Source organism: Roseibium litorale, assembly GCF_014842915.1.
GTDB lineage: Bacteria > Pseudomonadota > Alphaproteobacteria > Rhizobiales > Stappiaceae > Roseibium > Roseibium litorale.
Map to the genome: position 1 here is coordinate 114758 of NZ_JACYXI010000004.1, position 56389 is coordinate 171146.

General features: G+C 59.2%; 53 protein-coding genes (2 of these 53 cut by a window edge). 28 read left to right on the plus strand and 25 right to left on the minus strand.

The genetic code is table 11. From position 1 onward, the window contains the following. The 5 genes from accD to IG616_RS08310 form a co-directional block, all read right to left on the minus strand. Positions 1-806, minus strand: partial view of an acetyl-CoA carboxylase, carboxyltransferase subunit beta gene (gene accD / locus IG616_RS08290; RefSeq protein WP_192147685.1) — the 5' portion only. 100 nt of this gene lie to the left of the window's left edge; 806 of the gene's 906 nt are visible here — the first part of the coding sequence; its start codon is at positions 804-806; the stop codon falls past the left edge of the window. 92 nt (positions 807-898) lie between these two features. Further along, positions 899-1732: a tryptophan synthase subunit alpha gene (gene trpA / locus IG616_RS08295; RefSeq protein WP_192147686.1), complete on the minus strand. Its 834-nt coding sequence runs from the start codon at positions 1730-1732 to the stop codon at positions 899-901. A gap of 171 nt (positions 1733-1903) precedes the next feature. Next, on the minus strand, positions 1904-2128 hold the full coding sequence (locus IG616_RS08300; protein ID WP_192147687.1) for a DUF1127 domain-containing protein: 225 nt from the start codon (positions 2126-2128) through the stop codon (positions 1904-1906). Between the two features lie 226 nt (positions 2129-2354). Beyond that, complete coding sequence (gene trpB / locus IG616_RS08305) at positions 2355-3569, minus strand: tryptophan synthase subunit beta (RefSeq protein ID WP_192147688.1); 1215 nt, start codon at positions 3567-3569, stop codon at positions 2355-2357. Beyond that, positions 3566-4234 carry a phosphoribosylanthranilate isomerase gene (locus tag IG616_RS08310; protein ID WP_192147689.1) on the minus strand — a complete coding sequence of 223 codons (669 nt, stop codon included), beginning with the start codon at positions 4232-4234 and terminating at the stop codon, positions 3566-3568. Before IG616_RS08310 ends, trpB begins: the two co-directional genes overlap by 4 nt. Positions 4235-4378: 144 nt before the next feature. Between IG616_RS08310 and IG616_RS08315 the strand changes: the two genes are divergently transcribed. Next, positions 4379-4624, plus strand: coding sequence for a type II toxin-antitoxin system ParD family antitoxin (locus IG616_RS08315; RefSeq protein WP_192147690.1), 246 nt, complete (start codon positions 4379-4381; stop codon positions 4622-4624). Continuing rightward, positions 4611-4928, plus strand: a complete 318-nt coding sequence (locus IG616_RS08320) for a type II toxin-antitoxin system RelE/ParE family toxin (RefSeq protein ID WP_192147691.1) — start codon at positions 4611-4613, stop codon at positions 4926-4928. The genes IG616_RS08315 and IG616_RS08320 overlap by 14 nt, the downstream gene beginning before the upstream one ends. Positions 4929-4934: 6 nt before the next feature. Here the strand turns inward: IG616_RS08320 and IG616_RS08325 are convergent, their stop codons facing one another. Beyond that, a complete protein-coding gene (locus tag IG616_RS08325) occupies positions 4935-7226 on the minus strand; it encodes an NADP-dependent malic enzyme (protein WP_192147692.1) in 2292 nt (763 codons plus the stop codon). Between the two features lie 136 nt (positions 7227-7362). Here IG616_RS08325 and mutS point away from each other — a divergent pair, with 136 nt between their 5' ends. Further along, a complete protein-coding gene (gene mutS, locus IG616_RS08330; RefSeq protein WP_192147693.1) occupies positions 7363-10098 on the plus strand; it encodes a DNA mismatch repair protein MutS in 2736 nt (911 codons plus the stop codon). 3 nt (positions 10099-10101) lie between these two features. On the opposite strand, the gene IG616_RS08335 is transcribed toward mutS, so the two are convergent. Further along, entirely contained in the window at positions 10102-10737 is a 636-nt protein-coding gene (locus IG616_RS08335; RefSeq protein ID WP_209007375.1) for a DUF2799 domain-containing protein, read from the minus strand. A 184-nt stretch (positions 10738-10921) separates the two neighbouring features. On the opposite strand from IG616_RS08335, the gene IG616_RS08340 reads away from it, so the two are divergent. Next, complete coding sequence (locus IG616_RS08340; protein WP_192147695.1) at positions 10922-12127, plus strand: MFS transporter; 1206 nt, start codon at positions 10922-10924, stop codon at positions 12125-12127. Here IG616_RS08340 and IG616_RS08345 read toward each other — a convergent pair. Further along, a complete protein-coding gene (locus IG616_RS08345) occupies positions 12099-12431 on the minus strand; it encodes a hypothetical protein (protein ID WP_192147696.1) in 333 nt (110 codons plus the stop codon). The two genes, IG616_RS08340 and IG616_RS08345, sit on opposite strands and share 29 nt — an antisense overlap. Positions 12432-12528: 97 nt before the next feature. Next, a complete protein-coding gene (locus tag IG616_RS08350) occupies positions 12529-13032 on the minus strand; it encodes a DUF2244 domain-containing protein (RefSeq protein ID WP_209007376.1) in 504 nt (167 codons plus the stop codon). A 52-nt stretch (positions 13033-13084) separates the two neighbouring features. Here IG616_RS08350 and nth point away from each other — a divergent pair, with 52 nt between their 5' ends. Together nth and IG616_RS08360 are read left to right on the plus strand one after the other, a co-directional pair. Then, positions 13085-13903, plus strand: a complete 819-nt coding sequence (nth, locus tag IG616_RS08355) for an endonuclease III (RefSeq protein WP_192147698.1) — start codon at positions 13085-13087, stop codon at positions 13901-13903. Further along, the gene (locus IG616_RS08360) at positions 13903-14469 is read left to right on the plus strand and encodes a GNAT family N-acetyltransferase (RefSeq protein WP_192147699.1); all 567 of its coding nucleotides are present in this window, start codon (positions 13903-13905) and stop codon (positions 14467-14469) included. The genes nth and IG616_RS08360 overlap by 1 nt, the downstream gene beginning before the upstream one ends. Here the strand turns inward: IG616_RS08360 and irrA are convergent. After that, positions 14435-14866, minus strand: a complete 432-nt coding sequence (gene irrA / locus IG616_RS08365; protein WP_209007397.1) for an iron response transcriptional regulator IrrA — start codon at positions 14864-14866, stop codon at positions 14435-14437. The genes IG616_RS08360 and irrA overlap by 35 nt on opposite strands. 372 nt (positions 14867-15238) lie before the next feature. Here irrA and fabA point away from each other — a divergent pair, with 372 nt between their 5' ends. The 3 genes from fabA (at position 15239) to fabI (ending at position 17918) form a co-directional block, all read left to right on the plus strand. Further along, positions 15239-15745, plus strand: a complete 507-nt coding sequence (fabA, locus tag IG616_RS08370) for a 3-hydroxyacyl-[acyl-carrier-protein] dehydratase FabA (protein ID WP_192147700.1) — start codon at positions 15239-15241, stop codon at positions 15743-15745. A 122-nt stretch (positions 15746-15867) separates the two neighbouring features. Then, complete coding sequence (fabB, locus tag IG616_RS08375; RefSeq protein WP_192147701.1) at positions 15868-17091, plus strand: beta-ketoacyl-ACP synthase I; 1224 nt, start codon at positions 15868-15870, stop codon at positions 17089-17091. A gap of 11 nt (positions 17092-17102) precedes the next feature. Further along, the gene (gene fabI, locus IG616_RS08380) at positions 17103-17918 is read left to right on the plus strand and encodes an enoyl-ACP reductase FabI (protein ID WP_192147702.1); all 816 of its coding nucleotides are present in this window, start codon (positions 17103-17105) and stop codon (positions 17916-17918) included. Positions 17919-17988: 70 nt separating this feature from the next. Here the strand turns inward: fabI and IG616_RS08385 are convergent, their stop codons facing one another. After that, positions 17989-18504 carry an SH3 domain-containing protein gene (locus IG616_RS08385; protein WP_209007377.1) on the minus strand — a complete coding sequence of 172 codons (516 nt, stop codon included), beginning with the start codon at positions 18502-18504 and terminating at the stop codon, positions 17989-17991. A 269-nt stretch (positions 18505-18773) separates the two neighbouring features. Between IG616_RS08385 and IG616_RS08390 the strand changes: the two genes are divergently transcribed. Beyond that, complete coding sequence (locus IG616_RS08390; protein WP_192147703.1) at positions 18774-19760, plus strand: 2-hydroxyacid dehydrogenase; 987 nt, start codon at positions 18774-18776, stop codon at positions 19758-19760. Between the two features lie 207 nt (positions 19761-19967). On the opposite strand, the gene dnaQ is transcribed toward IG616_RS08390, so the two are convergent. The 5 genes from dnaQ to IG616_RS08415 all read right to left on the minus strand — a co-directional run bounded on the left by dnaQ (position 19968) and on the right by IG616_RS08415 (position 23676). Then, positions 19968-20681, minus strand: a complete 714-nt coding sequence (dnaQ, locus tag IG616_RS08395) for a DNA polymerase III subunit epsilon (protein WP_192147704.1) — start codon at positions 20679-20681, stop codon at positions 19968-19970. 107 nt (positions 20682-20788) lie between these two features. Continuing rightward, a complete protein-coding gene (gene coaE / locus IG616_RS08400) occupies positions 20789-21376 on the minus strand; it encodes a dephospho-CoA kinase (RefSeq protein ID WP_192147705.1) in 588 nt (195 codons plus the stop codon). Beyond that, a complete protein-coding gene (locus IG616_RS08405; protein WP_192147706.1) occupies positions 21373-22218 on the minus strand; it encodes a shikimate dehydrogenase in 846 nt (281 codons plus the stop codon). Before IG616_RS08405 ends, coaE begins: the two co-directional genes overlap by 4 nt. Then, a complete protein-coding gene (locus IG616_RS08410; RefSeq protein WP_192147707.1) occupies positions 22215-22808 on the minus strand; it encodes a Maf-like protein in 594 nt (197 codons plus the stop codon). The genes IG616_RS08405 and IG616_RS08410 overlap by 4 nt, the downstream gene beginning before the upstream one ends. Before the next feature lie 28 nt (positions 22809-22836). Further along, positions 22837-23676: a pyruvate, phosphate dikinase/phosphoenolpyruvate synthase regulator gene (locus IG616_RS08415; protein WP_192147708.1), complete on the minus strand. Its 840-nt coding sequence runs from the start codon at positions 23674-23676 to the stop codon at positions 22837-22839. Between the two features lie 429 nt (positions 23677-24105). Here IG616_RS08415 and hemE point away from each other — a divergent pair, with 429 nt between their 5' ends. The 5 genes from hemE (at position 24106) to IG616_RS08440 (ending at position 28981) form a co-directional block, all read left to right on the plus strand. Further along, positions 24106-25134 (plus strand): uroporphyrinogen decarboxylase, encoded by a 1029-nt coding sequence (gene hemE / locus IG616_RS08420; RefSeq protein ID WP_192147709.1) that lies wholly within the window; start codon positions 24106-24108, stop codon positions 25132-25134. Positions 25135-25136: 2 nt separating this feature from the next. After that, positions 25137-25565 (plus strand): protoporphyrinogen oxidase HemJ, encoded by a 429-nt coding sequence (gene hemJ / locus IG616_RS08425; protein ID WP_192147710.1) that lies wholly within the window; start codon positions 25137-25139, stop codon positions 25563-25565. A 267-nt stretch (positions 25566-25832) separates the two neighbouring features. Continuing rightward, positions 25833-27098, plus strand: a complete 1266-nt coding sequence (rho, locus tag IG616_RS08430; protein WP_073014545.1) for a transcription termination factor Rho — start codon at positions 25833-25835, stop codon at positions 27096-27098. A 649-nt stretch (positions 27099-27747) separates the two neighbouring features. Beyond that, positions 27748-28335 (plus strand): hypothetical protein, encoded by a 588-nt coding sequence (locus IG616_RS08435; RefSeq protein ID WP_192147711.1) that lies wholly within the window; start codon positions 27748-27750, stop codon positions 28333-28335. Positions 28336-28408: 73 nt separating this feature from the next. Further along, positions 28409-28981 carry a GNAT family N-acetyltransferase gene (locus tag IG616_RS08440; RefSeq protein ID WP_192147712.1) on the plus strand — a complete coding sequence of 191 codons (573 nt, stop codon included), beginning with the start codon at positions 28409-28411 and terminating at the stop codon, positions 28979-28981. Position 28982: 1 nt separating this feature from the next. On the opposite strand, the gene IG616_RS08445 is transcribed toward IG616_RS08440, so the two are convergent. Next, positions 28983-30998: a thioredoxin domain-containing protein gene (locus IG616_RS08445; protein ID WP_192147713.1), complete on the minus strand. Its 2016-nt coding sequence runs from the start codon at positions 30996-30998 to the stop codon at positions 28983-28985. A gap of 125 nt (positions 30999-31123) precedes the next feature. On the opposite strand from IG616_RS08445, the gene mnmE reads away from it, so the two are divergent. The 5 genes from mnmE (at position 31124) to IG616_RS08470 (ending at position 37236) form a co-directional block, all read left to right on the plus strand. Further along, positions 31124-32494 carry a tRNA uridine-5-carboxymethylaminomethyl(34) synthesis GTPase MnmE gene (mnmE, locus tag IG616_RS08450; protein ID WP_192147714.1) on the plus strand — a complete coding sequence of 457 codons (1371 nt, stop codon included), beginning with the start codon at positions 31124-31126 and terminating at the stop codon, positions 32492-32494. A gap of 323 nt (positions 32495-32817) precedes the next feature. Then, positions 32818-34713 carry a tRNA uridine-5-carboxymethylaminomethyl(34) synthesis enzyme MnmG gene (mnmG, locus tag IG616_RS08455; RefSeq protein WP_192147715.1) on the plus strand — a complete coding sequence of 632 codons (1896 nt, stop codon included), beginning with the start codon at positions 32818-32820 and terminating at the stop codon, positions 34711-34713. A 1-nt stretch (position 34714) separates the two neighbouring features. Next, positions 34715-35386: a 16S rRNA (guanine(527)-N(7))-methyltransferase RsmG gene (gene rsmG, locus IG616_RS08460; protein ID WP_192147716.1), complete on the plus strand. Its 672-nt coding sequence runs from the start codon at positions 34715-34717 to the stop codon at positions 35384-35386. After that, entirely contained in the window at positions 35383-36207 is an 825-nt protein-coding gene (locus IG616_RS08465) for a ParA family protein (protein ID WP_192147717.1), read from the plus strand. Before rsmG ends, IG616_RS08465 begins: the two co-directional genes overlap by 4 nt. A gap of 117 nt (positions 36208-36324) precedes the next feature. Further along, a complete protein-coding gene (locus tag IG616_RS08470; RefSeq protein WP_192147718.1) occupies positions 36325-37236 on the plus strand; it encodes a ParB/RepB/Spo0J family partition protein in 912 nt (303 codons plus the stop codon). A gap of 521 nt (positions 37237-37757) precedes the next feature. On the opposite strand, the gene typA is transcribed toward IG616_RS08470, so the two are convergent. Then, the gene (gene typA / locus IG616_RS08475; protein ID WP_192147719.1) at positions 37758-39581 is read right to left on the minus strand and encodes a translational GTPase TypA; all 1824 of its coding nucleotides are present in this window, start codon (positions 39579-39581) and stop codon (positions 37758-37760) included. A gap of 214 nt (positions 39582-39795) precedes the next feature. Here typA and IG616_RS08480 point away from each other — a divergent pair, with 214 nt between their 5' ends. Beyond that, positions 39796-40257 (plus strand): MarR family winged helix-turn-helix transcriptional regulator, encoded by a 462-nt coding sequence (locus IG616_RS08480; RefSeq protein WP_192147720.1) that lies wholly within the window; start codon positions 39796-39798, stop codon positions 40255-40257. Positions 40258-40318: 61 nt separating this feature from the next. After that, on the plus strand, positions 40319-41533 hold the full coding sequence (locus tag IG616_RS08485; RefSeq protein ID WP_209007378.1) for a multidrug effflux MFS transporter: 1215 nt from the start codon (positions 40319-40321) through the stop codon (positions 41531-41533). A gap of 61 nt (positions 41534-41594) precedes the next feature. Here IG616_RS08485 and IG616_RS08490 read toward each other — a convergent pair whose 3' ends face one another. Further along, positions 41595-43169, minus strand: coding sequence for an alkaline phosphatase D family protein (locus IG616_RS08490; protein ID WP_192147721.1), 1575 nt, complete (start codon positions 43167-43169; stop codon positions 41595-41597). 186 nt (positions 43170-43355) lie between these two features. Here IG616_RS08490 and folP point away from each other — a divergent pair, with 186 nt between their 5' ends. Next, positions 43356-44189, plus strand: coding sequence for a dihydropteroate synthase (gene folP, locus IG616_RS08495; protein WP_209007379.1), 834 nt, complete (start codon positions 43356-43358; stop codon positions 44187-44189). Further along, entirely contained in the window at positions 44186-44689 is a 504-nt protein-coding gene (folK, locus tag IG616_RS08500; protein ID WP_192147722.1) for a 2-amino-4-hydroxy-6-hydroxymethyldihydropteridine diphosphokinase, read from the plus strand. The genes folP and folK overlap by 4 nt, the downstream gene beginning before the upstream one ends. Positions 44690-44691: 2 nt before the next feature. On the opposite strand, the gene IG616_RS08505 is transcribed toward folK, so the two are convergent. Next, positions 44692-45144 (minus strand): TspO/MBR family protein, encoded by a 453-nt coding sequence (locus IG616_RS08505; RefSeq protein WP_192147723.1) that lies wholly within the window; start codon positions 45142-45144, stop codon positions 44692-44694. Positions 45145-46024: 880 nt separating this feature from the next. Between IG616_RS08505 and IG616_RS08510 the strand changes: the two genes are divergently transcribed. Beyond that, entirely contained in the window at positions 46025-46603 is a 579-nt protein-coding gene (locus IG616_RS08510) for an acyloxyacyl hydrolase (RefSeq protein WP_192147724.1), read from the plus strand. Positions 46604-46679: 76 nt separating this feature from the next. Here the strand turns inward: IG616_RS08510 and IG616_RS08515 are convergent, their stop codons facing one another. After that, the gene (locus tag IG616_RS08515) at positions 46680-47900 is read right to left on the minus strand and encodes an argininosuccinate synthase (RefSeq protein ID WP_192147725.1); all 1221 of its coding nucleotides are present in this window, start codon (positions 47898-47900) and stop codon (positions 46680-46682) included. Between the two features lie 155 nt (positions 47901-48055). Continuing rightward, the gene (locus tag IG616_RS08520) at positions 48056-48694 is read right to left on the minus strand and encodes a TetR/AcrR family transcriptional regulator (RefSeq protein WP_209007380.1); all 639 of its coding nucleotides are present in this window, start codon (positions 48692-48694) and stop codon (positions 48056-48058) included. A 136-nt stretch (positions 48695-48830) separates the two neighbouring features. Here IG616_RS08520 and IG616_RS08525 point away from each other — a divergent pair, with 136 nt between their 5' ends. From IG616_RS08525 to IG616_RS08535, 3 genes are all read left to right on the plus strand, one after another. After that, positions 48831-49292 carry a (2Fe-2S)-binding protein gene (locus IG616_RS08525; RefSeq protein ID WP_192147726.1) on the plus strand — a complete coding sequence of 154 codons (462 nt, stop codon included), beginning with the start codon at positions 48831-48833 and terminating at the stop codon, positions 49290-49292. A 3-nt stretch (positions 49293-49295) separates the two neighbouring features. Continuing rightward, on the plus strand, positions 49296-51488 hold the full coding sequence (locus tag IG616_RS08530; RefSeq protein WP_192147727.1) for a xanthine dehydrogenase family protein molybdopterin-binding subunit: 2193 nt from the start codon (positions 49296-49298) through the stop codon (positions 51486-51488). A gap of 403 nt (positions 51489-51891) precedes the next feature. Continuing rightward, complete coding sequence (locus IG616_RS08535; protein WP_192147728.1) at positions 51892-53445, plus strand: OpgD/OpgG family glucan biosynthesis protein; 1554 nt, start codon at positions 51892-51894, stop codon at positions 53443-53445. Between the two features lie 267 nt (positions 53446-53712). Here IG616_RS08535 and IG616_RS08540 read toward each other — a convergent pair whose 3' ends face one another. The 3 genes from IG616_RS08540 to IG616_RS08550 all read right to left on the minus strand — a co-directional run. Further along, positions 53713-54201, minus strand: a complete 489-nt coding sequence (locus IG616_RS08540; protein WP_192147729.1) for a hypothetical protein — start codon at positions 54199-54201, stop codon at positions 53713-53715. A gap of 248 nt (positions 54202-54449) precedes the next feature. Further along, positions 54450-55598 carry a dual-specificity RNA methyltransferase RlmN gene (gene rlmN, locus IG616_RS08545; protein WP_246476173.1) on the minus strand — a complete coding sequence of 383 codons (1149 nt, stop codon included), beginning with the start codon at positions 55596-55598 and terminating at the stop codon, positions 54450-54452. A gap of 334 nt (positions 55599-55932) precedes the next feature. After that, on the minus strand, positions 55933-56389 hold the 3' portion of the coding sequence (locus IG616_RS08550; RefSeq protein WP_192147731.1) for an invasion associated locus B family protein. 53 nt of this gene lie beyond the right edge of the window; only the last 457 of its 510 coding nucleotides appear in the window; its start codon lies off the right edge, out of view; it ends in the stop codon at positions 55933-55935.

Consider the following 56389-nt stretch of genomic DNA (forward strand, 5'->3'; position numbering starts at 1 on the left):
TTCATGTCGTGGCGCTTGACCACCATGTCGACCATGCCGTGATCCAGCAGGTATTCAGCGCTCTGGAAATCTTCCGGCAGCTTCTCGCGGATGGTCTGTTCGATCACGCGGCGGCCTGCAAAGCCGATCTGCGCACCCGGCTCGGCAATATGAACATCGCCCAGCATCGCATAGGAGGCGGAAACACCGCCAGTCGTCGGATTGGTCAGAACCACAATATAGGGCAGGCCGGCTTCGCGCAGCATCTGAATACCGACCGTCGTGCGCGGCATCTGCATCAGCGACAGGATGCCTTCCTGCATACGGGCACCACCGGAGGCAGCAAAGAGCACAAACGGGGTGCGCGCTTCGACAGCCGCCATCATGCCGGTAAGGATTGCTTCACCGGCAGCCATTCCGAGAGATCCGCCCATGAAGGCAAAATCCTGAACGGCAGCCGTCAGCGGCGCGCCATTCACGAGGCCCTTGCCCACCAGAACGGCATCCTCTTCACCGGTCTTGGTGCGGTATTCCTTGAGACGGTCGGCATAGCGCTTGGTGTCGCGGAACTTCAGCGGATCGGCGTGAACTTCCGGCGTTGCAATATTGTCGTAGGTGCCGTCGTCGAAGAGGTTTTCCAGGCGCTTGCGGCCCGGCATCTTCATGTGATGGCCGGAGTTCGGCACGACCCAGAGGTTTGCTTCCAGATCCCGGTGGAAGACCATTTCACCCGTTTCCGGGCACTTGATCCAGAGGTTTTCCGGCACATCGCGCTTCTTAAGAAGGTCGCGGATTTTGGGCCGTACAAGGGAGTTGATCCAGTTCACGAGGTCTCGTCCATTTTGTTACGCGTCTGCTTTTTGCACGAAACAGATACAGGTTCCGCGCGTTGCAGACATCAAATTGGGTTCGGATCCGCTCAGGCGCCACGCGCCCGGGCAACACCGCCAGCCAGCGATGCAACGAGATCCGTCACTGCTGCGACAGTATTGTCCGTTGCCTTTCCGGCATCATCAAGGCTGTCACGGATTGCATTGACCAATACCGAGCCGACAACCACGCCATCCGCGTTCTTGCCGATTGCGGCCGCATCATCCGCTGTCTTCACACCAAAACCAACAGCAACCGGCAGATCCGTGTGCGACTTGATCCGGGCAACAGCCGCGGAGACGTCGGTGGCATTCAGGTTGCTGGATCCAGTGATACCGGTCACCGAGACATAATAGACAAAGCCGGAGGTGTTGGCGAGGACTGCCGGAAGACGCTTTTCATCGGTCGTCGGCGTTGCAAGGCGGATGAAGTTGACGCCGGCTTCCACTGCGGGAATGCAAAGCTCGTCATCGGCTTCCGGCGGAATGTCCACGACGATCAAGCCATCGACGCCAGCTTCACGGGCGTCAACGACGAACTTCTTCGGATCGCGGACGTAGATGGGATTATAATAGCCCATGAGAATGATGGGCGTGTCCTGATCCTGCTCGCGGAAACGGCGGACCATCTGGAAAGTCTTTTCCATGGTCTGGCCCGCAGCCAGCGCACGCTGGGTGGCAAGCTGGATCGGAATACCTTCAGCCATGGGATCGGAGAAGGGCATGCCGAGCTCGATAACATCGGCTCCGGCAGCCGGAAGCGCATTCAAGATCGCCTGCGAGGTTTCCAGATCCGGGTCGCCTGCGGTGATGAAGGTCACCAAGGCCGGACGTTCCTGATCCGCACACGCCTTGAAGCGGCGATCGATACGCGTTTCCGTCATGAATTCTCTACCCTGCTTTTAGGCAAAGCCAGCATGTGGCGGCTTTCACATCCGGTTGGATGTAGGGGGCAGGGTCCCCCGCTGTCAATCCGCCTTGCACCTTCGGAGCCGGAATTCCGGCAACGGCTCACCAGAGCCGCTGCCGGAACCGTTCAGAACGATGCGACAGTCTTAGCGGACGTCGTAGACGCGGGCGTAGACGGTGTGGCTGATGTCACAGCGCTTCAGACCCATCGCGGCAAGCTCGGAGTCACTCATGACGGAGAGTTCGCTGTAGAGAGCCTTGGCAGCACGTGCGCGGCCGAACTCTTCAAAAATCGCCAGCAGCGACGTGCCCGCATGAGAGAAAGCGCTTGCGACTGCTTCAAACGGAGAAGAAGAAACTGAGATAGCCATGGGATATGCCCCTTGTCCTGGAGGTTCAAGGAAGATCCGGGCCCTTTTGGGGTCGTGTTCGGGTCTGTCCGTCTGTGTTGACCCTAAGATAGCCCTCTCATGCTGCATCGCAACACACACGATTGCGCAGCAGCATTGCGGTTTTGGAATGGGTGCCCAGGAGAGAGCAGACAAAAAAACGCGGCCGGAGACCAGCCGCGTTCTCAGGTTTCAGCGGAAAAGACCTTTAGAGATCAAAGCCCAGCATGTTGCCGACAGTGAACACGTCCTTGTCACCACGACCGCATAGGTTCATCACGATGATCTGGTCCTTGCTCATGGTCGGGGCCAGTTTCATCACGTGCGCCAGCGCATGGGCAGGCTCCAGAGCAGGAATGATACCCTCGACCTTGGTCAGCAGCTGGAACGCCTCCAACGCCTCGTCATCCATGATCGGCACATAGTTTACCCGGCCGATTTCCTTGAGCCAGGAATGCTCCGGTCCGATCCCCGGATAGTCAAGGCCTGCGGAAATCGAGTGGCCTTCGAGGATCTGGCCATCGTCGTCCTGAAGCAGGTAGGTGCGGTTGCCATGGAGAACGCCAGGCTTGCCTGCGGTCAGCGATGCGCAATGCTCTTCGCCCTCAAGGCCACGGCCACCGGCTTCCACGCCGTAGATCTTCACGCCGTCGTCGTCGAGGAACGGATGGAACAGGCCGATGGCATTGGACCCACCGCCCACAGCTGCCACCAGCGCATCCGGCAGACGGCCTTCAGCTTCCAGCATTTGCTCGCGGGTTTCCGCACCGATGACCGACTGGAAGTCACGCACCATTTCCGGATAGGGGTGCGGGCCAGCCGCCGTGCCGATCAGATAATAGGTGTCATCGACATTGGTCACCCAATCGCGCAGAGCCTCGTTCATGGCATCCTTCAGGGTGCCTGCACCAGCCGTGACCGGAACGATCTCCGCGCCCAGAAGCTTCATGCGGAAGACGTTGGGCTTCTGCCGCTCAACGTCGGTCGCGCCCATATAGACAACGCAGGGCAGGCCAAAGCGGGCACAGACCGTAGCCGTGGCGACACCGTGCTGGCCTGCACCGGTTTCCGCGATGATGCGGGTCTTGCCCATCCGCTTGGCCAGAAGGATCTGCCCCAGGCAATTGTTGATCTTGTGCGACCCGGTGTGGTTCAGCTCGTCGCGCTTGAAATAAATCTTCGCGCCTCCGAGATGCTCCGTCAGCCGCTCGGCAAAATACAGCGGCGAAGGACGGCCGGTATAGTGCTTGTTCAGATGGGCAATCTCGGCAGCAAATTCCGGATCGGCCTTGGCGGCCTCATAGGCCTGTTCCAGGTCAAGGATCAGCGGCATCAGAGTCTCGGCCACGTACCGGCCGCCGAAAATGCCAAAATGGCCACGTTCATCCGGTCCGTTACGCATGCTGTTTGCCAGCGACGTCATTGCTCGATACTCCCAAACACATTGGCGCTCCGGGCTGCTGCCACGAAGGCTCGAATAAGTTCACTGTCCTTGACGCCTTTCTCCCGCTCAACACCGGAAGACGCGTCGATGGCGCTCACGCCGCTCTGGGCAATCGCCTCCGCCACATTGGCAGCATCCAGCCCCCCGGAAAGCATGAAGGGCTTTCCCAGGTCAAGGCCTTTCAGGAGCGTCCAGTCATAGGACACACCGTTCCCGCCGGGTCTGTCAGATCCCGCGGGCGGCTTGGCGTCAAACAGAAACCTGTCAACCACGGGAACATAGGCTTGCGCCTTTTCAAGATCAGCCCGCTCGGAAACGCCCATCGCCTTCATGATCTTCTGAGGGAAGGCACTCTTGGTAACCGCGCAATATTCCGGACTTTCCTGGCCGTGGAACTGAAACCAGTCCGGACGGACCAGCTCGTTGATCCGGGACAAGCCGTCGAAATCCATATCCACGGTCAAGGCAACAATTTCAGCCTTGCCCCGCGCCTGATCCGCCAGCTTGCAGGCATCCATCAAGGTCACGTGACGCGGGCTCTTGGGGAAGAACACCAGCCCGATCATATCCGCACCGGCGTCCAGCGCCGTCTGCATGGTCTCTTCGGTCGAGAGGCCGCAGATTTTGATAATGAGTTTGCTCATGAGATCTTTCTAACGGCCGGATCATCGAATTGCATCAGGTAATCGCGACAAAAGGGTCTCTGCGCAGCTAACGAGAATTTGACAAACTTTGTCATCTCAATTGATGATATCAAGGAACCAGCAGCCCTCACGGAGACATGCCATATGGCGACCATGAACGTTTCCCTTCCGCACCAGATGAAGGCTTGGGTCGAAAAGCAGACAGGCGAGGGCCGCTATGCCAATTCCAGCGACTATGTCAGAGACTTGATCCGTAAAGATTACGAGCGGCAGTCGGCAATCCAGACCTTGCAGGCGGCTATTTCCGATGGGGCCGGCAGTGGGGCCCCCCAGGAATTCAACGCCGCGGATTTCAAGAAAGCCATGCTCCAACGCCATGCCGGCTCCTGACCTGCGCCGCTACCGTCTCACACCAAAGGCATTGAGCGATCTTGAGGACATCTGGCGCTATTCTGCCAACACTTGGTCGCCAGACCAGACGGACGTCTATATCGATGAACTTTCAAATAGGTTCGAGATGATCGCTGCCGCTCCGGATATGGCGAGGGAAAGGACGGAGTTCACGCCGCCTGTTCGTATCCATTCTCACCGGCGCCACCTCATCGTCTACACCGTGGAGGAGGAGGAAGTGGTTGTTCTACGTCTTCTCGGCGGCGCCCAGAACTGGCAAGCCATTCTGAGCGCCCTCGATTGAGAAGCCTCAGGTCACATTGAATGCGGCAATCGCGGCCATGTTGACGATATCGCTGTCCTTTGCGCCCATGGGAACGATCTGGACGGGTTTGTCGAGGCCGACAAGCAAAGGACCGATGACCGTAGACCCGCCCAGCTCCTGCAGCATCTTGGTCGAGATTGATGCGGAGTGGAACGCCGGCATCACCAGGACATTGGCGGGACCGCTCAGGCGGCAGAATGGATAAGTGGCCATCTTGTCCATGTTGAGTGCGATATCCGCAGCCATTTCGCCGTCATATTCGAAATCGACCCGCCGCCGGTCGAGGATCTTCACCGCCTCGATCACCTTCTCGGACCGCTCACCGCGCGGATGGCCGAAGGTGGAATAGGCGAGCATGGCAACCCGGGGCTCATAGCCGAGCTTGCGGGCGACATGGGCTGCCTCTTCCGCGATATCCGCCAGTTCTTCCGAGGTGGGCATGTCGATCACAGCCGTGTCGGCGATCAGCACAGTGCGGCCACGGGCCAGCGCCAGCGACACACCGATGACCCGGTGGCCGGGCTTGGTGTCGATGCAGGAGCGCACCGTGTCCAGCGCAACCGAATAGTTGCGGGTCAGCCCTGTGACCATGGCATCCGCATCGCCCCGGGCCACCATGATGGCGCCCCAGTAGTTGCGGTCATTGTTGACCATCCGCTGGCAATCGCGCAGCAGATAGCCTTTGCGCTGCAGGCGTCCATAAAGGAACTGCGCATAGTCGCTGTTGCGGTTGGACAGGCGCGCATTCTGGATCGAAATGCCCGGGCGATCAAGATCCACGCCTGCCGCCTGAGCAACAGAGCGCACCTCGTCCTCGCGGCCAATCAGGATGGCCTCGCCGAGCCCCTGGTTCACATAGCTCACGGCGGCGCGGATCACCGGCTCTTCCTCGCCTTCCGCGAACACCATCCGCTTCGGCATCTGGCGGACCTTGGAGAAGATCCGCTGCAAGGTACCGGCAACCGGATCGCGGCGGGCGGACAGCTGGTGCCTGTACTGATCCATGTCGACGATCGGACGGCGGGCAACGCCGCTGTCCATCGCCGCCTGGGCAACCGCCGGCGGGATGGTGGAAATCAGACGCGGATCGAAGGGAACGGGAATGATGTATTCCGGACCAAACTTCGGCCGGTTGCCCCGGTAGGCCGCTGCCACTTCATCCGGCACTTCCTCGCGGGCAAGCGCGGCAAGAGCCTCGGCGCAGGCAACCTTCATGGCATCATTGATGGTGGTCGCCTGAACATCCAGCGCGCCGCGGAAGATATAGGGAAAACCAAGAACGTTGTTGACCTGGTTGGGGTAATCCGAACGGCCTGTTGCGACGATGGCATCGTCCCGCACCTCATGGGCCTCTTCCGGCGTGATTTCCGGATCGGGATTGGCCATGGCGAAGATGATCGGGTTGGGAGCCATGGCGCGCAGCATGTCGGGCGTCAGAGCGCCCTTCACGGACACGCCGAGGAAAACGTCGGCGCCCTTCAGCGCATCATAAAGCGACCGGGCACCCGTCTCCACCGCATGGGCGGACTTCCACTGGTTCATGCCCTCTGTTCGGCCCTTGTAGATCACGCCCTTGGTGTCGCAGAGGATGACATTCTCATGGGGAATGCCCATCGCCTTGACCAGCTCGATACAGGCAATGCCCGCCGCGCCCGCACCATTACAGACGACCTTGACCGTCTTCATGTCGCGGCCCGTCAGGTGCAAGGCGTTGATCATCCCCGCTGCCGCAATGATCGCAGTGCCGTGCTGGTCGTCATGGAAGACGGGGATGTCCATCAGCTCGCGCAAGCGCTGCTCAATGATGAAACATTCCGGAGCCTTAATGTCTTCCAGATTGATACCGCCGAAGGATGGGCCGAGATAGCGCACGGCATTGATGAAATTGTCCGCATCTTCCGTATCGACTTCCAGGTCGATGGAATCCACATCGGCAAAGCGCTTGAACAGCACTGCCTTGCCTTCCATCACCGGCTTGGAGGCAAGAGCGCCAAGATTGCCCATGCCGAGAATGGCCGTACCGTTGGAAATCACCGCAACCAGATTGCCGCGGGTCGTGTAGTCGAAGGCCCGGCTCGGATCGTCCGCAATGGCCCGCACCGGCACAGCCACGCCAGGAGAATAGGCGAGCGACAGGTCCCGCTGTGTCGCCATCGGCTTCGTGGGCGTGATTTCCAGTTTGCCCGGGCGGCCTTCACTGTGAAACAGCAGCGCTTCCTGATCGGTGAAACTGACGGACGTTTTCGACGACTTCTTCGGCTTGTCGGTTGGGGACATGTCTTTGGCGTTTCCTTTGTTTTCAGCAGACTCCTGCCGCTTGAACAGAGACCTTATCCCCTGAAAATTTCAGGCTCAAGGCGTGATCGTGCAAGGTCACTGTGAAAGCTGCCGATGGGTTTGCTAGGTTCGCCTCATGTCACAAAATCCGATGCCCGAAACCGCTCCAGCGGATACCCGCGTTACGCCCATGATGGCGCAATATGTGGAGATCAAGACAGCCAATCCGGACAGTCTCCTGTTCTACCGGATGGGGGATTTCTACGAGCTTTTCTTCGAAGACGCGGAAATCGCCTCGCGGGCGCTGGGCATCACGCTGACGAAACGCGGCAAGCACCTTGGCGAAGATATTCCCATGTGCGGCGTGCCGGTTCATGCAGCAGACGACTATCTGCAGAAGCTGATCGCGCTCGGCCACAGGGTTGCGGTCTGCGAGCAGATGGAGGATCCGGCGGAAGCCAAGAAACGCGGCTCCAAGTCCGTGGTCCGGCGCGACGTCATCCGGCTGGTGACACCGGGCACGCTGACGGAAGAACGGCTGCTGGATTCCGGAGCGAACAATTTCCTGTGCGGCCTGACCCGCCTGCGCGGTGGCTCGCTGACAGGTGACAGCGTCTATGGTCTTGCCTGGATCGACATGTCCACCGGCTCGTTCCAGGTGTCTGAATCCGACGACCAGAGGCTGGCAGCAGATCTGGCGCAAATCTCTCCGCGTGAGCTGATCCTGCCCGATAACCTGCTCCAGGAAAACGAGATCCGGCATCTGGCCCAGCAATCCGGCGCGGCGCTTTCCCCTGTACCGAGGGCCTTTTTCGACAGCTCGACCGCAACGGACCGGCTCGCCCACTACTTCGGTGTGAAGACGCTCGACGGCTTCGGCACCTTCTCCCGGCCTGAACTTTCCGCTGCAGCCGGCATTCTCGCCTATATCGAGAAGACCCAGCTTGGAGAACGCCCGCCGCTCGACCCGCCGGTTCGCGAGGCAGGCGCTGGCCGGATGCTCATCGACCCGGCAACCCGCGCCAACCTGGAATTGACCCGCACCCTTGGCGGCGAAAAGCAGGGCAGTCTGCTTGCCACCATCGACCGGACGGTCACGGGTGGCGGCTCACGTCTGCTCGCCAGCCGCCTTGCCGGTCCCTTGCTCAATGTCGGCGAGATCAATCGGCGGCATGATGCCGTCGAGTTCTTCCTCGACAACGAAATCATGCGCGAAGGCCTGCGGCAAACCCTGAAAGGCGCGCCGGACATGGCACGCGCCCTGTCGCGCATTGCCCTCCAGCGTGGCGGGCCGCGGGATATTCTCTCCATCGCCCTGGGGCTGGAAGCTGCAAAACGCGTTCTGGATCAGACAAGTGCATCTGGCGGTGCCATTCCCGCCGAGATCGAAGCAGCGCGGTCCAGCCTCGAAAAGGCCCCCCATGCCCTGGGAGACGAGTTGAGCCGCGCCATCAAGGAAGATCCGCCGCTGCTGAAGCGCGACGGCGGCTTTATCGCCAGCGGCTATGACGCCAATCTGGATGAGCTCCGGTCCTTGCGCGATGAATCCCGCAAGGTCATTGCAAAGCTTCAGGCCGATTACGCCGAAGAGCTTGGCCTCAGATCCCTGAAGATCAAGCATAACAATGTGCTTGGCTGGTTCATTGAGACGCCCAGCGCCCAGGCTGAAAAGCTGACGGCAGACCCGGGCCGCTTCATTCACCGTCAAACCATGGCGGGCGCCATGCGCTTCACCACGACCGAGCTGGCGGATCTGGAATCCAAGATCGCCAGCGCGGGTGAGCGCTCACAAGCCATCGAGTTCGAGATCTTTGACCGTCTTGCCGCTGCGATTGTTGCTTCAGGTGATGCCATCAAGGCTGCGGCCTACGGGTTGTCGATCCTCGACGTTTCCGCAGCTCTTGCAAAGCTCGCCCAGGAAGACGGCTATGTGCGCCCGCTCGTGGATGACAGCCGCGCCTTCGAGATCAAGGCTGCCCGCCATCCGGTGGTGGAACAGGCACTGAAAGCCTCAGGCGGACAGAGCTTTGTCGCCAACGATGCGGATCTCGGACCCGAGACACAGGGCGGAACCGGCCGGATCTGGCTGATCACCGGTCCCAACATGGCCGGTAAGTCGACCTTCCTGCGCCAGAACGCCCTGATCGCGGTCCTGGCGCAAATGGGCGCCTTTGTGCCTGCGGCCAGCGCTCATATCGGCGTGGTTGACCGGCTGTTTTCCCGTGTGGGCGCCGCGGATGATCTCGCGCGCGGACGTTCGACCTTCATGGTCGAGATGGTGGAAACCGCAGCCATTCTCAATCAGGCGGGCGACCGGTCTCTGGTCATTCTCGATGAAATCGGGCGCGGAACAGCAACCTTCGACGGCCTGTCCATCGCCTGGGCAACCATCGAGCATCTGCACGAGGTCAACAAGTCCCGCGCTCTTTTCGCGACCCACTATCACGAGCTGACCGCGCTCAGCCAAAAGCTGGACCGGCTGTCCAATGCCACGGTTCTGGTCAAGGAATGGAAGGGGGACGTGGTTTTCCTGCACGAAATCGTGCCCGGTGCAGCAGACCGGTCCTACGGGATCCAGGTCGCCAAGCTTGCAGGTCTTCCCGCCAGCGTGGTGGAGCGGTCAAAGGCTGTTCTCAGCCAGCTGGAAGAGCAGGACCGGCGCTCTCCGGCGGAGGCTTTGATCGATGAACTTCCGCTCTTTGCGGCCTTCACCCAGCCCAAGGCACAGGCCGGTGCGACTAAACCTCAAGGACCGAGCGCCGTAGAGGAGGCTCTGGACGGCATTGATCCGGATGACCTGACACCGAGGGAAGCTCTGGACGCTCTCTATAAGCTGAAAGCAGCAAGAAAAGCGTCCAGCGCCGAAACCTGAGGCTTATTGCGGGCCGTAGCCCGGGATGGTCCGGGCGGCTTCCGCACTTACGGTCCGCTCGGTTTCGTCGTAGAAGCGCTGCGCCTCCATCAAACGCCAGCGGGCATCCTGAAGGTCAAAACGCGCGTCCTGAAGATCCTGCCGGCGGCGGTGCACGTCCTCCCGGCAGGCTCTCAGCTCGTCGCCGTTCTTGCCCGAACAGGAAAGACTGCCCACATCCAGCCGCAACCGGCTCATGCGGTTGTCGATATCCCGGACCCTGCGTTCCTGTTCCTCAACCTTGCTGCGGGCCTGCCAGATCCGCTTTCCAAGCGAATGCGCATACTCAAAGGAGCCAGCCATTTGCGGCGGACAGACCGGAGAGGCGCTCTTGCCCTGACGGCCAGCGTTATAGCCATTCATCGGCGTGCAATAGATCTGAACACCCTGGTTCCAGCCAGACATATACTGGTCCGTGTCCGGCGTGACGCCATACCGGCCGCAATCCTTGACGATGTCAGCAAGCCGGGACGCCTGATAGCCGTTCGCGCCATCCGCCTTGCCCAGCGCTACCCAGTCACCGGCAGCGCATTGCTCCTTGGAAACCGTCTCACACCCTGCGAGCAGCAGCACGGCAAACAGCGCCGCAATTCCCCCCATAATCAATTTCATAATCAACCCAGCCAATCTTCAGAAAATACAGGCAATGCCGCTTGTTTCGCACCTCTGGTGAGGTCCAGTAAATCAGTTCCGAGGTGGCAAAACCGGCAAATCGCATTATAGTAGACGTCTTCTTCCTGGTCCTCACCTTCGGCCAGGTCGCCTTCTGCGGTCTTTGTTCATCATGTTTCTCAGCCAGCCGTTGACGCCTCAAGGCGTCTGGATCGTGTGCCTGTTGTTTCTGGGCGCATTTTGCCAATCCTCCCTTATTCCCGCGATGGGCTATTTCATTGTCGAAGGACTGAATGAGCCGGCCTGGAAAATCGGTATTTACACCGGCATCGTCACTCCCCTGACGATGCTTGTGAACCGGCAGTTCGGCAAACAGATTGACGGACGAACCCCTATCCGGAAGCTGCTCGGGATCGCGGTTGCAGGCTACACGCTGTTCGCCGCAATCCTTGCGTCCGGGCCAAGCTTTGCAATCCTGGTTGTTTGCGGCGCGCCCCTGATGGCACTGGCCAACAGTGCGAGCGCAACCACCTTCAGCTATGGCCGGCTTTATGCGGCTGATGCTTCGCTGAACATTCCCCGCTACAATTCTCTTCTGCGCAGCGCGACCTCACTTGCATGGATGATTTCACCAGCGGTCAGCTTCATGCTGTTTGCCCAGATCGGCTTTCAGAAAACCTTTCTGGTCTCCGCAATAATGGGCCTTGTCTGGTTCGCAATATGGCACAGGACCGTTCCCGGAGATTTCCGGGCGCCTGAGCGGCAAGCCGCCGCCGTGGCGCTGGGCGGGTTTGACTGGGCACTTTGGCTGGCAGCTCTCGCCTGCACGCTCTTTGCTCTTTGCAACGTGCTGTTCACCTCGGCGCTGGCGATCTACACCATCAAGGAAGTCGGATTGCCCGGATCCACCCCCGGCTTGATGCTCTCGGCAAAATGCTTCGTGGAAGTGATCGCGATCTTCGCGGCCCCCCGTCTGGTTCAAATGACCAGCTCAAGGACAATCCTGCTGCTGGCCGCCGCGCTCGCCTGCGGCGTCTTTCTGATGATGACACAGATTGAAACCGTTCACGGGGCCTTGGGCCTGTCTCTGCTGGAGGGCCTCTATTACGGCCTCTTTGCCGGTGTCAGCATCACCTATATTCAGGACTTCATTCCCACCCAGCCCGGCAGGGCAACGGCAATCTACATGAACTGCCTGTTCATGGGCTCCATGATTGGCAGTGTCTCCATGGGCTTCATCGCCAGCGCCTTCGATTTCCGCGCTGTGGTGTTCGTTGCCGCAATAGCCGGTGGTGGCGCCTTTGTCACACTCCTGCTGACTCCGGCAATGACCAGGGCCACAGCTGGCGTCAAGCACTCCTGCGATGGCTCGCCTTGATCTCCTCGATTTCCGCCTGCATCACCCGGAAGGCATCGAGGGCGAGCCGTTCCTCCTTCGTCAGGCCTTCCAGCTTCGGTTCCAGCTTCTCGATCAGGACGTTGAGCGCTTCACCCATCCGGCCCAGCTGGCGGCCATAGCTGCCAACTTCCGACAGCACTTTCTGTTCGATTTCAGGCGCGGGAGAACGGCCCAGATTGATGTTGATCAGGCCGAACTGGCTGCCGATCGCCTTGAACATGTCAAACCAGGGATTGATCGTCTGAGAGACATCTCCTGAAAGCGGGAGTCTGAATTCGGGCATAACATCGTCCTTCTGATCTCAAGGTTGCTCAGAAACACTAGTACAACCCATACAGGTTCGTATGCCCAAATTCCGGTCGCCGGGACGAAAAGACGCCTCAGCTCCTTCCTGCTTTGGCGGCCGCCAGCGCATTCACCATGGCACCGGCAAAACTTGTCCGGTCCTCCGGATTGAGGAAATCGCCCAGACTGACCGTTTCCCCGCGGCTGCGCAGGCTGATCTTGACCACGCCCTCATCATCGAGCCGCTGCACCAAAAGGCGGACCCAGAAGGGATTGAAACGGTATTCGAGCGATTTGCGGCCGGGACCCACCTTCCGGATAATCAGCTCATGGGCGGAGAGGCTTATTTCCTCGTAGCGGCGGGCAGAAGCGTAATTCATCCGGAACGCTGCCCAGATCAGAACAACATCCAGACCGAAGAAGCCGAAAACCGGCCAGGCGCCGATGGAGAGGAACAGGGCCCCGCTGGCAAAGCTGACCGCCGCCACACACACCATGAAAATCATGAAGCCGCGCGGGCTCAAGGAGCGGTAAGGGGTCAGAACCGCCTCAAAAAGGGGCCGGTCCTCCTCTTCATGTCTGTCTTCAACGTTCCGCATGCGCTCTGCTTTCGGATTGGCGAAGGTCATGCGGTGGGATTATAGAGGGGACATGGCGATTTCAAAGATCACAAAACAGGCAGCCAAGACCCCAAAGGCAAAGGCTGCCAAGCCCCGCAAGGCTCCATCGGTTGCGGAACCGGGAAAGGTGCTCAAGCGCCCGCGTTATACCCGCGCGGAGACACACGAGATTTTTCAGAGATTTCACGCGGATAATCCGGAGCCTAAGGGAGAGCTGGATTACGTGAATGCCTTCACCTTGCTTGTGGCGGTGGTCTTGTCCGCCCAGGCAACGGACGTTGGAGTCAACCGGGCGACGAAGAAACTGTTCCAGATCGCCGACACGCCGGAAAAGATGGTCGCTCTTGGTGAGGACAAGGTGCGGGAGGAAATCCGTACGATCGGCCTGTTCAAGACCAAGGCAAAGAACGTCATTCTTCTATCTGAGCAGTTGATCCGGGATCATGGCGGACAGGTGCCCGATGATAGGGAAGCGCTGGAAAAACTCCCCGGCGTAGGGCGGAAGACCGCCAATGTCGTGCTGAACATCTATTTCGGCCATCCGACCATAGCCGTCGACACGCATCTTTTCCGGCTTGGAAACCGGATCGGCATCGCGCCGGGCAAGACACCACTCGACGTCGAAAAAGCCATGGAGAAGGCCGTTCCGCTGGAATTCAGCCTGCATGCGCACCATTGGCTGATCCTTCATGGCCGCTATATCTGCAAGGCCCGCAAGCCGGAATGCCGCCGCTGCGTGATCTATGATCTTTGCCGCAGCCCCGAACGCGAACCCTATGACGCCGTTCCTGAAATTGCCTTGAAGACTGCAGCGCTGGTCGCAGCTGGCAAGACACGTCTGGACGACTGATGACCTCTTCTGTGCCCGCAGGGCTGAAAACGCCCGAGCCGACCCGGCGGTTGCGCCTGAGGCTTCCGGAACTGACGGATGCGGCCTTTTACCTTACCCTTCTGAATGAGCCGGACTACATCCGCTTCATTTCCGATGCCAAGGTACGCACACTCCGCACGGCCGAAGCCTTCATCAAGCTGCGGTCCCTGCCGCGCTTCGAGAAATATGGAACCGGGCTCTGGGTCGTTGAGAAGCTGGACACATGCGATCCCATCGGCATTTGCGGGCTGATCATCCGGGAGGGGCTGGATCACCCGGATCTCGGCTACGCCTTCCTGTCGTCACATCAAGGCAAGGGATATGCGCGGGAAGCAGCCAGGGCCGCAATCGGCTTTGCGCGGGAGCACATGAAGCTAGACTGGCTTTGCGCGATCATTGATCCGGGCAACGAGAGATCAGCCAAGCTCCTGACGGATCTCGGGTTTCATCGCGACGGCCAGCGTATGCTGGAATCCATCGGAGCCGTCTCGGATTATTTTGTAAAACCGCTTAGCGCTTCCGCTTGTGGCGCAGACGGACAATGACATCGACACGCACCACTTCCATGCCTTCGGGGGCAGCCGGGATGCGGCCAATGCCCACACCTTCTCCCGGAATATCGAAGACCTCGTTGTCGCCTTCCACAAAGAAGTGATGGTGGTCGGAAACATTGGTATCGAAGTAAGTCTTGGTGCCGTCGATGGCGACTTCCCGCAGCAAACCGGCTTCGGTGAACTGATGCAGGGTGTTATAGACAGTGGCAAGAGACACCGGCACATCTGCCTGAACGGCCTCCTCATGGAGAATTTCCGCAGAGATGTGACGGTCGCCTTGAGAGAACAGCAGTTCGGCAAGCGAAACGCGCTGACGCGTCGGGCGCAGTCCGGCATCCCGCAGCATGTCGGTCACATTGTGATGATGGTCGGCATGATGTGATTGCATCGTGTCGGTCATTCCCAAGTCTTATCCCGTCCGCTGCCGTAATGGCCGCCATTCCGTTAAGTAGTAACCGGTCTGCTGTATTGCAAACCAGACCGCAGTTTCCCTTATCTGCCATTTCTTGGCCCGCACATGCAAGTTTTTTAAAATCCGTCTGCCCCGTGATCCTTCCCATTACCGCTGATCAATCCTCGGGAAAAAAACGAGGTTCTGTCCCAAATCTGACCTCAAGATGCGGTAACTAACCCTCAACATGATCTTTCGGACCTCGTTGCCCTGTGTTAGGAAAGCCCCCTAACAAATCAGGTAGAACCAACATCTTGGCTCATTTTTCGTCCGAATTATGGGCTGCTAGGGAAAAAGAACGGAACTCGAATGACCGATCGGCGCTCCAGCTACACCTATGAGGATCTTCTCGCCTGTGCACGAGGCGAACTTTTTGGCGAAGGCAATGCACAGCTGCCCTTGCCTCCGATGCTCATGTTCGACCGGATTACCGATATTTCCGAAACAGGCGGTGAGTTTGACAAGGGCTATGCCCGCGCCGAGTTCGACATCAATCCCGATCTGTGGTTCTTCCCGTGCCATTTCCAGGGCAACCCGGTCATGCCCGGCTGCCTGGGTCTCGACGCCATGTGGCAGCTGACCGGCTTCTACCTCGGCTGGCTAGGCCTTGAAGGCAAGGGCATGGCCCTGTCCACCGGCGAAGTGAAATTCAAGGGCATGGTGACCCCGAGCGTGAAGAAGGTCGAATACGGTATCGACTTCAAGCGCATCATGAAGGGCCGTCTGGTTCTCGGCATCGCTGACGGCTGGCTGAAAGCCGATGGCGAGCAGATCTACAAGGCCACCGATCTGCGCGTCGGTCTGGCAAAGCAGTAAGCGGACCTGTTCCGCACACCCATAAGTCAGATCCCGCGCTCATTAGCGCGGGACAACTTTTTGAAGGCGGCCTTCATCCCCATATGAGGCCAGCATTGCTTCAAGAGAGATAGGAGACCGCAATGAGGCGGGTTGTCATCACCGGAATGGGTATCGTGTCGTCCATCGGCAACAACACCCAGGAAGTTCTGGAAAGCCTGCGCGAGGGCAAGTCGGGCATCAGTTTCGCTCCCGACTATGCCGAGCACGGGTTCCGCAGCCAGGTTCATGGAATGCCGACGATCGACATTCCCTCTCACGTTGACAAACGTCAGCTCCGCTTCATGGGCGATGGCGCAGCCTATAACTACATCGCCATGCAGCAGGCGATCGAGGACAGCGGCCTGGAAGAAAAGGACGTGTCCAACGAGCGGACCGGCTTGATCATGGGGTCCGGCGGCCCGTCTACAAAGAACCTGTTCCAGGCACACCAGATCGTCATCGAGAAGGGCTCGCCCAAGCGCATGGGCCCGTTCATGGTGACCCGCGGCATGAGCTCGACCAACTCGGCCTGCCTTGCCACGCCCTTCAAGATCAAGGGCATCAACTATTCCATCACGTCTGCCTGCTCCACATCCGCCCATTGCATTGGCTCTGCGACAGAGCAGATCCAGTTCGGCAAGCAGGATGTGATGTTCGCGGGCGGCGGCGAGGAACTGGACTGGACCCTGTCCTGCCTGTTCGATGCCATGGGCGCCATGTCCTCCAAGTACAACGACACCCCGCAAACGGCATCGCGCGCCTATGACGCGACCCGCGACGGTTTCGTCATCGCTGGCGGCGGCGGCGTGGTTGTTCTGGAAGAACTGGAACACGCCAAGGCCCGCGGCGCGAAGATCTACGCGGAAGTCACTGGTTACTGCGCAAATTCCGACGGCTACGACATGGTGGCTCCGTCCGGAGAAGGCGGTGAGCGCTGCATGCGCATTGCCACCAGCACGCTGGGTGACCGCAAGGTCAACTACATCAACAGCCACGGCACCTCGACCCCGGTCGGCGACATCGGCGAGATCCAGGCGATCCGCCGCGTGTTTGGTGAGAACCAGCCGCCAGTCTCCTCGACCAAGTCGCTCACCGGTCACAGCCTCGGCGCGACCGGCGTGCAGGAGGCAATCTACTGCCTGCTCATGCTGCAGAACGACTTCATCACGGCATCTGCGAATATCACTGAGCTGGATCCGGAGCTGAAGGTAGGCGAAATCGTTACCAAGCGCATCGACAACGCCGGTCTTGATACCGTTCTGTCCAACAGCTTCGGCTTCGGCGGCACCAATGCCTCCCTCGCCATGTCGCGCTATCACGGCTGAGGAGACGTTTCATGTCTGATATCATGAAGGGCAAACGCGGCCTGATCATGGGTGTGGCCAACAACCACTCCATCGCCTGGGGCATTGCAAAGACCCTGCACGAGCATGGCGCAGAACTGGCTTTCACCTATCAGGGCGAAGCGTTCGGCAAGCGCACCAAGCCGCTGGCGGACTCCGTCGGCGCAAAGCTGCTTCTGCCATGCGATGTGGAAGATATCTCCACCGTTGATGCGGTCTTTGACACGCTGAAGAAGGAATGGGGCACGATTGATTTCATCGTGCATGCCATTGGTTTCTCGGATAAATCGGAACTCCGCGGCAAGTACGCGGACACCTCGCGGGAAAACTTCTCCCGCACCATGGTGATTTCCTGCTTCTCCTTCACCGAGATTGCCAAGCGTGCGGCTGAGCTGATGCCGAACGGCGGCTCGATGATCACCCTGACCTATGGCGGCTCCACCAAGGTGATGCCGAACTACAATGTCATGGGTGTTGCCAAAGCCGCTCTGGAATCCTCCGTGCGCTACCTGGCCGTCGACTTCGGTGACCAGAACATCCGCGTGAATGCGATCTCTGCCGGTCCTGTCCGGACGCTCGCAGGCTCCGGCGTGTCCGATGCCCGCCTGATGTTCAACTACCAGAAGCGCAACGCACCGCTGAAGCGCACCGTTTCCCTTGAAGAAATCGGTGGCACCAGCCTCTATCTTCTGTCCGACCTGTCAGGCGGTGTGACGGGCGAAATTCACTTCGTCGACAGCGGCTACAACATCATGTCCATGCCGCGGCTCGAAGAACTGAAGGTTCAGGACACCGGCGTAGCGGACTAACCGCTGAAGCCAGAATATGAAAAAGGCGGGTCCCAATGGCCCGCCTTTTTTGTGTCTTGTGTTTGCTGCCTCAGTCGATGGTCTCGTCCGGGTAGACACCGAAAAGACGTGTCTGATCGATCCAGCCGTCATAGCCTTTGCCGTGAATCCGGCACCAGCCGTCGTCACACTTGTCGATCGTTGCCAGAACCCTGGACTTCAGCTCCGCCACAATCACCGCATCAGACTGCGGCGTCGCCCGGAGCGGCGTCGCCGCATCCGCTTCCCAAGGCGTCACCAATGCGGTTCTGCGGCCTGAAAGCAGGGAATGATAGACCCAGCCTTCCTTGCCTTCCCAATCACGAACACGCCGCCAAAGTTCAGTTTCCTGAACGATTTCAAGAGGAAGTCCTGCCTGAACATAGGTCCAGCCTATGGCATGCTCCCGGGTTGGGCCAATCCGGATGTTCACCCGGTCGGACTTCAGGCTGACAAAACGGGGAACCGGCAAGCCGCTGGCACCAGTTCGTGTTCCTTGAGCGAGCGCAGCTTGATGCGCAAAGGCGAGGCAGGTCAGCATAAGCACGGCAGCGAGAAAACGCATCATTCCGGGCATCAGTCGGGCCATATTATTCGCTAGTCCAATTGTGTTGCGTGAGCATCTTCATGCAAACCTGTACCGAAAACAGTGCTCCATGGCCAGCGCTCCCACAGTTGGATCCGCTGACCAATGAGATAACCTAACGTCCACTTGTGTCTCTCCGGCCATCTGGGTAAGGAGAAGGAGAGTGTTGGCGTGCGTGGTCTCGGCAAGGTGCGCTATGGTGGAACCGTTGTGGTTAATGTGACCTCAACGCTACGCAAAAGGCATGAAGCATGGGGAAAAAGAAGCCTGTCGTCGTCGTTACCCGGAAATTGCCGGACGTCGTCGAAACGCGGATGCGGGAGCTGTTCGAAACCCGGCTGAACGAGACGGACCGTTCGCTCACCCAGGCGGAACTGGTTGAGGCTGTCCGGACCGCGGACGTGCTGGTACCGACGGTGACAGACCGGATCGATGCCGCCGTTCTGTCTCAAGCCGGCCCGAACCTGAAACTGATCGCCAACTTCGGCAATGGCGTCGACAACATTGACGTCACGACTGCAAATACCCGGGGCATCAATGTCACCAATACGCCCGGCGTTCTGACTGAAGACACGGCGGACATGACCATGGCGCTGATCCTTTCGGTGCCGCGCCGTCTTTCTGCCGGCATCAAGGCAGTGGAAGCCGGGGAGTGGCACGGCTGGTCCCCAACCTGGATGCTCGGGCACCGGATCTGGGGCAAGCGCCTCGGCATCATCGGTATGGGCCGCATCGGTCAGGCCGTTGCGCGCCGCGCCAAGGCCTTCGGCATGTCGATCCACTATCACAACCGCCGCCGCGTGCCCTCGCATATCGAGGAAGAGCTTGAGGCGACCTACTGGGACAGCCTGGACCAGATGCTGGCCCGTATGGACGTTGTCTCGATCCACTGCCCGCATACGCCGGGAACCTTCCACCTTCTGTCTGCCCGCCGGCTGAAGCTGCTGAAGAAGGACGCTTATGTGGTCAACACCGCCCGCGGCGAAGTGATCGACGAGAACGCCCTGATCCGCATGCTGGAAGCCGGTGAGCTTGCCGGCGCCGGTCTTGACGTGTTCGAGCACGAACCGGCCGTCAATCCGAAGCTCGTGAAGCTGGAAAACGTGCTTCTTCTGCCGCACATGGGCTCAGCCACGATCGAAGGCCGCATCGAGATGGGCGAAAAGGTCATCATCAACATCAAGACCTTCATGGACGGCCACCGTCCGCCGGACCGGATTCTTCCGTCCATGCTCTGATGGATTCGGAGCCGTATCAATTCAAAGGCCGCAGATACGCTCTGCAGCCTTTCTTCTTTGGAAAGCCCCTCCGCCACGCCGTCCCGGACGGAGCCCAGCGAAGATCCGGGATCTCCATCTGTTTGACAGGAACAGACCCGAGACGTGGTCCCGGCTCAGGGCCAGGACAGCCGGGGAGCGGGCAGAAAATGCGAGCCTGTCGTCAAGCTACTGATATTTCTTCCAGATCGCGCCATCGCCCATCTTGGCGATAAAAGCCTGGTGCGCCTCGTATTCGGCCTGCAGGATAAGCGGAGGAAGAGGCGAGGGGCGCGGGCGGGCGTTGAAGCGGCCAAGACCTTCTTCATGCCCGGCGTTCTGGCCGGATGAGCTGCTGCTGTCCTCATCCGGCATGAGGCTCAAAGCGGTCTGCTTGCCGCCGATCAGCTCCAAATAGACTTCCGCCAGAATTTCGGCGTCGAGAAGAGCTCCGTGCTTCACACGGCGGGAGTTGTCGATTCCATAGCGGTTACACAACGCATCCAGAGAGTTCGGGCCGCTTGGATGTTTGCGCCGGGCGATGTCCAGCGTATCGAGCACCTGATCCCTGGAGATGGTTCTGCGCCCGCAGCGTTCCAGCTCCATGTTGATGAAGCCCATGTCGAAGGCCGCGTTGTGGATCACCAGAACAGCGTCTCCGACGAACTCGAGAAACGCGTCCGCCACATGCTCGAACAGCGGCTTGTCTGACAGAAACTCTTCCGACAGGCCATGAACATTGAAGGCTTCAATCGGCATGTCGCGCTGAGGATTGATGTAGACGTGATAGGTCCTGCCGGTCGGCACGTGATTGATCAGCTCAACGCCGCCAATTTCGACAAGCCGGTCTCCGCCCCGCGGGTTGAGGCCGGTTGTTTCCGTATCGAACGATATTTCGCGCATGGCTGGTTCCTGTCTGCAATCCGTTCACAAGACCAAAGGACGGGTAGGAGAGCAAGAGAAACCGCCATTTTGTCCCCGCTCTTGCTGGTCCTCAGAAGCAAAAGTGCTCAGGGAAGCGGGGCCAGAGCTCTCAAGATGGCGTGAACAGACCGGCGGGCAGCATCCATTCCATGTCCCGTATCGACCAGGAAATGGGACCGCCTGCGTTTCTCCGCATCCGGCATTTGGCGGGAGAGGATCTGCTCGAAGCGCTCAGCGGTCATTCCCGGGCGCTCCAGCACGCGTTGACGCTGAACGGCGGCATCTGCCGTCACCACGACGCAAACATCGACCCGGTTGTGGCCGCCCGTTTCAAAGAGAAGCGGAATATCGAGCAGAACGGCGCGCCGCCCTTCGGCCCGTGCCCGCTGCAGAAAAGCCAGTTCTTCTTCCCGCACGAGCGGATGCACGATCTTCTCCAGCCGGGCCATTGCCTCCGGCTTTCCCAGGACATGCGGAGAAAGAAGCGTGCGGTCTACCTTCCCGTTCCTGACTGTTCCGGGGAACCCGGCTTCAATCAAGGGCGCCGCCCGTCCGGCATAAAGCATATGCACCACCGCATCCGAATCGTGACCAGGCACGCCTGCTTCCGCGAAAAGTTTCGCGGTCGTGGACTTGCCCATGCCGATGGAGCCGGTGAGGCCGATCCGGATCACGCGTTGCGCTCCAGATCCGCAATGACCAGCGACCGCAGTTCGTCATCCACCTCAGGCTTGATGCCGAACCAGCGCTCGAAACCGGGCACCGCCTGATGCAGCAGCATCCCGAGGCCATCCACCACCGGATTGCCCCGCGCTTCAGCTTGCCGCAGGAGATCCGTCTTGAGCGGCGAATAGACCGCATCCGTGACGAGAGCTGTCGTGGACAGATCAGAGAGGTCGATTTCCAGCGGCGGCTTGCCGGTCATTCCAAGCGCAGTGGTGTTCACCAGAATGTCCGCCGTCCCAAGAAGATCCCCAAGTTTATCCCAAGGTTGCGCAATCGTTGAGGAACCGAATTGTTCCGCAAGATCCTGCGCCTTTTCCAGGGTCCGGTTGACAATATGAACAGTCTTGAGGCCACGGGACAGAAGCGACCAGATAATGGCACGTGCAGCGCCGCCTGCGCCAAGAACGACCGCCGTCCGGGCATCCTTGTCCCAGCCTGGTGCGAACTGGTCGAGATTGCCAAGAAAACCGATGCCATCCGTATTGGCACCCATAAGCCGGCCGTCCTCCGCCAGCCACAGGGTGTTGCAGGCACCCATGGCCTTCGCGGCGTCATCCAGCTCATCACAGCAAGCCGCCGCCAGCTCCTTATGCGGAACGGTGACATTGCCGCCGGTCAAACCGGACTCCGCGAAATTCCGGTAAAAGTTCTTTGCCTCGACCGGATCGACCGCAACCCGGCCATAGCTGCCCTCAATCCCGTATTTCTGCAGCCAGTAGCCGTGGACCATCGGCGAGCGGGAATGGGTGACCGGCCAGCCGGTGATCGCGGCCTTAGGGGGATTGCTCATGTGTCGAGAACTCCGAGACGGCGCAGTTCAGCAAAAAGCGGAAGAAGCGGGAGACCGAGAATGGTGAAATAGTCACCTTCGATGCGCTCGAACAGCTGAACCCCCGGTCCTTCAAGCTGGTAGGCGCCAACGCTGGAGAGTGCCGTTTCACCAACGTCCGCCAGATAGCGGCCGACAAATCCAGGCGTCAGTTCCCGCATCGTCAGATGAGCTGCCGAGACATGCCGCCAAATGGCCGCTCCGTCTCTGGAAAGAACCACAGCTGAGAGCAACGTGTGAGTACGTCCCGAAAAAGCCAGAAGCTGGCGCCTTGCGGCTTCCATGTCTTCCGGTTTGGTGAAACGCTTGCCCTCATAGGCGAGTACCTGATCGGCACCGATAACGAGATCGCCCGGGCGGCGTCCGCTGACATCGTCAGCCTTTGCTTCTGCGAGAACCAGGGCAAGATCTTCCGGCAGGAACCCTGCCTCAATAAGAGGGGCTTCAACAGCCCGCTCATCAACGCCGGCCGGATCGACTTCCGCATCAACTCCCGCATTCCTAAGCAGCTCTGAACGGATCTTGCTTCCGCTTGCAAGCACCAATGCCATCGTTCTTACCTCTAATGTCCCCGAAGGCTCAGCCTTCTGCTGCCTTTGTCCGGAAGGCGCGGTAAAGCGCCATGATTTCGGCTGCGGTTTCCTCAATGGAACGGCGCGTCACATCAATCAAAGGCCAACCATTTTCCGAGCACATGCGTCTGGTCAATGTGATCTCCCGCGCGATCTCCCGGCGGTCCACATAGGTATCGTTATAGGTCTCCGAATTGAGGGATAATACCCGGTTCCGCCGGATTTGCTGAATTCTCTCCGGGGACGCGATCAGCCCGACCACCAGCGGGTTTTTAAGGTTCAAGAGCTTCCCGGGAACAGGAATGTCGGGAACGAGGGGCACATTGGCGGCCTTGATGCCGCGGTTTGCCAGATAGATGCAGGTCGGCGTCTTTGACGTTCGGGAAATGCCGACCAGAACAATGTCGGCGGATTCCAGATCCTCCGGCACCTGACCGTCATCATGCATCATGGTGTAGTTGAGAGCTTCGATACGCTGGAAATATTCCGCATCCAGATCATGCTGACCGCCAACGCGATGAGTTTGCCTGACATTCAGATAGGACTGAAACACCGCGAAAACCGGATCCAGAATGTTGACGAACGGAACTCCAAGTTCCCGGCACGTGCGCTCCAGGCGGCTAGAAATCTCATCATCGACAAGGGTGTAAAGCACGATACCCGGCGCGGTCTCGATTTCGCTGATGACCCGGTCGAGCTGCTTGTGGCTGCGCACCAGCGGATAGACGTGCTCGATCTCCCGGACATTCTCATATTGAGCAGTCGCGGCCCGCGCCACGGTCATCAAAGTTTCGCCGGTAGAATCCGAAACCAGATGGAGATGGAAGTAGTTACTGGTCTTATTCACACTATCATCCCCACCCCTGTTGATGGATCGGGCCGGCCTGTGGTCAACGCCGCCCTCGCCTCGAATTAATACCCGCTGCCAAGAAACTCTCAACAGCGCAGGGTTTTCAAAAGAGTCCCGGCGAAATGATCCGGCCAGCATGTGGATTAACATGATGACACGGCGTCATGGACAGGTTCTCCACCTTTGCCCAATTGGTAAACGGCTCGTTAACGAACATGCAAGAGCTTCATTCAGAACGTTTTTTTGACTTATCGACTCTTGTGGAAGATAACTTGTCCAGAACTTGCGACGATTTATCCCGGATCGCATACCGGTGTGAATGATTGTGGAGGATCAATGATCCCTGTAATCCACCCACAATAAGAAAAAACAGATTCAAAATTAGAATCTTATTTGTTTTAGACCATGGGAAAGGGTCCCTGTCTGATGAAGTCCGAAGACCGTGCGGTAATGCGAGTGCTGGCAGGCGAAAAGCTGTGGCCACCGCCCATCTGGATGATGCGTCAGGCAGGCCGCTATCTCCCGGAATACCGGGAAGTCCGGGCCAAGGCGCCAAACTTCCTGTCCTTCTGCTACAACCCGGATCTGGCAACGGAAGTCACGCTCCAGCCGATCCGCCGTTATGGCTTTGATGCGAGCATTCTGTTCTCGGACATCTTCGTCGTGCCGGACGCCATCGGCTACCCGGTCCGCTTTGAAGAAGGACGGGGACCTGTTCTCGATCCTCTGTCCCACGACATCCTGGACCGTCTGGAACAAGAGCGGGCTGAGGAGCACCTGAAACCGGTCATAGAGACGGTTTCCAGGTTGAGAGCGGAGCTGCCCACTGAGACAACCCTTCTGGGCTTCTGTGGCGCTCCCTGGACCGTTGCGTGCTATTCTGTTGCTGGTCACACAACTCCGGACCAGATAGCGGCGCGTGTCGGCGCTTACCGTGATCCGGACATGATGGCCCGGTTCATCGATCAGCTCGTTACTGCATCGATCCGCTATCTGATCCGTCAGCTCGATGCGGGCGCCGATGCTGTTCAGATCTTCGACACCTGGGCTGGCGTTCTGGATGATGCCGGTTTTGCGCGCTGGTCGATTGCGCCCACCAAGGCAATTGTCGACGGTGTGCGTTCTGCGCGGCCTTGCGCCCGGATTATCGGGTTCCCGAAGGCATCTTCAGCCCGGTTGAAGGCCTATATCGACGGCACCGGCGTTGACGCGGTAGGTATCGACTGGACTGCGCCGGATGATCTGGCGCTGGAAATCCAGAAGAAGGTTCCGATCCAGGGCAATCTGGATCCGATGCGTCTCGTCGCGGGCGGCAAGGCACTGGATGACGGCATCGACCATATTTTAAAGACCTTCGACAAGGGACCGCTGATCTTCAATCTCGGCCATGGGGTGACACCCGATGCGGACCCGGCGGAAGTCGGCCGTATGGTTGAACGTGTGAAGAAGGGCTGAGCATGGGCGTTTACGAGTGGGTCAAGTCGCTCCATATCATTTCGGTCATCGCCTGGATGGCCGGAATGCTCTATCTGCCGCGGCTTTTCGTCTACCACTGCGATGCAGCGGCTGGTTCCGACAAGTCTGAAACTTTCAAGGTCATGGAACGCCGGCTGTTGAAGGCGATCATGACGCCGGCGATGATCGCGTCCTGGGTTTTTGGCCTGTGGGCGGCCTACGAGATTGGCGCCTTCAGCCAGGGCTGGTTCCATGCCAAGCTGGCGCTGGTGCTGATCATGTCTGGGGCTCACGGATACCTTGCTGGTTGTGTGAAGCGGTTTGCCAAGGATGCGAACACCAAGCCAGCCCGGTTCTATAGGATCCTGAATGAAGTCCCGACTGTCCTGATGATTGTCATTGTCATTCTGGTGGTCGGTAAGCCTTTCTGACCTATATACTTGTGGGTGCGACGGAAAAAACGTCGCATCCGTCTTTTTGTGTACTTGCGAATCTCGAACGAACACATTATTGTTCGTCAACTTCCGGCTAGGTCATATGAGCATTTTGTTCGGCCAGCCTGACAGCCACGTCTAGTCTAGACCAATCTGGCAGTTCCTCAGCTTACCTTCTGAAATTCATCTGAAGATCCGCTTCAGCCTAGGCGTCCGAAGCTCTTTCCACACTCATATCCACCAACAGAGAACGACCCCAATTTCATGCGGGAAATGAAACTCAAAGATCTTAAAGAAAAAACCCCGACCGAGCTGCTGCAGTTTGCAGAGGAGCTTGAAGTCGAAAATGCCAGCACCATGCGCAAGCAGGAGCTGATGTTTGCCATCCTCAAGAATCTTGCTGCGCAAGACGTCGATATCATCGGCGAAGGGGTGGTTGAGGTGCTTCAGGACGGGTTCGGCTTCCTCCGTTCGCCGGACGCGAATTATCTTCCGGGCCCGGATGATATTTATGTTTCCCCTTCCCAGATCCGGCGGTTTTCCCTGCGCACGGGTGATACGGTGGAAGGGCAGATCCGCAGCCCGAAGGAAGGCGAACGCTACTTCGCTCTGCTGAAGGTCAACACGATCAATTTTGAAGATCCGGACAAGGCACGCCACAAGGTCCACTTCGACAATCTGACGCCGCTTTATCCTGATGAGCGCTTCAAGATGGAAATCGAGGATCCGACCCGCAAGGATCTTTCCTCCCGCGTTATCGATCTGGTCGCTCCGCTCGGCAAGGGCCAGCGCGCGCTGATCACCGCTCCGCCGCGGACCGGTAAGACGGTGTTCCTCCAGAACATCGCGAAAAGCATCACCACCAATCATCCCGAATGCTATCTGATCGTTCTGCTCATCGACGAGCGTCCGGAAGAAGTGACGGACATGCAGCGCACGGTGAACGGCGAAGTGGTTTCCTCCACCTTTGACGAACCGGCCTCCCGTCACGTTCAGGTCGCCGAGATGGTCATCGAGAAGGCCAAGCGCCTCGTTGAGCATGGCCGCGACGTGGTGATCCTTCTGGACTCCATCACCCGGCTGGGCCGCGCCTACAACACCGTCGTGCCGTCTTCGGGCAAGGTCCTGACCGGTGGTGTTGACGCCAACGCCTTGCAGCGCCCGAAGCGTTTCTTCGGTGCCGCCCGTAACATCGAGGAAGGCGGCTCCTTGACGATCATCGCGACTGCCCTGATCGATACCGGCAGCCGCATGGACGAAGTGATCTTCGAAGAATTCAAGGGTACGGGTAACTCCGAAATCATCCTGGACCGCAAGATCTCCGACAAACGCGTCTACCCGGCCATTGATATCCAGCGTTCCGGCACCCGTAAGGAAGAGCTGCTGGTGGCACCCGAGCGTCTCAAGAAGACCTTTGTGCTGCGCCGTATCCTCAACCCGATGGGCACAGTGGACGCGATCGAGTTCCTGCTCGACAAGCTCAAGCAGACCAAGTCGAACGATGATTTCTTCGACAGCATGAACACCTGATTTTCAGGTTTCAGATTTGCATTATTGAAAGCGGGTCCCGGAAGGGGTCCGCTTTTCTTTTCTTAAACACTCTTTCCGTAATCATCACCGGAGTATTGCGATTTTTAGCGGGGGAACGTGAGTGCAAAAACGTGATCCATCTCTGGCGCCACGTCCGTTGACGCGCCAGGATCTAGATGATGTCAGCGCTCTTTATGAGAATGTCTTTCGCTTCCGCAAATCCGGGGCAGTGCGGAGTCAGATTTCCGGCTATCTCAATGACGTCTTTCTTGATCTGCGGACCTATGGCGAAGAGGACGGCAGCTTTTTGTGCCGGGACAGCGAGGGTCTGATTGCGGCGGCCATTCTGGCATTGCCGATGAGCATCCGGTGTGTGGATGAAACGGTTGCCGCACGGCTTCTATGCTGCCTCATGAAAAATCCGGAGTCATCGGAAGCCAAAGCGGGCGCTTATCGCTTGTGCATGTCCTTGCATCCGAGAACACAAGACTTCTGCTTTACCGACACGGCCGCGGCCAGAAGCATTGATTTTGTCCGCAGCGGCGGCGGAGAAATGTTGCCCTTTCAGACATTAAATTGGAGGAGAATTTTCCGGCCTCTGACGTTCATCGCAAACCGCCGGCTTTCATCGGGGGCCGTTCTGCCTGGATTGGCGAAGCTCGCAGCACGTGCAGGGGATAAGCTTGTCCGCCGGGTGGTCTCCGGCTTGGCTGCAAGGCCTTCAAATGGCTTTCGCAGCCAGCCCATCGATCCGGAAGAGTTCCGGATCATCGCAGAGCGTCTTACTGAAAGATATGCAATCCGTCCCACCTGGGACAAGGAGGAGTATGGCTGGCTGGTGGAGAAGGCGCTATCCAATCCCGTGCTCGGCGAGATGCATGTGCGCGTGGTCGCCGATGATTGGGATACCGTTGCCGGCGCCTATCTCTACTTTATGGATAGGCATCGGGTTGCACGTGTGTTTCATGTGGTTCACGAAAAGGACCGCGCGGCAGATGTGCTCACCTGCCTGTTCGCAGAGCTGGATGATGCGGGCGCATGCACGGCAACGGGAATGGCTCAGGCAGATCTTCTCATTCCTCTGTCCTCGGAGCCTCGGGTGTCCTACCGGTTCAGGGGAGGGTTTTGTGTGCTGAGCAAACATGCCCACGTCATTGATGCCTTGCGGCGCAATGATGTCTATCTTGGCGGTTTCTATTCTGAAGCCTGGAACCGTCTGGCGATGGATTTCCTTTAAGCCGTTCGCTATTCCCGCAGTACTGTTTCACGTGAATCCGGTTCGGGCTTTTCGATTCGGATCTGCAACCTTTATGGATTGGACAATGTATCTGGAAACCGAACGCCTAATCCTCCGGGATTGGAAGGACGAAGACCGGGAGCCCTTTGCGGCGATGGGTCAGGATCCGGAGGTGATGCGTTACTTTCCCGGATTGCTGTCACGGCAGGACAGCGATGCGCTTGTCGACCGCGCCATTGCCAAGCAGTCGGCGGACGGCTTCTGCTTCGTTCCGGTCGAGGAAAAGGCGACGGGTAAGTTTCTTGGCTTCACGGGTCTGTCGCGGCCATCCTATCCCAAACCATTGCCTTTCGATCCCTGTGTCGAGATTGGCTGGCGCTTTTGCCGTCAGGCGTGGGGGAAAGGTTTTGCGAGCGAAGCGGCACGGGAGTGGCTTCGATTCGGTTTCGCAACGCTTGGACTTGAGGAAATCGTTGCCTTCACGACGGTGACCAACCTCAAGTCTCAAGCCGTCATGCGCCGTATTGGCATGACCACCCATTCCCGCGACGACTTTCCTCATCCAATGCTCGACAGCGATCATCCGCTTGTTGCCCACGTCCTTTACCGCTTGAGTAAAGAGGCTTGGGCTCAAGCGGCTGCCTGAGTTAGCTGCTGAGAAGGTTTCTCAGTTCTGCTTCGGAGGTTACCGGCAAGCTGCAGGCCCCTTCGCGGCAGAGGTACGCTGCCGGTTGACCGTCCTTGGCATCCTTTCCATGGGCGGGATGGCCTGCCGGGAAGATATCGGTCGAGGGAGTGACGATCCGGACGATTGCGGGATCGGCTGCTGCATCGATCACCTGCAGCAATGGATTCGGATCCGTGCCGTCCGGAGCCACGATGACGGCAAGGCGGCCGTTCAGTCTTGTGTCGAAGCCCGCAAGCAGGGCCGCTGTGGCAAAGACATTCTTTGGCACGTGAGAGGAAAGGGCGGTCAGAAGCCTGTCCGCGAGATCCCTGTAGTATCTCTTGCCGGTCAGAAGGTAGAGCCGTGAGAAGGCGGCGGCTGCGACAGCATTGGGATTTGGCGTCGCTTCGTCGGAGCTTGTCAGCGGCCGCGTGATCAGACCCGGAGCATCCTCCGCCGTGAGATAGAAAGCGCCTTCCGGAGTGGCGTAGTGCCGGACCAGCTCTTCGGCCAGATGCTCGGCGTCTTTCACATAGCGCTCTGCATTTGAGGGATCAGCTTCTGCAAGGGCAATAGCGGCCGCCATCATGTTGGTGTAGTCGGATGCAAAGCCCGGCAGCAAAAGCGTATCGTCACGCCAGGAGTGGCCAAGGCGGCCATCCCGCATCATCTGCGACATGACGAAGTCATAGGCGCCCTTCGCTGCTTCGAGATAGGATTCACGTGAAACACTCTGGGCCGCCTGAGCAAGGCCAATGATGGCAAGACCATTCCAGTCCGCAAGCACCTTGTCATCCAGAGACGGGCGCACTCTCTCGTTCCTGCGGGCCAGAAGGCGGGCTCGCATGTCGGACAGAACCTGTTCTTCCTCTTCCGCCAAAACCCCGTCCGCCTGAAGCCGATTCAGGATCGTAACGTTATCCCAGTTCCCGGATGGCTCGACGTCATAGTGCTGGGAGAAGTGATGGGCCTCCGCTTTTCCGAGCACATCTTGGATCTCCTCGGAGGTCCAGACATAGAAGCGGCCTTCTTCGCCTTCGCTGTCAGCATCAAGGCTGGCAGAAAAGGCCCCTCCAGCCTGGCGCATTTCATTGATCAGCCAGTCGGCGGTCTCTTCGATTCGGCGTCGAAACAGGTCTTCACCAGTGGCTTGATAGGCGAGGGAAAGGCCTGAGAGGAATTGGCCATTGTCGTAAAGCATCTTCTCAAAATGCGGCACGAGCCAATGCTCGTCCACCGCATAGCGTGCAATGCCTCCACCTAAGTGATCGTAAATTCCACCGTTGGAGATTTTCCGGAGTGTATGGAGGTAGACGGACTTTGCGTCGTCATTCCCGTTCCTCAAACCAAGCCGCCAGATCAGCTCCATGACAGAGGCCTGCGGGAATTTGGGGTGACCCTTGATCCCGCCATGCTCCCGGTCGAACAGGGAGAGAAGCCGTTCTGCGCCAGCGGTGATCAGGCCGGGATCGAGAGGGGAGGGTGTGGCCGGCAGCTTCACTTCCAGAGCCCGCATCAGGCCCTTACGGTTGGTATCGATTCGATCCCGGTCCGAGTGAAAGGTTTTTGAGATTCCCTCCAGAACCTCGATGAAGGAGGGACGCCCCCATTGAGAGACTTTCGGGAAATAGGTGCCACCCCAGAAAGGTTCTCCCTCCGGTGTCAGGAACATGGTCAGCGGCCAGCCGCCTTGCTCGCCCAGGGCATGGAGCGCCTTCATGTAGATCTGGTCGATATCCGGACGTTCCTCCCGGTCGACCTTGATGCTCACATAGAGACGGTTCATGACCTCGGCTGTTGCCGGATCTTCGAAGCTCTCATGAGCCATCACGTGGCACCAGTGGCAGGCGGCATAGCCAACCGACAGGAGAATGGGTTTGTCGTCTGCCTTGGCGGCATCAAGAGCCTCCTGACCCCAGGGGTACCAGTTGACCGGATTGTCCTTGTGCTGCAGCAGGTAGGGACTTGTGCAATTCGTGAGGCGGTTTCCGGTCATCTGGATGAGGTCCTTCGGGACGGGTCGAAACGGAATCTTGTCACTTGTATATCTAGGGCCTAGTGCTTCGGGTACCAGTGCCTGTCGGGTCCTCGAAGCTTTCCGGGCTTCCTCTCCATAGCGGAATGAACATGTCAGCAGAAACGATCTTTGCCCTCTCCAGTGGAGCTCTTCCGTCCGGGGTTGCCGTCATCCGGCTTTCCGGCTCCCATGTGAAGCCTGTCCTGGAGAAGCTTTGCGGGGCCGTTCCGATCCCCCGGCAGGCGGCGCTCCGAAAGCTCAGGGATCCGGGCACGGGCGATCTGCTGGATGAGGCTCTGGTTTTGTTCTTCCAAGGGCCTGCCAGCTTCACTGGCGAGGATGTTGCGGAGCTGCAGTGCCACGGGGGAAGGGCCGTCGTTGCACGGCTGCTTGAGGTCCTTTCAGCTCAGGATGGGTGCCGCCCTGCGGAGGCCGGGGAGTTCACGCGCCGCGCCTTTGACCGGCAGCGGATGGACTTGACCGAGGTGGAAGGATTGGCAGATCTGATTGCCGCAGAGACCGAAGGGCAGCGTAAGCAGGCGCTCCGCCAGATGGGCGGTGAGCTCGGCCGTCTCTATGAGGGCTGGCGCAAGCGGCTCATTCACATGCGGGCCATGATCGAGGCGGAGTTCGACTTTGCCGACGAGGACGATGTGCCGGGCAGTGTGGCCGATGAGGTCTGGGTAGAAGCTGCGGACCTGTCGCGGGAAATTCAGGACCACCTGACCCGGTCGAAGAGCGGCGAGCGTCTGCGCAGCGGTCTTCAGGTCGTTCTGATGGGGGCGCCGAATGCCGGCAAGTCCAGTCTGCTGAATGCGATCGCTGGACGGGATGTGGCGATTGTCACGGAGGAGGCAGGCACGACCCGCGACACGATCGAGGTGCATCTGGACCTCGGGGGGTATCCCGTCACGCTAGTGGACACTGCCGGCCTCAGAGCGGATGCCGGACGGGTGGAGCAGGAGGGCATCCGCCGGGCCAAGGCGCGGGGCGAGACGGCGGACCTGATCCTCTGGGCGGTGGAGCCGGACGGCGTGGAACCTGACGCGGAGGAGGCCGAGCTTGGCCCGCTTCTTACCTCCGGTGTTCCGCTTTGGATCGTCCGGACCAAGACGGATCTGGCGTTAAAGAAAGGGACTCTTCCGAAACGAGACTCCTCCGGAACGATACAGGAGATTCAATGTTCAACGTGGAACAGGGATGGAATGGATGGACTGATCGATGCGCTTTCCGCGTTTGCATCCGAAATGATAGCGGTTGGCGAAGCACCGCTGGCAACCCGTCAACGGCACCGGCATTTCCTCAAGGCCTGTATGGACAGTCTCAACCACGCCATCGCCCAGACCCATTTGCCACAGGAGCTGCGCGCGGAAGACCTGCGTCTGGCAGCGGACGCCCTGGGCCGGATCACCGGGCGGATTGATGTGGAGGATCTGCTGGATGTGATCTTCCGGGATTTTTGTATCGGCAAGTGAGCGCCGGTGTTTCACGTGAATCATGTTTGCGGGCGGTGATCGATTCAGATCCGGAACGTGTTTCACGTGAATCCAGGCCCGGAACAGGGACTGCGGACGAGACGTTCAAGCCGTCTTTCCGCGGTTTTTCTTTGCCCTGATTGGTCTGAGGCCGTATAAAGCTGGCAGCAAGAAGCGGGTCCCGGCAAGCTCAGTGCAGTTAGTTTCCGCCGGACCTGATAGGGCCTGATCGAGATGCAGGGCATCCAGGCTCACCTTCAGACATTTTTCAATCAAGGGCGATAGATCCGTTTGTGCGGATCTTTGACCGGCGGACGTTGGCTATGACATCTGGCGCAGTGACAACTGACAGCAAGTTTGATTTCGATGTGATCGTGATTGGTGGCGGACATGCGGGCTGTGAAGCCGCTGCCGCATCGGCCCGTCTCGACGCGAACACGGCGCTGGTGACCCATCGCTTCGACACCATCGGGGTCATGTCCTGTAACCCTGCCATCGGCGGTCTGGGCAAGGGACATCTGGTGCGTGAGATCGATGCGCTGGACGGCCTGATGGGCAGGGTCGCCGACAAGGGCGGCATCCAGTTCCGCATGCTCAATCTGCGCAAGGGACCGGCGGTGCGGGGGCCACGTGCCCAGGCAGACCGGAAACTTTACCGGGAAGCCATGCAGGCCGAGATCGCTGCGACGGAGAACCTGACTGTCGTGGAAGGGGAGGCGGACCGCTTTCTCTTTGAAGATGGGTCCATCACGGGTGTAACTTTGGCTGATGGACGGGTGCTTTCCTGTGGCGCTGTGGTTCTCACCAGCGGCACCTTCCTGCGCGGTCTGATCCATATCGGTGACAAGAAGATCCCGGCTGGACGTCAGGGTGAAGGCCCGGCCATGGGCCTCAGCCAGTCACTGGAAGAGATCGGCTTTGAGCTTGGCCGTCTGAAGACCGGAACGCCGGCCCGTCTTGATGGCCGAACGATCGCCTGGGACAAGCTGGAAGTTCAGCCTGGTGACGAAAACCCGATCCCGTTCTCAACGCTGACGGACAAGATCGAGACACCGCAGGTTCCGTGCCACATCACCCGCACGACCCCCGAAACCCATCGGATCATCCGGGAGAACCTTTCCCGCTCGGCGATGTATTCCGGTGAGATTAAGGGCCGTGGCCCGCGCTACTGTCCCTCTATCGAAGACAAGATAGTCCGCTTTGGTGACCGGGACGGGCACCAGATCTTCCTGGAGCCTGAAGGTCTGGATGATCACACGGTCTATCCGAACGGCATCTCCACCTCCATGCCGGAGGACGCTCAGATTGCGTTCCTGCGGACCATTCCGGGTCTTGAGAACGTCACCGTTCTACAGCCGGGCTACGCCATTGAATATGACCACGTGGATCCGCGTGAGCTGAAGGCAACCTTAGAGGCCAAGCGCTGTAAGGGTCTCTTTCTGGCAGGTCAGATCAACGGCACCACCGGTTATGAAGAGGCCGGCGCTCAGGGTCTTGTTGCGGGCCTGAATGCTGCGCTGAAGGTCCAGGGCAGGGATCCCTTCGTGGTGGACCGCTCCGCTGGCTACATGGGGGTGATGATCGATGACCTCATCACCCGGGGGATCACTGAGCCCTACCGGATGTTCACGTCCCGCGCCGAGTACCGCTTGTCCCTTCGGGCCGATAATGCGGACCAGCGGCTGACACCACTTGGCATTGCCCTTGGATGTGTGTCTGAGCGCCGTCGAGTTGCTTTCGAAACGAAGATGCAGCGGATTGAGGAAACCCGGAGGCTGCTTGAGTCTCTCACAGTGACCCCGAATGAAGCGCAGAAAAAAGGGCTTCCTGTGAACCAGGACGGCATCCGCCGCAGTGCCTTTGATCTGCTGGCCTATCCGGATATGACCGTCGAGAAGCTTCAGGCGGTCTGGCCGGAGCTTGCCGATATCGATCTGCAGATCATCGAGCAGGTCGCCACAGACGCGCTCTATGCGGTCTATCTGAACCGCCAGGCCGCTGACATTGAGGCGCTGAAGCGGGACGAGGCACTTGTCATTCCGGAAGGCTTTGATTTCGACCGGCTGGCAGGTCTTTCCAATGAACTAAAGCAGAAGCTGTCTCTCGTCCGCCCGGCCACGCTCGGTCAGGCTTCCCGTATGGACGGGATGACGCCGGCCGCCCTGACCCTGATCTTGTCTCAGCTTAAGCGTCGAGACGCTGCGAAGGGGGCGGCTTGAGATGGGGACTAATCTGCTGAAAAGCTCTGGAGAAGCTGTGTATAAGCTGGGGGGTGTTTCACGTGAAACAGTGGAAAGACTCCAAATCTATGTCGACCTGGTGCTCAAGTGGCAACCCGCTCAAAACTTGATTGCGCCTTCGACCATTCCCGATATCTGGACCCGTCATGTCGTTGATAGCCTCCAGACAAAGCGGACGCTGCCTGAGGCAAAGGTCTGGGTCGATATCGGCAGCGGTGCGGGCTTTCCAGGTGTTGTTACCGCTATCCTTCAGGCCGATGCCCCCGAGGCACATGTTCACATGATCGAGAGCAACCAGCGCAAGGCAGCCTTCCTGCGAACAGCTCTGCGCGAGACTGGTTCACGTGGAACAGTGCATCCGGGCCGGATCGAGTCGGTTGCGAAATCATGGTCTCATGGTCCGGTAGATGCGGTTTCCGCCCGGGCTCTGGCTTCTCTGGACCTGCTTTTGGACTTGTCCGAGCCCTTCACAAGCCAGGGTGCGGTGTGCGTTTTCCACAAAGGTCAAGATTTTCAACGAGAAGTTAACGAAGCGTCTCACGCTTGGACATTCGACATGGTAGAAAAGAAAAGCATTGTTGATCCCTCGAGCCGGATGCTTATGCTTTCCAAAGTTTCCCGCCAGCTCAGCCAGGAAGGTGTCGGTTCATGAGCATGCTTCCAGAAACACCACGGGTTCTTGCCCTCGCCAATCAGAAGGGCGGGGTTGGCAAGACAACGACCGCCATCAATCTTGGCACGGCGCTGGCCGCTATCGGCGAGAAGGTCCTGGTGATCGATCTCGACCCGCAGGGCAACGCCTCCACGGGTCTGGGCATCGAGCGCAGGGATCGTGGCTTGTCGACCTATGACGTGCTCAGCGGCGACTGTTCGCTGGATGAGGCGATCAAGGATACGGCTGTGCCGCGTCTCTGGGTGGCTCCGTCCACCATGGACCTTCTCGGCCTTGAGCTTGAGATCGCATCGTCCGGTGATCGGGCTTTCCGGCTTCGCGCAGCCGTTGAGCAGTTGACCCGGTCACGCCTGTTTCAGGAAATCGGCTTCACCTATGTTCTGGTCGATTGTCCGCCGTCACTGAACCTTCTGACGATCAACGCTCTTTCTGCGTCCCACTCCATCCTGGTGCCGCTTCAGTGTGAGTTTTTTGCTCTCGAAGGTCTCAGCCAGCTGCTCAGCACGGTGGAGCAGGTGCGCAATGCCCTGAACCCGCAGCTGACCATCCACGGTATCGTTCTGACCATGTACGACAGCCGCAACAACCTGTCTTCTCAGGTGGTGGCTGATGTACGCGAAACGATGGGTGATGCCGTCTACGACACCGTTATCCCCCGGAATGTCCGCATCTCAGAAGCGCCGTCCTACGGCAAGCCGGCCTTGCTTTATGACCTGAAATGTTCGGGAAGCCAGGCCTATCTGCGCCTCGCGTCAGAGATCATTCAGCGGGAGCGGGACTTGCGCCGCGTCGCGGCTTAAGGCAAGAGCGGCAATTCAGGAAACGAGTCGGTTCCGATACGGTCTGGGCCAGGACCGTAGGAGGCCCCGTTTCCGTCAGGCAAGCGATAGAAAACGAAAAGAAAGACCAGGTGCGGCATGGCTGAAGAAGGTAGCAGGAACAAACGGCTGGGTCGTGGCCTGGCGGCGCTGATTGGCGATTCCGCTGTTCATCAGGAAGCTGCCGTTCCCGAGCGTGTGCATCGGGACGTCCGTAAGGTGCCGATTGAAAACCTGGTTCCGAACCCGCGTAACCCGCGCAAGACCTTCACGGAAAAGGATCTGTCGGATCTGACGGAGTCCTTGCGTGTCAAGGGCATCGTGCAGCCGATCCTGGTGCGCCCGGCGGCAGGGTCCAATGACCGCTTTGAAATCATCGCTGGTGAGCGCCGCTGGCGGGCGGCGCAAAGGGCAGGGCTTCATGAAGCTCCGATCATCATCCGCGATGTGACGGATCAGGAAGCGCTTGAGCTTGCGATCATCGAGAACGTTCAGCGTGCCGACCTGAATCCGATCGAAGAAGCAATGGGCTACGACCAGCTCACCGCTGAGTTTAATTACAGCCAGGGCGAACTGGCCAAGATGATCGGTAAGAGCCGCAGCCACGTGGCCAACACCATGCGCCTGTTGAAGCTGCCAAACTCGGTGAAGGACTACCTGGCTGAAGGTCTTCTGACCGCTGGTCACGCCCGTGCTCTGATCACGGTGGAAGATCCGGCGGCGCTGGCTGAAGTGATCGTCGAGAAGGGGCTGACCGTCCGCGACGCTGAGAAGCTGGCACAGGATCCGGAAGCCCTCAAAAAGCTGCTCTCAGGCATCAAGACGGCCGGTCCCAAGGTCGAGAAGGATGCGGACACCAAGGCCCTGGAAAAGCGTCTGACGGACGTTCTGGGGCTCAAGGTGGTGGTCGGCCACAAGAAGGGCAGGGAGAGCGGTGATCTCAAGATCAAATACACTTCTCTCGAACAACTCGACGAAATCTGCCGCAAGCTGGGCGTGGAAACCCGCTGATCCAGACATTGGTCTGATTGGATTCGGATCCGAAAGAGATTTTAGAAAGGCCGGGGCGATGCTCCGGCCTTTTTGAGGTTGATGACAAACCTAAGGCTTCAGGACTTTCTCTCCTTGCCGTCCCGGCCTTGAGCCGGGACCTGTAAAAACCCTATTTCTTTCAATAGAATAAGTAGACGGTAGATCCCGGATCTTCGCTTCGCTACGTCCGGGAAAGCGCAGTGGTGGGGTTTTTCAGCAGTCTGAAAGGCCGGACAACGCTCCGGCCTTTTTATTGTCTCACCAGTCTGTTCTGGGGTCCCAAGAAGTCACGTATCGGAAAAGTGCACGTGACTTCGGTTAAGTTATTGATTTTTATTAATTATCAAAGCGTCTATTTGTTTCCAAAGCGATACATGCACACCCTGAAACCACCGATAGGGCAGGGGGCTTACTGTTCATCTGCGATCCGCTCAGCACAAACAAAAACGGCGGCCCGTGAAGGCCGCCGTTCTTGAAGACTGACTGTCTTTTGCCTGAAATCAGGCAGTTGCCTTGTTGGCCGCGCGTTCTGCACGCTTACGGTCGTTCGGATCCAGGATCGCCTTGCGAAGACGGATGGATTCCGGGGTGACTTCCACCAGTTCGTCGTCCGCGATGTAGGACAGAGCGGCTTCCAGTGTCAGGCGCTTCGGCGTGGTCAGCTTGACCGCGTCGTCCTTGCCTGCCGAACGGATGTTCGTCAGCTGCTTGCCCTTCAGAACGTTTACTTCCAGGTCGTTGCCGCGGGTGTGCTCACCGATGATCATGCCCGCGTAAACCTTGGTGCCCGGGTCGATCATCATCGGACCACGGTCTTCCAGGTTGAACAGCGCGTAGGCAACGGCCTCGCCCTGGGCGTTGGACAAAAGCACGCCGGTGTGGCGGCCCTGGATCGGACCACGGAACGGCTCGTAAGCGTGGAACAGGCGGTTGAAGATTGCTGAACCGCGCGTGTCGGACATCAGTTCGGCCTGGTAACCGATCAGACCACGGGTCGGAGCGGTAAAGACCAGACGGGTGCGGCCACCACCGGACGGGCGCACCTCCAGAAGGTCAGCCTTGCGTTCCTGCAGCTTCTGAACCACGGCGCCGGAGAACTCTTCATCGACGTCGATGATGACTTCTTCGATAGGCTCAAGGCGGTTGCCATCCTTGTCATACTGGAAGACGACGCGCGGACGGCCAACGCCCAGCTCGAAGCCTTCACGGCGCATGTTTTCGATCAGGATCGCGAGCAGAAGTTCGCCACGGCCGGAGACGATAAAAGCATCCGGCTCGTCGGTTTCTTCCACCTTCAGAGCCACGTTGCCTTCGGCTTCCTTGAGCAGGCGCTCGCGGATGACGCGGGACTGAACCTTGGTGCCTTCGGTGCCTGCCAGCGGGCTGTCGTTGACGCGGAAGGTCATGGACAGGGTCGGCGGATCGATCGGCTGGGCGGTCAGCGGCTCGTTGACTTCCGGTGAGCAGAGCGTGTCTGCCACGGTTGCCTTGGTCAGGCCTGCGATGGAGACAATGTCCCCGGCTTCACCCTGCTCGATGGCCTGACGTTCCAGACCGCGGAAAGCGAGGATCTTGGACACGCGGCCAGTTTCGACCTGCTTGCCATCGCGGCTCAGTGCCTTGATGGGCATGTTCGGAACGGCGGTGCCCGAGACGATGCGGCCGGTCAGAATGCGGCCCAGGAACGGATCGGACTGGATCGTGGTGGCGAGCATCTTGAAAGCGCCCGGCTCAGCGGAAGGCGGAGCAACCTTGTCGAGCACCATGTCGAACAGCGGTGCCATGCTGTCCTTCGGGCCGTCCGGCTCGGTGGACATCCATTCCTGCTTGGCAGATCCGTAGAGAACCGGGAAGTCCAGCTGCTCTTCGTTTGCATCCAGAGACGCGAACAGGTCAAACACTTCGTCGAGAACTTCGTCGGCGCGCTGCTCCGGCTTGTCGATCTTGTTGATGGCAACGATCGGCTTCAGGCCGAGCTTCAGGGCCTTACCAAGCACGAACTTGGTCTGCGGCATCGGGCCTTCAGCTGCGTCCACCAGCAGAACCACACCGTCAACCATGTGAAGGATACGCTCGACCTCACCACCAAAGTCGGCGTGGCCCGGGGTGTCCACGATGTTGATGCGCGTGTCGTTCCAGACCAGCGAGGTGACCTTGGCAAGAATGGTGATGCCGCGTTCACGCTCGATGTCGTTGCTGTCCATCATGCGCTCTTCGGTCCGCTGGTTGTCGCGGAACGCGCCGGATTTCTTCAGCAGAACGTCGATAAGGGTAGTCTTGCCATGGTCGACGTGTGCGATGATGGCGATATTTCGGAGTTTCATGTCAGGCTCCAAAAAGACACTGCGGGCCTTTGGGGCCCGCAGGTGTGTCTTGGCTCTCGTTTTCCGGGATTCAGCCTGCTCGGCCGAAATTTGCGCCCTATATAGTCCGAATGGCGGATTTGTGCAATGCGGCGGTGGTCGTTTGAGGCAGACTGGCTTGACATCCTCCTGCACTGGGCTAGATTATAAGGTATCCTTATTAATTGGAGCGCAGATGAAGCCTCTTGCCCCGGACTCGAGCATCACGCTCATGATTGTTGATACGGCCCGCCTCCTGCGCAAAAGGTTCGAGATCGCTCTTTCTCATGTTGAGACTGGACTGACGGTCTCTGAGGCGCGGGCACTGGCGATTATCTGGCGCAATCCGGGGCTCCGGCAAACCGCGCTTGCCGATCGGATGAACGTGGAGCCCATGACCCTCGTCGGCTATCTGGACGCGCTGGAAAAGGCCGGACTCATTGCCCGCCAGGCTGATCCGAGTGACCGGCGCGCCAAGCTGGTTGTTTTGACCGAGGAAGCCGATCCTGTTCTCGACAAGATCGGCATGGCCATGACTGAGCTCCGTGCCGAAGTCCTTGCCGGGGTGTCCCAGGAAGAGCAGAAATTGCTTGAAGGCCTTCTTGGAACGCTGAAGGGAAATCTTTTGAGCGGCGAAGCCGGTAACTGCAACAGGTAACCCACATGTTGGCCCGGATCCTGATGCAAACGCATCATCCCGGTCAGGAACTATCCATCAGATGAAAATGGAAACTCTCTCGCTCCCTTCACCGCCCATGAGCGTGCTGCGGACGTCGATCCTCGGTGCGGCTCTTGTTGCCATCGGGCCGATCACCATGGCTCTTTATACGCCCGCCATGCCGGCGCTGGCGGCGGATTTCGGCACGTCGGAATCCATGATCAAGCTGACACTGACGGCGTATTTCGCCGGCTTTGCAGTCACACAGCTTCTGTGCGGCCCCCTCACCGATGCCTTTGGCCGCAAGCCTATAACACTCGCCTTCCTGACCCTCTATCTCGCTTCAACGCTGCTGGCGAGTTTTGCGCCCACGGTGGAGTGGATGATGATTGCCCGCACCCTGCAAGGGATCGGTGCTGCTGTCGGGATCTCGGTATCGAGATCCATCGTACGGGACCAGTATACCGGGCAGCAGTCCGCCCAGATCATGAACACGGTCGCGACCATGCTGGCGCTCGGGCCTGCGGTCTCCCCTACTCTCGGCGGATTTATCCTCGAACTCTTCGGCTGGCGGGAAATCTTCTACTGCATGATCGGTTATGGCCTGATCCTGATGGTTGCAGTGGCGCTGTTTCAGCCGGAAACCAACAGGTTCCTATCGCTCTCCAACATTCATCCGGGACGGCTGCTGCGCAATTACAGCACCTTGCTGAAGGACAACCGTTTCTTGCGGCCTAGCCTCCTTCTCGGCTTTTGTCTTGGCAACATCTACACCATGGCGACGGTTCAGCCTTTTGTTCTCATTCACGTGGTCGGGCTGTCCCCGTCCCAGTTCGGCATGGGCATGATGCTGCAATCCTTCTCCTTCATCACCGGAACGCTTGTCTCGGGCCGCCTGCTCAAGCGGCTGGACGCAGAACGTCTGGTGCCGATCGGCATGGCGGGCATGCTGACCGGAGCGATTGCCATGTTCGTGCTGCTGCGGGTGTTTCCACCCAGCTATCTGACGGTTATGGGGCCTGTCGGTATCTTCGCCTTCTTTCTCTCGTTTGTGCTGCCGGCTTGTCTCACCAACGCCATGCGGGACTTTCCGCAGATTGCTGGCGCGGCGTCTTCCATGGTCGGTTTCCTGCAATTTGGCGGCGGTATCGCGGGCAGTCTCGTAATCGCCTCCCTGGGCGATCCGCTTCTGGGCATGCAGACCATTGTGCCCGCCATGCCGATTACCGGCATTCTGATCTATCTGCTGATGGGAATGGGGGCCAAGAAGGCCTAAAAGCAAACAGGGAGTGCGTTTGCACGCACTCCCCTCTTCAATCTTCCAGATAATCCGGGGCTTAGCCCTGGCGGATCGGGTCCAGCGTCACTTTGTGCAGTTCAACATCGTCGCGGTCCATCAAGCGGACTGTGAGCTGTTCGGTCTGGCCGTCAATGTCGACGAGGCCGAAGAACTGCAGGCCCATGGACGGGGCCAGATTGACGCCCTGCTCTGCGGTCGGAGCCTTCACGAACTTCACTTCCGGACCGAAGGTCATGTCCAGGTCGTTCGGGCCGAAAGTTCCGGCGTGGATCGGACCGGAGACGAATTCCCAGAAGGGCTTGAAGTCCTGGAACTGGGCCTTGTCCGGGTTGTAGTAGTGAGCGGCGGTGTAGTGAACGTCGGCGGTCAGCCAGACGATGTTGTCGATATCAGCCGACTTGATGAAGCGCAGCAAATCGGCGAACTCCAGTTCCCGGCCCTTCGGCGCGCCATTGTCGCCGTTTGAAACGGCTTCAGTCCGCTTTTCCCCGTTCACCGTGTCCCAGACGCACAGGCCGATCGGCATGTCGCAGGCGATGACTTTCCAGGTGGCGCGGGAGTTGATCAGCTCACGCTTCAGCCAGGCAAGCTGTTCTGCACCGAGGATCTGGGACTGCGCGGTGATCTCGTCCTGCATGCCATCCGCATTCGGGCCGCGGTAGGAGCGCAGATCCAGGAAGAACACGTCCAGCAGCGGGCCGTAAGCGATCTTGCGGTAGATACGGCCAGGTTCCGCCGGCACATAGCGGATCGGGGTCAGTTCGTGGAAGGCCTGTGCGGCGCGGGCGGCCAGAACCTGAACGTTCTTTTCCGTGTAGCGGTCATCGGCGGTCAGATCCTTCGCGGCTGACCAGTTGTTGACCACTTCATGGTCGTCCCACTGGAAGAAGGTCGGCACTTCCGCGTTGAAGGCGAGCAGGTTCTCATCCATCAGATTGTATTTCCACTGGCCGCGGTACTCGTCCAGCGTTTCGGCGACCTTTGACTTTTCCTCTGTTACAAGGTTCTTCCAGATCGTGCCGTCCTTCATCTCGACGGTTTCCTTCAGCGGGCCATCGGCATAGATGGTATCGCCGGAGTGGATGAAGAAGTCCGGGCTATGCTTGGCCATGGTGGCATAGGTCTTCATGCCGCCCTTGTCCTTGTCGATACCCCAGCCCTGTCCGACCGTGTCACCGGACCAGGCAAAGCGCACATTGCGGCGGGACCCGGGCGCAGTGCGGAAACGGCCTACGACCGGCTCCGACAAGGCATTGACGTCATTGAGATCGGCGAAGGCAACGCGGTAGAAGATCTCCTGATCGGAGGGCAGACCTTCCAGCAGGCGCTTTGCGGCAAAATCTCTGTCCGGGAATGCGTTGATCGGTGCCAGGCGCGTCGGGTTCTCAAACGAGCCGGTCGTATCGAATTCCACCAGCATCTTCGCGGGACGGTCGGTGCGGGCCCAGATCATGCCGGAGTTTGCATCCACATCGCCGGATTGCAGACCATGTGTCACCATCGGGCGGGACGAGGCACGTGAAATGGCCGGCATGGCAAGTCCGCTGGCATAGACCAGGCCAGTCGCGGCGGACGACTTCAAAAAAGAGCGGCGGGAAAAACGCGGGTTCATATGCTGGCTCCAAAGCTGGCGGATGGCGGCGGCCACCCTTTATTGCCCGCATTCAATGCCGTCAGTTCCTGACAGTGCGATTAAACCTTCGTGACAGCCAGCCGAAGATTTCATGACAGCGGGCCTGCTCCCGTCTTGACCTTGCCCGCCGGAGGCGTCACACAGCCGCAAACGGGATTGAAACCTATGCAATCTGATCGCACCGCCTATGTATTGCCAGCTTTGGCCGATGCCGGGGCGCGGGCCCATGTGATGGGCATTTTGAATGTCACGCCGGACAGTTTTTCCGATGGCGGACGGCATGATGATGCGGAAGGTGCCCTAGCCCATGCTCGGCTGATGATCGCAGAAGGCGCGGATATCATCGATATCGGCGCGGAAAGCACGCGTCCCGGCTCAGCTCCCGTTTCACAGCAACAGGAATGGGACCGGCTCCGGTCGATCATAGAACCTGTGGCCGCGCTCGGCGTGCCTGTTTCTATCGACACCTACAAGGCAGAGACCGCCCGTCTCGCCTGTGCCGCTGGAGCTGTCATCATCAATGATGTCTGGGGCCTGCAGAAGGATCCGGCCATGCCGGAGATCGCAGCAGATACTGGTGCGTATGTCGTCATGATGCACAACCGTATGGAGGCGGATACTTCGATTGATATCATGTCGGACATCGACCGCTGGTTCGAGCGCTCCATGGAACTGGCGGACAAGGCTGGCATTCCGCGCGAAAAGCAGATCCTTGATCCCGGTTTCGGCTTCGGCAAGACGATGGACCAGAACTTCCTGGTGCTGAACCGTTTGCAGGAGCTGTCCAAACATGGGCTGCCGATCCTGGCCGGCGCGTCACGCAAGCGCATGATCGGAGCGGTTTTGAATGTCGAGACCGGTGAGCGGCTGTTCGGGTCTCTTGCGGTCCATCTGATCGCGATGCAGAAGGGGGCCGATATCGTGCGCGTGCATGATGTGCGGGCCCATGCGGATGCAGCCCGCATTCTGGCGGCCACCCGTGCGGAGAAAGTTCTATGAACTCCGGAAACCGTCCTGTCCGTGCCGCCCTCGGCCTCGGATCGAATATGGGGGACACGCGGGCGCATCTGGAGGCAGCGGTTGCGCGGCTGGATCAGAGCGAAGGCATCAAGGTTCTGGCCCGCTCGTCCGATTACCGCACCCCGCCCTGGGGACCGGTGCCGCAGGACGACTACCGCAATATCTGCCTGACTATCGAGACCAGCCTCTCCCCCCGTCAGCTTCTCGACCGGTGCCTGAGGATCGAGAAAGATCTCGGGCGGATCCGGGATGTGCGCTGGGGTCCAAGGATCATCGACATCGACGTGCTGATCTATGGTCAGGACAAGGTGGATGAAGAGCACCTCACCATTCCTCATCCGCGCATGGGCGAGCGGGCCTTTGTTCTGGTGCCGCTTGTCGAGATCTGGCCTGATGCGCCGATCGGGGACGGCCGGACGGCCGAGGAAGCCCTTACGACCTGCCCGGATGTCGCGGATGTTGTTCTCCTGCGCGACTGAACTCAGTTCAGTGTGTAGAGGCTGATGTTCAGATAGGCCGCGAAGGAAATCCAGAGCGCATAGGGTACGAAACAAAGGGCTGCGATGCGGTCCCGGTTCCAGGTCAGGCGCAGGAACAACAGGATCGCGGCAAGCATTGCCAGGATAATCACGGCACCTGCGCCCAGATTATGGAGGCGGAAGACCACGGGACTCCAGGCGAAGTTGAGCAGCATCTGTGCCCACCAGGTCAGAAAGGCAGCGGAAGCGCTGCCCAGCAGCCAGGTGCGCCATCCGGCAATGGCAATCAGCACGTACAGTGTCGTCCAGGCCGGGGCGAACAGCCAGTTCGGTGGGGTCAACGCGGGTTTTTCGAGCCCCTGATACCAGGGACCGGGCAGATTGGTTGCCCCGATGAAAAGGCCTATGCCGAGAACTGCGGCAAGAAAGGCTGCAAGACCAAGCCAGCGTCGCATTGGAGACTTCCTTCAGGGTTTTGCCGCCATGGACCGGACGAGGGAGACAAACGCATTCATATGAAAGCGGGCTTGGTCCGGCAGCGGCGCAAATTCTTGTCCATAAGGACATTTAGAGCGGGACAGACAGCCTGACCAGCAAGGGCTTTCACCTAGCGTATCGAGATGGCCGCAGCACCTTTCAGCATCATATCCGCGCCGGGCATCAATGGCGCAGGCTGGACAGGCGGCAATGCAGGGTTTGGCCTCGCAGCCAGGGCAAGGCCCCTGCCCGGCGGGTTGGCCAGGAATTTCTGCTTTGCGGCTTGAGAGAAAGGCCGCCCGCAGGCCTGCCCAGGGGCCGTATGTTTCATGAACCAGAACGCCGAGAGGGCTGGGTGAGAAACCGCCGGTCCTGAGTGCCCATTGCTGGAATGGATGGTAGGGCGGCCCCTCAAAGGGAAACAGTGCTGCAAGACCAGCCTCCCCGGCCAATGCGGAGAGAACACGCCTGGTGAAGCGGTCCAAGGGATCGGTTCCGCCGTCCCGGCTTTCCGGTGCGGACCGGTAGGCTTGCCAGAATTCCACGCCCACACTGCCTATCAGAAAGACAGCCGCCGCCGGTCGGCCATCAGGCAAATAGACCTGTGGACCATCTGGGTCCGGATGAAAGCCACCGAGCAGCTTGAAACCTTCCCCGGCAATCCGGGCAGTTAGTTCTGGAAGGTGGTGCTGTGGGTTGGACATGGTGCGACATCAATGCTCTTGCCGGGATCTTTGGCAAGGGGCAAGCTTCCTTCGAATTCTTCGGCCAGCCGGTTTATTTCTGTTGTCACCGTGATCTGGATGACCATAATCGGAATAGTTTCGAAGCAGTGCAAGTTTCGGGTGGGGGAGCGATATGAGGTTTTTTCTCGGGGCTGCCGTGAGCAGTATCTTGTCGTTGTCTGCTATTACAGGCACCGCTCATGCGGCAGACTTGGAAGCATCCTCGGCTCCTATCCTTTCCGGCCTCTACAGTGAATTACGTGGCGGTGCGCTCTATCACGACATGGAGGATCATGAGTCTGGCGCCGACATCAACGCGGAGATCCTCAGCCGCTGGGCCGGGCTTCAGTTCACGATTCCCGTTGCCGGCATGCATGCGATGCTGCGTCCGCATCTGGGTGCGAACCTCAATCTGTCGGGTGATACCAGTGCGGTTTATGCCGGCTATACGCTCACGGTGGATTTAACGGACCGGATCTTCGTTGAAGGTGGTTTCGGCGGTATGGCGCATAACGGCAAGCACGATGCAAGAAACCCGGACAGGCTTTCGCTTGGATGCAGTCTTCTTTTCCGTGAGTCTGCCTCTTTGGGAGTGCGTGTGACCGATCATTTCAACGTCTCGGCGATGATCGAGCATTCATCGAACGGCGGCGCCTGCGAGCCGAACAATGGTCTGACCAATGCGGGTGTTCGTATTGGCTATATGTTCTGAAAAAATAACGCCGAGCTGACCAGGCTGTGAGCATAGAAGAAAGGGCGCCGCGAGGCGCCCTTTCTGGTTGGTAAGCTCAGCCGAGCTGGTTGCGCTTGGCGAGCGTGCGCAGGCGCAGGGCGTTCAGCTTGATGAAGCCTGCGGCGTCCTTCTGGTCGTAGGCGCCGTGGTCGTCTTCGAAGGTCACCAGAGCTTCCGAGTAGAGTGACTTCGGGCTTTCGCGGCCAGTGACGATGACGTTGCCCTTGTAGAGCTTCAGCGTCACTTCGCCTTCCACATGCTCCTGGCTCTTGTCGATCAGGGCCTGCAGCATTTCGCGCTCCGGAGAGAACCAGAAGCCGTAGTAGATCAGCTCTGCGTAGCGCGGCATGATCTCGTCCTTCAGGTGGGCTGCGCCACGGTCCAGAGTGATGGACTCGATGGCACGGTGTGCCGACAGAAGGATGGTGCCGCCCGGGGTTTCATAAACGCCGCGGCTCTTCATGCCGACGAAGCGGTTTTCGACCAGATCGAGACGGCCGATGCCGTTGTCGCGGCCATAGTCGTTCAGCTTGGCCAGCAGAGTTGCCGGAGACATGCGCTCGCCGTTGATGGAGACCGCATCACCGCGTTCGAAGCCGATCTTGATGATGGTTGCCTTGTCCGGTGCTGCTTCCGGGGAAATGGTGCGCATATGCACATATTCCGGAGCTTCGATTGCCGGGTCTTCCAGAACCTTGCCTTCTGAAGACGAGTGCAGAAGGTTGGCGTCCACGGAGAACGGTGCTTCGCCCTGCTTGTCCTTGGAAACCGGGATCTGGTTTTCCTCGGCGAATTTTAGAAGATCGGTCCGGGACTTGAAGGACCAGTCGCGCCACGGGGCGATGATCTTGATGTCCGGGTTGAGCGCATAAGCGGACATTTCGAAGCGGACCTGGTCGTTACCCTTGCCGGTTGCGCCGTGAGCAATCGCGTCAGCGCCGGTCTTCTTTGCGATCTCGATCAGGTGCTTGGAGATCAGCGGACGGGCGATGGAGGTGCCCAGCAGATAAACGCCTTCATAAACGGCATTGGCGCGGAACATCGGGAAAACGAAATCGCGGACAAATTCTTCGCGCACGTCCTCAATGAAAATTTCCTTGATGCCGAGCATTTCGGCTTTCTTGCGCGCCGGCTCCAGCTCTTCGCCCTGACCGAGGTCGGCGGTGAAGGTCACGACTTCCGCGCCCAGTTCGGTCTGAAGCCACTTAAGAATGATTGAGGTATCAAGGCCGCCGGAGTAACCGAGCACGACCTTCTTGATGTCACCATGCGCCATGGGAGTATCCGTTTAAGCTAGTGTCTGAGGCCCTGCCGGGCCGTGAAAACTCCGGCGCAATTTAGCCGGTAAATGCGGCAGTGCAAGGGGAGAAACCGGGGTTAGACCATGCGGCCCCGGAAGAGATCCATCCAGGATCCGGGAGGAGGCCGCAGTCAGGCTTTCTCCGTACCATAACGGCTGAGGAACATGTCGACGGTTTCATTGATGATCCGCTTCATTTCCTCGTGGGTCGCAACATCTTCCCCGAACATCTTCGGATAAAAGCCACGCGCCTTGATCAGGCCGAGAAACTGTTCGGCCGCCGTTAATGTGTCCGTGATGGCCAGATGCCCGCTTTTAACTGCCGCATCCAGAAAGGTCTTCATGATCAGGACCATTTCCATGCGCCTGTTCATGTGTGAGGCAAGATCCGGATCCCTGAGGATTTCACCCAGAACCATCTTCACCATCGACATGGCGCATGGGTCAGTCAGCAGTTTCCCCTGGCTCCAGCCAAGCCGGACCAGCTCGTCGCGGATAGGTGCGTTTGGATTGAAGGAAACTTGCAGAGAGGATTGCACCCGCCCGGCCAGACACTCGGTAATGGCCTTGAACAGGGCTTCCTTGCTTTCGAAGTGATTATAAACCGTTCGTTTGGAAACCTGGGCCCGCTCGGAAATCCGGTCCATGCTCGCACCGGCAAAGCCTCTTTCCTGAAACTCGGCAATGGCCGCTTCAATGATCTGCTTGTTCTTCTGTTCCGCTAACGCCATTCCCGAATGTGCCCGCCGTTCCAGAGCGTGATTTTTCACGCCAGTGATCTTGAATCCCTCTATCCATGTTCCCATGTAAACTATTCAGTTTACTTTCTTGCTCGGAAGCATTCAAGTTGCACTGAAAAGTTTACCCCCTTTAGCCATTTCCTACAAGCCGAGGGAGCACTGGGATATGTCCATATCTCTTACTCTAAACGGGACTTCCCGTACAATTGACGCAGATCCCGAAACACCCCTTTTGTGGGTCCTTCGCGATGAACTTGGAATGACAGGCACCAAGTTTGGTTGTGGTATCGCCCAATGCGGCGCGTGCACCGTGCATCTGGACGGTATGCCCATAAGATCCTGCCAGACGCAGATCGGCGATCTGGAAGGCAGCAGCATCACGACAATTGAAGGGGTTTCCGGCAAGGCTGCCGATGCCGTCCGCTCTGCCTGGGAAGAGCTTTCCGCGGCGCAGTGCGGCTATTGCCAGTCCGGACAGATCCTGGCTGCGTCCGCTCTCCTGAGTGAAACGCCGAAGCCGACGGATGATGACATCGACGCCGCCATGGACGGGAATGTCTGCCGGTGCGCCACCTATGCCCGCATCCGCCAGGCCATTCATGTTGCGGCTGAAAAAATGGGGGCCTGAGCCATGTTTCATTTCATGAAGGATCAGATCCAGGCTGCAAAGCCTTCCCGCCGCAGCTTTCTCAAGATGTCCGCAGCCGGTGCCGGCGGTTTCATTCTGGCGGCCAGCCTGCCGGGTGCTTCCCGCAAGGCCGCAGCAAGCGGGGGCGAGTTCGCCCAGCCATTCGTTCACATTCGCCCGGACAACAAGGTTGTCGTGCTGATCAAGCATCTCGACATGGGTCAGGGCAACGCAACCGGACTTGCGACCCTGATTGCGGACGAGATGGATGCTGATGCTGCCCAGGTCGAGACCAATTTTGCCCCCGCCAATGCCGAGCTCTACAAGAACCTGGCCTTTGGCATGCAGGGCACAGGCGGCTCGACCGCCATGGCCAATTCCTTCCAGCAGTATCGTGCTGCCGGGGCAGCGGCCAAGGCCATGCTCGTGGCGGCTGCCGCGCGCAAATGGGGCGTGCCGGTTTCTACGATTACCGTCTCCAAGGGCGTAGTCACTTCCACCAGCGGCCAGTCGTCAAATTTCGGCGATCTCGCTGCTCTCGCGGCCAATGAGGATATCCCGGCTGAACCGGTCCTCAAGACACCGGACCAGTGGGTCTATATCGGCAAGTCCTTCCCGCGGGTGGATGTGCCGGCCAAGAGCCGAGGCAGCGTCGGTCTGTATGGTATGGATCATCAGGCGGAAAACATGCTTGTGGCGGTGCTTGCCCGTCCGCCCAGATTTGGAGCGGTTCCCGCCGGTTTTGATGCGGCCAAGGCGCGTGAGGTGAAGGGTGTCGTGGACGTGGTCCAGGTGCCGAGCGGTGTTGCCGTTCTGGCGACCTCGACCTGGCCTGCCATTGCTGGCCGCGATTTGCTTGCGGTGACCTGGGACGAAAGCGGCGCGGAAACCCGCGGCACGGACGAGATGGCCAAGGAACTTGCCGGCATGACGGCAACCAAGGGCATTTCTGTTCCCGGCAGCCATGGAGATGCGGAAGCTGCCATCGCTTCGGCTGCCAAGGTGATCGAAGTCGACTATGCATTCCCGTTCCTGGCTCACGCTCCGATGGAACCGCTCGACATCACAGTATTCTTTGATGGCGAGAAGGCCGAGTTCTGGACGGGATCCCAGTTCCAGACCATCGATCAGATGGTTTCGAGCAGGATCCTTGGCCTGACACCGGACAAGGTCACCATCAACACAAGCTGGGCAGGCGGGTCCTTCGGCCGCCGTGCGCAGCCGGACAGCCACTATTTCGCCGAGGCGGCCCTGATCGCCAAGGCGCGGCTGGAGGCAGGCAATGCCGCACAGCCGATCAAGGTGGTCTGGACCCGTGAGGATGACATCCGCGGCGGGTACTACCGTCCAATGGTCTCCCACAAGGCCAAGGTGGGCTTTGACGACAAGGGACAGGTTACCGGCTGGAGCCACCGGGTCGCGGCAAAGTCCATCATGCAAGGCACCGCTTTCGAGCAGTTCGCCATGAAGGATGGTGTCGACTCGACCTCGGTCGAAGGGATCGGCGAACTGCCCTATGAACTGCCGGCTTTCCAGACCGAGGTTCACAACGCCAAGACGCCGGTTCCAGTGCTGTGGTGGCGTTCGGTCGGGCACACCCACACGGGCTATGTGGCCGAAACCATGATGGACCGGCTGGCAAAGGAAGCGGGTGAAGATCCGCTGGACTACCGGCTGAAGCGTATCAAGAACGAGCGCCTTGCCGGTGTTCTCAAGCTGGTTGCCGAAAAGGCCAACTGGAGCACACCCCTGCCCGAGGGCCGCTACCGTGGCATTGCGGCGGTGGAATCCTTTGGGTCTTATGTGGCGGAAGTTGCGGAAATCTCATTCCGGGAAGACGGGACCGTGAAGGTTGAAAAGGTGACCTGCGCGGTCGATTGCGGCCTGCCGGTCAACCCGGACAACATCAAGGCCCAGGTGGAAGGTGGCGTTGGTTATGGCCTTGGTGCGGTTCTGCGCAACGAGATCACCATGACGGACGGCCAAGTGGATCAGTCCAACTTCGACACATATCTGCCGCTTCGTATGACCGACATGCCGGAGGTCGAGGTTCATATCGTGCCTTCGACCGAAGCCCCGACGGGCATCGGCGAGCCGGGAACGCCTCCGGTCGGGCCTGCGGTTGCCAATGCGATTGCAGCGGCAAAGGGCGAGTGGGTGACCGAACTCCCCTTCTCCCGCCATGGGTATGCCTGACCTATTGGTTAAACCCGGACAGGACTTTCGCACTTCTTTTAAGGCCGCCTTCGGGCGGCCTTCATAGTGCTGAAAACCCAGCCTCCGCGCCTTCCCGGACGCAGCGAAGCGGAGGTCCGGGATCTCCCGTCTATTTTCGCTAGTAAAAACAATGTGTTTTTAGACAGGTCCCGGCACAAGGCCGGGACAGCGCGGAGAAAACTCGCGAAGCTTCGGGTTGTCATCAATCTCAGGCCGCCTTCGGGTGGCCTTATTTCTTGGCGAAGAACAAATTTGCTGTAGCGCAGGTTGCAGCATGAAACTCCGCTTGCAAGCTTTGTGGAGTTCCCTGTAATAACCGCGCCCTGCTGGAGACTGGTAAAGTTGGACCGGCTTCTGGGCCTTTGTTCTCCAAGGGTGATCCATGCGCGTCTCTTTCTCCCGTCTGTTTTTCCTCGCCGCTTTCCTTGCGACGAGCGCCGCTCATGCGGGTGCTCTGTCCGGCCTGCGCGGCACGCCAACCCCCTTCACGTTTGACACGGTCATCGATGAAGCCCGCAAGCTGGCAGCCTCTCCCTACAAGGAGCAGCAGGTCCGTGCGGCTGAAACACTTGAAAAAATCGACTATGATGCTCACTGGAAGATCCGCTTCAAGCCGGAAGAAACAGTCGATATTGCACCGGGCGTGCCGGTTCAGTTCTTCCACACCGGCCGGTTCTTCAAGCTGCCGGTGAAGCTGAACGAGGTTGCCGACGGTCATTCCCGCGAGATTCTCTACAATCCTGCCTATTTCGACATGCCCGAGGACAGCCCGGCCCGCGATCTTCCGGCCGACATCGGCTTTGCCGGCTTCCGCGTCATGCGTCCGGACCTGAAGACGGACTGGATCTCGTTCCTGGGCGCTGCCTATTTCCGCACGGACGGCCAGTCCCATCAGTATGGCCAATCGGCCCGCGCTCTTGCGATCGATACGGGCCTCTCCAAGCCGGAAGAGTTTCCGCGTTTCACGGCTTTCTGGTTCGAAGCGCCAAAGTCAGACCAGGAAACGATCACGATCTACGCTCTGATGGATTCCCCGTCCGTTGCTGGCGCCTACAAGATGACCATGCTCAACCGGGAAGGTGAAGGCCAGGTTATGGACATCGACAGCCACCTGTTCTTCCGCGCTCCGGTGGAGCGGCTGGGCATCGGTCCGCTCACCAGCATGTACTGGTACTCGGAGACCAACCGGTCAACCGGACTGGACTGGCGCCCCGAAGTGCATGACACGGATGGGCTGGCTATTGTCAGTGCCGAGGGCGAACAGATCTGGCGTCCGCTGAACAACCCGCGCGCCCTGCGCACCTCGACCTTCTCCGCCAACAACGTCAAAGGCTTCGGCCTTGCGCAGCGTGACCGGGTTTTTGAAAACTACGAGGATGACGGCGTCTTCTACAACAAGCGCCCGTCTGTCTGGATCGAACCAACCCAGCCCTTTGGCGATGGTGCTGTTCAGCTGGTCGAGATCCCGACCGATGACGAGATCTTCGACAATATCGTTGCCTATTTCATCCCGAAGGATCTTCCCGCCGCCGGCAGCGAAAAGCACTTCGCCTACCGGATGTACTGGAAGGACGCTCATCCGCTGCCGCCCGCAGGCGCCCGTGTTGTTGCGACCCGCGGCGGTCAGGGCGGCGTTCCGGGCCAGTCCCGGCCTCAGGACCAGATCAAGATGGTGGTTGAGTTCGAGGGGCCCTCTCTGGAGGGGCTGACGCAGGCGGATGGCGTTACGCCGGTCATCGAGCTGTCAAAGGGGGAAGCGATCAACCCCTATGTCCTGCCGGTGGTCGGCACGAACCGCTGGCGGATGGTGTTCGACACCAAGGTGTTCGATCACGAACCAATCGAGGCGCGGGCCTATCTCAAGAAGGGCGATGACGTCCTCACCGAGACCTGGCTGGGCCAGCTCTCCCACGAGATCGTCGCCAAGCCGCGGTGAGGCGGCTACTGCGTGAATACTGAAAAGGCCGCCCAACCGGGTGGCCTCAGACTGCTGACAAACCCCACCACCGCGCTTTCCCGGACGTAGCGAAGCGAAGATCCGGGATCTATTGCCTATTTATTCTATTGAAAGAAATAGGGTTTTTAGACAGGTCCCGGCTCAAGGCCGGGACGGCGCGGAGAAAAATCCTGGAGACCTGGGTTTGTCATCAACCTCTGGCCGCTCATTGGGTGGCCTTTTTGTATTTGCAGAAGCCTTCTCGGATCATGCCTTGCGCAAGCGCACCACTGCCGCCGTGGTCAGGCCGAAGATCAGGTGGCCGGCCAGCGATGCCCAGGCGAGCGGAATGAAACCGAGGAAAGGCGGCAGTCCGGCGATGAGATGGGCCATGATGTAGAGGGCAAAGACCCACAGCCCCGCGCCGAAGCCAAGACCGACGATCCACCAGGGCAGGAAGGGCGTTACGACACGCGCAATGGGCCGGGCGATGAACAAGTATCCAAGCGGGTAGAACACAACGCCGACGACGCCGTGAATGATCTCTGCCAGCGTCCGGCTGGAAAGGCCGAAAACGGATTGCACCAGCGCTGCCGGTTCCAGCGGACCACCCACCAGGTGAGGCGTAATGCCCCTTGCCCAGACCTCCCAGAGAAGATCGGCGGCAATACCTGCGAGGACTGCCGTCACGAGCGTGGCAAGTGTGGAGGGTGGAAACAGCGGCCGGGAAGCCGGGTGAGAAGAGCTTGCGGTCATATTGGCCCCTGGAAACGGATTGGCGGGAAATGTCTAGCGTTCCGCCAAGCTCGCTCCAAAATCCGATCCGCGCAACTCACGCTTTGATCAGAAATTCTCGCGGAAACTCACGCAATGCGCATAAGGGTCTCACCGGATGGTGAGATCTCCGTCATCGATCAGGCGCTTGCGCCGGGCAAAGAGGCCATAGCCCACAAAGCAAGTGCGCGAGGCTGGTCAGCCGGCCCCGCTTTCTCGTTGCCACGGGATCAGGCAGCCGTTCCTGTATCCCGGTCCTTCTTGCGCATGCGCTCGGAAGCGGACTTCAGCTGGCCGCAGGCTGCGAAAATATCGCGGCCACGGGGCGTGCGGATCGGCGATGCGTAACCGGCACGGTTGACGATGTCCGCGAATTCCTCGATCCGGTCCCAATCGGAACACTCATATTCAGACCCCGGCCAGGGGTTGAAGGGGATGAGGTTGATCTTCGCCGGAATGCCCTTGAGCAGGCGGACAAGGTCGAGAGCGTCCTGATTGCTGTCGTTTACACCTTTCAGCATCACATACTCGAACGTGATGCGCTTGGCGTTGGACAGGCCCGGATAGGCCCGGCAAGCGTCCAGAAGCTCCCTGATCGGCCACTTCTTGTTGATCGGCACCAGCACATCGCGCAGATCATCGCGAACCGCGTGGAGCGAAATGGCGAGCATGCAGCCGATTTCATCGCCGGTGCGGGCGATTTCCGGCACGACACCGGAGGTTGACAGGGTGATGCGGCGCTTGGAGAGGGACAGGCCATCCCCGTCAGAGGCAATCAGCAGCGCCTTTTTCACGTTCTCGAAATTATACAGCGGCTCGCCCATGCCCATCATGACGATATTGGTGACCATGCGCCCTTCGGAGGGAACGATGGCGCCCTGGGGGGTGCTGGTGTCCGGGAAATCGCCGAGCCGGTCGCGGGCCATGAGGACCTGGGCCAGGATTTCTTCCGAGGTCAGGTTCCGGACCATGCGCTGCGTGCCGGTGTGGCAGAACGTGCAGGTCAGCGTGCAGCCTACCTGGGACGAAACGCAGAGCGTTCCCCGGCCCTCTTCCGGAATGTAGACCGTTTCGACCTCGACCGGGCGGCCAGCGCCACGGGCGGGGAAACGGAAGAGCCACTTGCGGGTGCCGTCGACAGAAATCAGTTCGCTGACGATTTCCGGCCGGGCAATGGAGAAAGCCTCTGCCAGCTTGGCGCGCAGATCCTTGGCGATGTTGGTCATCAGCGAAAAGTCGGACACACCGCGCACATAGAGCCAGTGCCAGAGCTGAGACGCGCGCATGCGGCGCTGCTTTTCCGGAATGCCGATGCTGGCCATGGCATCCGCAAGCTCTTCCCGGCTCAGGCCGATCAGAGGCGGCTTGTCTTCACTCATGACAGGCGCGATCACGGCAGCTGGGGCCTGATCATTTGCGGGCTGTGCTGCTTCCGGGCGGGATGCAGTCACGGACGGCGCATTGGGGTTGTCCCGCGCGATATCGAGCGTCATGGCCATTCTAGAGATCCGTTGTGTATCTGGCTTGCCGGCCCTGATGAAACGCCGGGGCCATATCCGCGCCGGTCCAGTTGGCCGCGCAGGCATCTTTTCTGCCCCGCTGAAAACCACAGAAAGGGCAAAAAATCAAGCTTCTTGCCTGGGCGGCAGCTATGCCGCAAATGCAAAAGGGCCGGCGAAGCGCCAGCCCTTGTTACAATTCAGGCTGATCCGGTCAGCGGCAGGCTGCGGAAGCCGTGTCCATGGCTGCGGAAACGCCCGACAGCGAGAACTTGTAGGATGTCTGGGTGCCGCGGCTGGACTGGGCACTGATCGACATTTCACGGCCAGCGCGCATCGCTGCGATCAGCTGCTCTTCGGTGGCTGCGTTTTCGACCCATGCACCGTCGTTCTTGGTGAACAGCGAGAAATTCGTGCCATCCACGTTCACGGTCACGTTGGAGTTTTCCTTGAGCGGATATCCCACCAGAAGGCTCGGCTCATTGGTCACACCTTCGCTCGGGCGGGTGGAGACGAAGAAGAAGACATCCCCGTGGTTCCGGTCACCCGGCAGCATCTGCGTTGGTTTGGTCAGTGCATAGCACACTTTCCCGCTGCCACCTGAGTGGGTATAGGCTGCCCAGTCCTTTTGCTGCTTAAGCAACGTCGGGGTTTGAGCAAATGCCGCTGCA

Excerpts from the sequence above, each read along its gene's own strand:
- trpA (WP_192147686.1), bottom strand. The coding sequence starts at position 1,732 with ATGACGGAAACGCGTATCGATCGCCGCTTCAAGGCGTGTGCGGATCAG.
- IG616_RS08300 (WP_192147687.1), bottom strand. The coding sequence starts at position 2,128 with ATGGCTATCTCAGTTTCTTCTTCTCCGTTTGAAGCAGTCGCAAGCGCT.
- trpB (WP_192147688.1), bottom strand. The coding sequence starts at position 3,569 with ATGACGTCGCTGGCAAACAGCATGCGTAACGGACCGGATGAACGTGGC.
- IG616_RS08310 (WP_192147689.1), bottom strand. The coding sequence starts at position 4,234 with ATGAGCAAACTCATTATCAAAATCTGCGGCCTCTCGACCGAAGAGACC.
- IG616_RS08315 (WP_192147690.1), top strand. The coding sequence starts at position 4,379 with ATGGCGACCATGAACGTTTCCCTTCCGCACCAGATGAAGGCTTGGGTC.
- IG616_RS08320 (WP_192147691.1), top strand. The coding sequence starts at position 4,611 with ATGCCGGCTCCTGACCTGCGCCGCTACCGTCTCACACCAAAGGCATTG.
- IG616_RS08325 (WP_192147692.1), bottom strand. The coding sequence starts at position 7,226 with ATGTCCCCAACCGACAAGCCGAAGAAGTCGTCGAAAACGTCCGTCAGT.
- mutS (WP_192147693.1), top strand. The coding sequence starts at position 7,363 with ATGTCACAAAATCCGATGCCCGAAACCGCTCCAGCGGATACCCGCGTT.
- IG616_RS08335 (WP_209007375.1), bottom strand. The coding sequence starts at position 10,737 with ATGGGGGGAATTGCGGCGCTGTTTGCCGTGCTGCTGCTCGCAGGGTGT.
- IG616_RS08340 (WP_192147695.1), top strand. The coding sequence starts at position 10,922 with ATGTTTCTCAGCCAGCCGTTGACGCCTCAAGGCGTCTGGATCGTGTGC.
- IG616_RS08345 (WP_192147696.1), bottom strand. The coding sequence starts at position 12,431 with ATGCCCGAATTCAGACTCCCGCTTTCAGGAGATGTCTCTCAGACGATC.
- IG616_RS08350 (WP_209007376.1), bottom strand. The coding sequence starts at position 13,032 with ATGCGGAACGTTGAAGACAGACATGAAGAGGAGGACCGGCCCCTTTTT.
- nth (WP_192147698.1), top strand. The coding sequence starts at position 13,085 with ATGGCGATTTCAAAGATCACAAAACAGGCAGCCAAGACCCCAAAGGCA.
- IG616_RS08360 (WP_192147699.1), top strand. The coding sequence starts at position 13,903 with ATGACCTCTTCTGTGCCCGCAGGGCTGAAAACGCCCGAGCCGACCCGG.
- irrA (WP_209007397.1), bottom strand. The coding sequence starts at position 14,866 with ATGCAATCACATCATGCCGACCATCATCACAATGTGACCGACATGCTG.
- fabA (WP_192147700.1), top strand. The coding sequence starts at position 15,239 with ATGACCGATCGGCGCTCCAGCTACACCTATGAGGATCTTCTCGCCTGT.
- fabB (WP_192147701.1), top strand. The coding sequence starts at position 15,868 with ATGAGGCGGGTTGTCATCACCGGAATGGGTATCGTGTCGTCCATCGGC.
- fabI (WP_192147702.1), top strand. The coding sequence starts at position 17,103 with ATGTCTGATATCATGAAGGGCAAACGCGGCCTGATCATGGGTGTGGCC.
- IG616_RS08385 (WP_209007377.1), bottom strand. The coding sequence starts at position 18,504 with ATGATGCGTTTTCTCGCTGCCGTGCTTATGCTGACCTGCCTCGCCTTT.
- IG616_RS08390 (WP_192147703.1), top strand. The coding sequence starts at position 18,774 with ATGGGGAAAAAGAAGCCTGTCGTCGTCGTTACCCGGAAATTGCCGGAC.
- dnaQ (WP_192147704.1), bottom strand. The coding sequence starts at position 20,681 with ATGCGCGAAATATCGTTCGATACGGAAACAACCGGCCTCAACCCGCGG.
- IG616_RS08405 (WP_192147706.1), bottom strand. The coding sequence starts at position 22,218 with ATGAGCAATCCCCCTAAGGCCGCGATCACCGGCTGGCCGGTCACCCAT.
- IG616_RS08410 (WP_192147707.1), bottom strand. The coding sequence starts at position 22,808 with ATGGCATTGGTGCTTGCAAGCGGAAGCAAGATCCGTTCAGAGCTGCTT.
- hemE (WP_192147709.1), top strand. The coding sequence starts at position 24,106 with ATGAAGTCCGAAGACCGTGCGGTAATGCGAGTGCTGGCAGGCGAAAAG.
- hemJ (WP_192147710.1), top strand. The coding sequence starts at position 25,137 with ATGGGCGTTTACGAGTGGGTCAAGTCGCTCCATATCATTTCGGTCATC.
- rho (WP_073014545.1), top strand. The coding sequence starts at position 25,833 with ATGCGGGAAATGAAACTCAAAGATCTTAAAGAAAAAACCCCGACCGAG.
- IG616_RS08440 (WP_192147712.1), top strand. The coding sequence starts at position 28,409 with ATGGATTGGACAATGTATCTGGAAACCGAACGCCTAATCCTCCGGGAT.
- IG616_RS08445 (WP_192147713.1), bottom strand. The coding sequence starts at position 30,998 with ATGACCGGAAACCGCCTCACGAATTGCACAAGTCCCTACCTGCTGCAG.
- mnmE (WP_192147714.1), top strand. The coding sequence starts at position 31,124 with ATGAACATGTCAGCAGAAACGATCTTTGCCCTCTCCAGTGGAGCTCTT.
- mnmG (WP_192147715.1), top strand. The coding sequence starts at position 32,818 with ATGACATCTGGCGCAGTGACAACTGACAGCAAGTTTGATTTCGATGTG.
- rsmG (WP_192147716.1), top strand. The coding sequence starts at position 34,715 with ATGGGGACTAATCTGCTGAAAAGCTCTGGAGAAGCTGTGTATAAGCTG.
- IG616_RS08465 (WP_192147717.1), top strand. The coding sequence starts at position 35,383 with ATGAGCATGCTTCCAGAAACACCACGGGTTCTTGCCCTCGCCAATCAG.
- IG616_RS08470 (WP_192147718.1), top strand. The coding sequence starts at position 36,325 with ATGGCTGAAGAAGGTAGCAGGAACAAACGGCTGGGTCGTGGCCTGGCG.
- typA (WP_192147719.1), bottom strand. The coding sequence starts at position 39,581 with ATGAAACTCCGAAATATCGCCATCATCGCACACGTCGACCATGGCAAG.
- IG616_RS08480 (WP_192147720.1), top strand. The coding sequence starts at position 39,796 with ATGAAGCCTCTTGCCCCGGACTCGAGCATCACGCTCATGATTGTTGAT.
- IG616_RS08485 (WP_209007378.1), top strand. The coding sequence starts at position 40,319 with ATGAAAATGGAAACTCTCTCGCTCCCTTCACCGCCCATGAGCGTGCTG.
- IG616_RS08490 (WP_192147721.1), bottom strand. The coding sequence starts at position 43,169 with ATGAACCCGCGTTTTTCCCGCCGCTCTTTTTTGAAGTCGTCCGCCGCG.
- folP (WP_209007379.1), top strand. The coding sequence starts at position 43,356 with ATGCAATCTGATCGCACCGCCTATGTATTGCCAGCTTTGGCCGATGCC.
- folK (WP_192147722.1), top strand. The coding sequence starts at position 44,186 with ATGAACTCCGGAAACCGTCCTGTCCGTGCCGCCCTCGGCCTCGGATCG.
- IG616_RS08505 (WP_192147723.1), bottom strand. The coding sequence starts at position 45,144 with ATGCGACGCTGGCTTGGTCTTGCAGCCTTTCTTGCCGCAGTTCTCGGC.
- IG616_RS08510 (WP_192147724.1), top strand. The coding sequence starts at position 46,025 with ATGAGGTTTTTTCTCGGGGCTGCCGTGAGCAGTATCTTGTCGTTGTCT.
- IG616_RS08515 (WP_192147725.1), bottom strand. The coding sequence starts at position 47,900 with ATGGCGCATGGTGACATCAAGAAGGTCGTGCTCGGTTACTCCGGCGGC.
- IG616_RS08525 (WP_192147726.1), top strand. The coding sequence starts at position 48,831 with ATGTCCATATCTCTTACTCTAAACGGGACTTCCCGTACAATTGACGCA.
- IG616_RS08530 (WP_192147727.1), top strand. The coding sequence starts at position 49,296 with ATGTTTCATTTCATGAAGGATCAGATCCAGGCTGCAAAGCCTTCCCGC.
- IG616_RS08535 (WP_192147728.1), top strand. The coding sequence starts at position 51,892 with ATGCGCGTCTCTTTCTCCCGTCTGTTTTTCCTCGCCGCTTTCCTTGCG.
- IG616_RS08540 (WP_192147729.1), bottom strand. The coding sequence starts at position 54,201 with ATGACCGCAAGCTCTTCTCACCCGGCTTCCCGGCCGCTGTTTCCACCC.
- rlmN (WP_246476173.1), bottom strand. The coding sequence starts at position 55,598 with ATGAGTGAAGACAAGCCGCCTCTGATCGGCCTGAGCCGGGAAGAGCTT.